The 57,671-nt window shown below is 61.3% G+C and carries 51 protein-coding genes and 1 riboswitch (2 of these 52 cut by a window edge); of the genes, 17 read left to right on the forward strand and 34 right to left on the reverse strand.

The window, feature by feature from the left end; all coding sequences use genetic code 11:
• Positions 1 to 1,119: the 3' portion of a GGDEF/EAL domain-containing response regulator gene (locus AC13EY_RS12240; protein ID WP_335600338.1), read on the forward strand. It extends 951 nt beyond the left edge of the window; the window shows 1,119 of its 2,070 coding nt (coding positions 952-2,070); its start codon lies beyond the left edge, outside the window; it ends in the stop codon at positions 1,117 to 1,119.
• 44 nt (positions 1,120 to 1,163) lie between these two features.
• Here AC13EY_RS12240 and serB read toward each other — a convergent pair whose 3' ends face one another.
• On the reverse strand, positions 1,164 to 2,375 hold the full coding sequence (gene serB / locus AC13EY_RS12245; RefSeq protein ID WP_228245177.1) for a phosphoserine phosphatase SerB: 1,212 nt from the start codon (positions 2,373 to 2,375) through the stop codon (positions 1,164 to 1,166).
• Positions 2,376 to 2,537: 162 nt separating this feature from the next.
• On the opposite strand from serB, the gene AC13EY_RS12250 reads away from it, so the two are divergent.
• Positions 2,538 to 4,079: an AhpA/YtjB family protein gene (locus AC13EY_RS12250; protein WP_335600339.1), complete on the forward strand. Its 1,542-nt coding sequence runs from the start codon at positions 2,538 to 2,540 to the stop codon at positions 4,077 to 4,079.
• A 17-nt stretch (positions 4,080 to 4,096) separates the two neighbouring features.
• Here AC13EY_RS12250 and parC read toward each other — a convergent pair whose 3' ends face one another.
• The 8 genes from parC to thiC all read right to left on the reverse strand — a co-directional run bounded on the left by parC (position 4,097) and on the right by thiC (position 13,996).
• Positions 4,097 to 6,382 carry a DNA topoisomerase IV subunit A gene (parC, locus tag AC13EY_RS12255; RefSeq protein ID WP_228245174.1) on the reverse strand — a complete coding sequence of 762 codons (2,286 nt, stop codon included), beginning with the start codon at positions 6,380 to 6,382 and terminating at the stop codon, positions 4,097 to 4,099.
• Positions 6,383 to 6,433: 51 nt separating this feature from the next.
• Entirely contained in the window at positions 6,434 to 6,913 is a 480-nt protein-coding gene (locus tag AC13EY_RS12260) for a retropepsin-like aspartic protease family protein (RefSeq protein ID WP_228245362.1), read from the reverse strand.
• Positions 6,914 to 6,954: 41 nt separating this feature from the next.
• Entirely contained in the window at positions 6,955 to 7,980 is a 1,026-nt protein-coding gene (locus AC13EY_RS12265) for an esterase-like activity of phytase family protein (protein ID WP_228245173.1), read from the reverse strand.
• On the reverse strand, positions 7,980 to 9,875 hold the full coding sequence (gene parE, locus AC13EY_RS12270; protein WP_088273420.1) for a DNA topoisomerase IV subunit B: 1,896 nt from the start codon (positions 9,873 to 9,875) through the stop codon (positions 7,980 to 7,982). The genes AC13EY_RS12265 and parE overlap by 1 nt, the downstream gene beginning before the upstream one ends.
• Positions 9,876 to 10,018: 143 nt before the next feature.
• On the reverse strand, positions 10,019 to 10,819 hold the full coding sequence (gene cpdA, locus AC13EY_RS12275) for a 3',5'-cyclic-AMP phosphodiesterase (protein WP_228245172.1): 801 nt from the start codon (positions 10,817 to 10,819) through the stop codon (positions 10,019 to 10,021).
• 72 nt (positions 10,820 to 10,891) lie between these two features.
• On the reverse strand, positions 10,892 to 11,353 hold the full coding sequence (locus tag AC13EY_RS12280; RefSeq protein WP_228245361.1) for a DUF1249 domain-containing protein: 462 nt from the start codon (positions 11,351 to 11,353) through the stop codon (positions 10,892 to 10,894).
• Positions 11,353 to 12,009: an NUDIX domain-containing protein gene (locus AC13EY_RS12285; RefSeq protein WP_228245171.1), complete on the reverse strand. Its 657-nt coding sequence runs from the start codon at positions 12,007 to 12,009 to the stop codon at positions 11,353 to 11,355. The genes AC13EY_RS12280 and AC13EY_RS12285 overlap by 1 nt, the downstream gene beginning before the upstream one ends.
• 103 nt (positions 12,010 to 12,112) lie before the next feature.
• Positions 12,113 to 13,996 (reverse strand): phosphomethylpyrimidine synthase ThiC, encoded by a 1,884-nt coding sequence (thiC, locus tag AC13EY_RS12290; protein ID WP_228245168.1) that lies wholly within the window; start codon positions 13,994 to 13,996, stop codon positions 12,113 to 12,115.
• A 73-nt stretch (positions 13,997 to 14,069) separates the two neighbouring features.
• Positions 14,070 to 14,169, reverse strand: a riboswitch (TPP riboswitch).
• A 220-nt stretch (positions 14,170 to 14,389) separates the two neighbouring features.
• Here thiC and AC13EY_RS12295 point away from each other — a divergent pair.
• Complete coding sequence (locus AC13EY_RS12295; protein WP_228245167.1) at positions 14,390 to 15,820, forward strand: TolC family outer membrane protein; 1,431 nt, start codon at positions 14,390 to 14,392, stop codon at positions 15,818 to 15,820.
• 60 nt (positions 15,821 to 15,880) lie between these two features.
• On the opposite strand, the gene waaA is transcribed toward AC13EY_RS12295, so the two are convergent.
• Entirely contained in the window at positions 15,881 to 17,143 is a 1,263-nt protein-coding gene (waaA, locus tag AC13EY_RS12300; RefSeq protein WP_228245166.1) for a lipid IV(A) 3-deoxy-D-manno-octulosonic acid transferase, read from the reverse strand.
• A 136-nt stretch (positions 17,144 to 17,279) separates the two neighbouring features.
• Here waaA and AC13EY_RS12305 point away from each other — a divergent pair, with 136 nt between their 5' ends.
• The 3 genes from AC13EY_RS12305 to AC13EY_RS12315 are packed head-to-tail and all read left to right on the forward strand — an operon-like array spanning position 17,280 to position 20,155.
• Positions 17,280 to 18,458: an NAD(P)/FAD-dependent oxidoreductase gene (locus AC13EY_RS12305; RefSeq protein ID WP_228245165.1), complete on the forward strand. Its 1,179-nt coding sequence runs from the start codon at positions 17,280 to 17,282 to the stop codon at positions 18,456 to 18,458.
• On the forward strand, positions 18,455 to 19,258 hold the full coding sequence (locus AC13EY_RS12310; RefSeq protein WP_228245164.1) for an aldo/keto reductase: 804 nt from the start codon (positions 18,455 to 18,457) through the stop codon (positions 19,256 to 19,258). Before AC13EY_RS12305 ends, AC13EY_RS12310 begins: the two co-directional genes overlap by 4 nt.
• Before the next feature lie 3 nt (positions 19,259 to 19,261).
• A complete protein-coding gene (locus tag AC13EY_RS12315; RefSeq protein ID WP_228245163.1) occupies positions 19,262 to 20,155 on the forward strand; it encodes a metal ABC transporter ATPase in 894 nt (297 codons plus the stop codon).
• Positions 20,156 to 20,183: 28 nt separating this feature from the next.
• Here the strand turns inward: AC13EY_RS12315 and ispD are convergent, their stop codons facing one another.
• From ispD to rpsB, 23 genes are all read right to left on the reverse strand, one after another.
• Positions 20,184 to 20,882 carry a 2-C-methyl-D-erythritol 4-phosphate cytidylyltransferase gene (gene ispD / locus AC13EY_RS12320; protein ID WP_228245162.1) on the reverse strand — a complete coding sequence of 233 codons (699 nt, stop codon included), beginning with the start codon at positions 20,880 to 20,882 and terminating at the stop codon, positions 20,184 to 20,186.
• Positions 20,879 to 21,109, reverse strand: a complete 231-nt coding sequence (locus AC13EY_RS12325) for a septum formation initiator family protein (RefSeq protein ID WP_228245360.1) — start codon at positions 21,107 to 21,109, stop codon at positions 20,879 to 20,881. Before AC13EY_RS12325 ends, ispD begins: the two co-directional genes overlap by 4 nt.
• A gap of 98 nt (positions 21,110 to 21,207) precedes the next feature.
• A complete protein-coding gene (gene eno / locus AC13EY_RS12330) occupies positions 21,208 to 22,497 on the reverse strand; it encodes a phosphopyruvate hydratase (RefSeq protein ID WP_228245161.1) in 1,290 nt (429 codons plus the stop codon).
• Positions 22,498 to 22,549: 52 nt separating this feature from the next.
• Positions 22,550 to 23,395 carry a 3-deoxy-8-phosphooctulonate synthase gene (kdsA, locus tag AC13EY_RS12335; protein WP_228245160.1) on the reverse strand — a complete coding sequence of 282 codons (846 nt, stop codon included), beginning with the start codon at positions 23,393 to 23,395 and terminating at the stop codon, positions 22,550 to 22,552.
• A 21-nt stretch (positions 23,396 to 23,416) separates the two neighbouring features.
• Positions 23,417 to 25,045, reverse strand: coding sequence for a CTP synthase (locus tag AC13EY_RS12340; RefSeq protein WP_228245159.1), 1,629 nt, complete (start codon positions 25,043 to 25,045; stop codon positions 23,417 to 23,419).
• Positions 25,046 to 25,176: 131 nt separating this feature from the next.
• Entirely contained in the window at positions 25,177 to 26,508 is a 1,332-nt protein-coding gene (gene tilS / locus AC13EY_RS12345; RefSeq protein ID WP_228245158.1) for a tRNA lysidine(34) synthetase TilS, read from the reverse strand.
• On the reverse strand, positions 26,509 to 27,465 hold the full coding sequence (gene accA / locus AC13EY_RS12350; protein WP_228245358.1) for an acetyl-CoA carboxylase carboxyl transferase subunit alpha: 957 nt from the start codon (positions 27,463 to 27,465) through the stop codon (positions 26,509 to 26,511). It lies immediately after the preceding gene.
• Positions 27,466 to 27,563: 98 nt separating this feature from the next.
• Positions 27,564 to 31,097, reverse strand: a complete 3,534-nt coding sequence (dnaE, locus tag AC13EY_RS12355) for a DNA polymerase III subunit alpha (RefSeq protein ID WP_335600341.1) — start codon at positions 31,095 to 31,097, stop codon at positions 27,564 to 27,566.
• 104 nt (positions 31,098 to 31,201) lie between these two features.
• Positions 31,202 to 31,792 carry a ribonuclease HII gene (gene rnhB, locus AC13EY_RS12360; RefSeq protein WP_228245356.1) on the reverse strand — a complete coding sequence of 197 codons (591 nt, stop codon included), beginning with the start codon at positions 31,790 to 31,792 and terminating at the stop codon, positions 31,202 to 31,204.
• Between the two features lie 11 nt (positions 31,793 to 31,803).
• The gene (lpxB, locus tag AC13EY_RS12365; protein ID WP_228245156.1) at positions 31,804 to 32,985 is read right to left on the reverse strand and encodes a lipid-A-disaccharide synthase; all 1,182 of its coding nucleotides are present in this window, start codon (positions 32,983 to 32,985) and stop codon (positions 31,804 to 31,806) included.
• Position 32,986: 1 nt separating this feature from the next.
• Positions 32,987 to 33,763 carry an acyl-ACP--UDP-N-acetylglucosamine O-acyltransferase gene (gene lpxA / locus AC13EY_RS12370; RefSeq protein WP_088273403.1) on the reverse strand — a complete coding sequence of 259 codons (777 nt, stop codon included), beginning with the start codon at positions 33,761 to 33,763 and terminating at the stop codon, positions 32,987 to 32,989.
• Positions 33,760 to 34,197 carry a 3-hydroxyacyl-ACP dehydratase FabZ gene (fabZ, locus tag AC13EY_RS12375; protein WP_088273402.1) on the reverse strand — a complete coding sequence of 146 codons (438 nt, stop codon included), beginning with the start codon at positions 34,195 to 34,197 and terminating at the stop codon, positions 33,760 to 33,762. The genes lpxA and fabZ overlap by 4 nt, the downstream gene beginning before the upstream one ends.
• A 51-nt stretch (positions 34,198 to 34,248) precedes the next feature.
• On the reverse strand, positions 34,249 to 35,310 hold the full coding sequence (gene lpxD / locus AC13EY_RS12380; RefSeq protein ID WP_228245155.1) for a UDP-3-O-(3-hydroxymyristoyl)glucosamine N-acyltransferase: 1,062 nt from the start codon (positions 35,308 to 35,310) through the stop codon (positions 34,249 to 34,251).
• Positions 35,310 to 35,816 carry an OmpH/Skp family outer membrane protein gene (locus AC13EY_RS12385; RefSeq protein WP_088273400.1) on the reverse strand — a complete coding sequence of 169 codons (507 nt, stop codon included), beginning with the start codon at positions 35,814 to 35,816 and terminating at the stop codon, positions 35,310 to 35,312. The genes lpxD and AC13EY_RS12385 overlap by 1 nt, the downstream gene beginning before the upstream one ends.
• A 44-nt stretch (positions 35,817 to 35,860) precedes the next feature.
• A complete protein-coding gene (bamA, locus tag AC13EY_RS12390) occupies positions 35,861 to 38,212 on the reverse strand; it encodes an outer membrane protein assembly factor BamA (RefSeq protein ID WP_228245154.1) in 2,352 nt (783 codons plus the stop codon).
• Between the two features lie 75 nt (positions 38,213 to 38,287).
• Positions 38,288 to 39,649 carry a sigma E protease regulator RseP gene (gene rseP / locus AC13EY_RS12395; protein WP_335600343.1) on the reverse strand — a complete coding sequence of 454 codons (1,362 nt, stop codon included), beginning with the start codon at positions 39,647 to 39,649 and terminating at the stop codon, positions 38,288 to 38,290.
• Positions 39,650 to 39,685: 36 nt separating this feature from the next.
• A complete protein-coding gene (gene ispC / locus AC13EY_RS12400; protein WP_482876754.1) occupies positions 39,686 to 40,873 on the reverse strand; it encodes a 1-deoxy-D-xylulose-5-phosphate reductoisomerase in 1,188 nt (395 codons plus the stop codon).
• Positions 40,870 to 41,685, reverse strand: a complete 816-nt coding sequence (locus AC13EY_RS12405; RefSeq protein WP_088273397.1) for a phosphatidate cytidylyltransferase — start codon at positions 41,683 to 41,685, stop codon at positions 40,870 to 40,872. The genes ispC and AC13EY_RS12405 overlap by 4 nt, the downstream gene beginning before the upstream one ends.
• A complete protein-coding gene (gene uppS / locus AC13EY_RS12410; protein WP_088273903.1) occupies positions 41,685 to 42,437 on the reverse strand; it encodes a polyprenyl diphosphate synthase in 753 nt (250 codons plus the stop codon). The genes AC13EY_RS12405 and uppS overlap by 1 nt, the downstream gene beginning before the upstream one ends.
• A gap of 23 nt (positions 42,438 to 42,460) precedes the next feature.
• The gene (gene frr, locus AC13EY_RS12415) at positions 42,461 to 43,018 is read right to left on the reverse strand and encodes a ribosome recycling factor (protein WP_088273396.1); all 558 of its coding nucleotides are present in this window, start codon (positions 43,016 to 43,018) and stop codon (positions 42,461 to 42,463) included.
• Positions 43,019 to 43,021: 3 nt separating this feature from the next.
• Complete coding sequence (gene pyrH / locus AC13EY_RS12420) at positions 43,022 to 43,756, reverse strand: UMP kinase (RefSeq protein ID WP_088273395.1); 735 nt, start codon at positions 43,754 to 43,756, stop codon at positions 43,022 to 43,024.
• Between the two features lie 186 nt (positions 43,757 to 43,942).
• The gene (gene tsf / locus AC13EY_RS12425; protein ID WP_228245151.1) at positions 43,943 to 44,812 is read right to left on the reverse strand and encodes a translation elongation factor Ts; all 870 of its coding nucleotides are present in this window, start codon (positions 44,810 to 44,812) and stop codon (positions 43,943 to 43,945) included.
• A gap of 138 nt (positions 44,813 to 44,950) precedes the next feature.
• Complete coding sequence (rpsB, locus tag AC13EY_RS12430) at positions 44,951 to 45,688, reverse strand: 30S ribosomal protein S2 (protein WP_228245150.1); 738 nt, start codon at positions 45,686 to 45,688, stop codon at positions 44,951 to 44,953.
• 282 nt (positions 45,689 to 45,970) lie between these two features.
• On the opposite strand from rpsB, the gene map reads away from it, so the two are divergent.
• From map to dapD, 5 genes are read left to right on the forward strand one after another with little or no spacing between them, the layout of a single operon-like run.
• Complete coding sequence (gene map / locus AC13EY_RS12435) at positions 45,971 to 46,759, forward strand: type I methionyl aminopeptidase (protein WP_269686864.1); 789 nt, start codon at positions 45,971 to 45,973, stop codon at positions 46,757 to 46,759.
• 52 nt (positions 46,760 to 46,811) lie between these two features.
• Complete coding sequence (locus AC13EY_RS12440) at positions 46,812 to 49,511, forward strand: [protein-PII] uridylyltransferase (RefSeq protein ID WP_228245148.1); 2,700 nt, start codon at positions 46,812 to 46,814, stop codon at positions 49,509 to 49,511.
• A gap of 9 nt (positions 49,512 to 49,520) precedes the next feature.
• Entirely contained in the window at positions 49,521 to 50,717 is a 1,197-nt protein-coding gene (gene dapC / locus AC13EY_RS12445) for a succinyldiaminopimelate transaminase (protein WP_335600344.1), read from the forward strand.
• A gap of 3 nt (positions 50,718 to 50,720) precedes the next feature.
• A complete protein-coding gene (locus AC13EY_RS12450) occupies positions 50,721 to 51,074 on the forward strand; it encodes an ArsC family reductase (protein ID WP_228245146.1) in 354 nt (117 codons plus the stop codon).
• 24 nt (positions 51,075 to 51,098) lie between these two features.
• A complete protein-coding gene (gene dapD, locus AC13EY_RS12455; RefSeq protein ID WP_088273388.1) occupies positions 51,099 to 52,133 on the forward strand; it encodes a 2,3,4,5-tetrahydropyridine-2,6-dicarboxylate N-succinyltransferase in 1,035 nt (344 codons plus the stop codon).
• A gap of 265 nt (positions 52,134 to 52,398) precedes the next feature.
• Here dapD and tcdA read toward each other — a convergent pair whose 3' ends face one another.
• The gene (tcdA, locus tag AC13EY_RS12460) at positions 52,399 to 53,181 is read right to left on the reverse strand and encodes a tRNA cyclic N6-threonylcarbamoyladenosine(37) synthase TcdA (protein ID WP_228245145.1); all 783 of its coding nucleotides are present in this window, start codon (positions 53,179 to 53,181) and stop codon (positions 52,399 to 52,401) included.
• Positions 53,182 to 53,382: 201 nt separating this feature from the next.
• On the opposite strand from tcdA, the gene rlmF reads away from it, so the two are divergent.
• The 6 genes from rlmF to trxC all read left to right on the forward strand — a co-directional run.
• Positions 53,383 to 54,339 carry a 23S rRNA (adenine(1618)-N(6))-methyltransferase RlmF gene (gene rlmF / locus AC13EY_RS12465; protein WP_285677621.1) on the forward strand — a complete coding sequence of 319 codons (957 nt, stop codon included), beginning with the start codon at positions 53,383 to 53,385 and terminating at the stop codon, positions 54,337 to 54,339.
• Between the two features lie 100 nt (positions 54,340 to 54,439).
• Positions 54,440 to 55,609, forward strand: coding sequence for a succinyl-diaminopimelate desuccinylase (gene dapE, locus AC13EY_RS12470; protein WP_373315112.1), 1,170 nt, complete (start codon positions 54,440 to 54,442; stop codon positions 55,607 to 55,609).
• Positions 55,609 to 56,412 carry a putative RNA methyltransferase gene (locus tag AC13EY_RS12475; protein WP_228245139.1) on the forward strand — a complete coding sequence of 268 codons (804 nt, stop codon included), beginning with the start codon at positions 55,609 to 55,611 and terminating at the stop codon, positions 56,410 to 56,412. The genes dapE and AC13EY_RS12475 overlap by 1 nt, the downstream gene beginning before the upstream one ends.
• A gap of 25 nt (positions 56,413 to 56,437) precedes the next feature.
• Positions 56,438 to 56,815 carry a hypothetical protein gene (locus tag AC13EY_RS12480; protein ID WP_088273381.1) on the forward strand — a complete coding sequence of 126 codons (378 nt, stop codon included), beginning with the start codon at positions 56,438 to 56,440 and terminating at the stop codon, positions 56,813 to 56,815.
• Positions 56,816 to 57,283, forward strand: a complete 468-nt coding sequence (locus AC13EY_RS12485; protein ID WP_228245138.1) for an ion channel — start codon at positions 56,816 to 56,818, stop codon at positions 57,281 to 57,283. It abuts the gene before it with no gap.
• 49 nt (positions 57,284 to 57,332) lie between these two features.
• A protein-coding gene (gene trxC / locus AC13EY_RS12490) for a thioredoxin TrxC (RefSeq protein ID WP_335600345.1) crosses the window boundary here: on the forward strand, positions 57,333 to 57,671 show its 5' portion. The gene runs 93 nt beyond the window's last position; 339 of the gene's 432 nt are visible here — the first part of the coding sequence; its start codon is at positions 57,333 to 57,335; its stop codon lies off the right edge, out of view.

Genomic DNA, 57,671 nt, shown 5'->3' on the forward strand with positions numbered 1-57,671 from the left:
ATCGGCGCTGCCGACCTGCTGCTGACCGATCTGGCACAGATGCTCCGTACCCATTTCAGTGAAGACACCCTGATGGCGCGCTTCGCCGACGACGTCTGCAGCATCCTCATTGAGGGCCAGGAGCCCGAGGCGGCCACAGAGCAACTCGAAGCCTTGCGAACCAAGATCGAGACCCATCTGTTTGAAACCAACGGCCGGACAGTTCGGATGACCGTCAGCATGGGTGTCGCATCCATCAGCGAAACCAACGCCGATCCGGTCGAAGCCATTGATCGCGCACACCGCCTCGCCGAGCAACTGGGCAACAGCGGCGGCAACGGCATCAAGGTGTTCAACCCGCTGGAAGAGCTGGCACTGCAGGCCAACCGCGGCAACCTGATTGCCCTGATCAGACACACCCTGGAAACCAACGGCTTCCGCCTGCTGTTCCAGCCGATTATCAGCCTGCGTGGTGACGAAGCGGAAAACTACGAGACCTTCCTGCGCCTGTTGAACCATGAAGGCGAGGAAGTACCAGCGGCCGACTTCCTGCCAGCGGCCCAGGAAGCCGGGCTGGCACTGGAGATTGATCGCTGGGTAATCACCCAGGCAGTCAAGCTCCTCAGCAATCATCGCGGACGCGGCGCCGACACCCACCTGCTTCTGAATCTGAGCGGGGCAAGCCTGCAGGAAGCGGACATGGTGGAATGGATTGCCGGCAAGCTGAAGGAAGCCAGGCTGCCGGCTGACGCCATCATATTCCAGTTCCATGACGCCGATATAAACACCTACCTCAAGCAGGCCAAGGTGCATACCGAGGCACTGCACCGCATGCACTGCCGGGTCTCGATCAGCCATTTTGGCGGCGCACTAAACCCGTATGCGGCGCTGAAACATGTGCACGCAGACTACATCAAAATCGACGGTTCATTCACCCGCGACCTGTCCGACCCGAAAGCCGTAGAGACGCTCAAGGGAATCATCAACTCCCTGCACAGCCAGGGCAAGCTGACCATTGTGCCCTACGTCGATAGCGCAGCCATGATGCCAACCCTCTGGCAGGCAGGTGCCAATTACATTCAGGGCCACTACCTGCAGCCACCCAGCGACAGCATGAACTACGACTTCTCCGCAGACTGACCCTGCACCGGGCACCGCCATCAGGACGGTCCCGGTGCACGCTGCTACATGCCGTCGCGGTCGCGAAAGCCCAGCAGATACAAGATGCCGTCCAGCCCCAGTGTCGAAATCGCCTGCTTGGCCGATTGCTTGACCAGCGGCTTGGCCCGGAAGGCGACACCCAGGCCGGCAATCGACAGCATCGGCAGGTCGTTCGCCCCATCGCCCACAGCGATAGTCTGCTCCAGACTGATTCCCTCCCTGGCGGCCAGTTGACGCAGCAACTCGGCCTTGCGCTGACCATCGACAATCGGCTCCTGCACCTCGCCGGTGACCAGCCCGTCCTCTACCGGCAGCGCATTGGCATAGACATAATCGATACCCAGACGCTGTTGCAGGCGCTCGGCAAAGTAGTTGAAGCCACCGGAGAGGATGGCCGTCTTGTAGCCCAACCGGCGTAACTGGGAAATCAGCGTTTCGGCGCCCTCGGTCAGCCGCAGCGATTCGGCAATGCTGTCGAGGGTAGAAACCGGAAGCCCCTTGAGCAGGGCCATCCGCTCGCGAAAACTGGCGCGAAAGTCCAGCTCGCCACGCATCGCCCGTTCGGTAATCTCCGCTACTGCCTCGCCAACGCCTGCCGCCTTGGCCAGCTCGTCGATTACCTCTGCATCAATCAGCGTGGAGTCCATGTCGAAAACGACCAGACGACGGTTGCGACGGAAGATGCTGTCCTGCTGGAAGGCGATATCGACATTCAGCTCCTGGGCGATGGCAAGAAACTCCGCACGCAGCGCTGCCGGATCGTCCGGCTCACCGCGCACCGAGAACTCTATGCAGCCCTTGCCCTGATCCTCGGGCAAGCCCTCCGGGATACGGCCGGACAAACGGTCAATATGGTCGATATTGAGGCCATAGCGCGCAGTAATCTCGCTGACCCGGGCAATGTGCTCGGCAGTTACCCGGCGAGCCAGCAAGGTTACGATATGACGCGCCTTGCCCTGCCCGGTGACCCAGCGGCTGTACTCGTCCGCACTGACAGGGGTAAAACGTACCTGCTGATCCAGCTCGTAGCCTCGGAACAGCACTTCTTTCAGCACATCGGAACTACCGTGATCGGCTGGGATCTCGACCAGAATGCCGAAGGACAGCGTGTCATGGATGACCGCCTGACCAATATCGAGAATATTGACCTGCGCCCGGGCGAGCAGCCCGGTGATGGCCGCGGTAAGACCCGGGCGATCAGGACCGGTGATGTTGATCAGAACGATTTCCTTCAAGACGCTCGCTCCCAGTTAAAAGTGAGGCGCCTATTCTACCCGCATTTGCCCAACACCTCACAGATCAGCCTTTTGCCCCATATAGGGAATGGCTATACTCGCGAAACCGGCAATGTCCCGTCTCCCCCGAGATCCATACCTGCGCAACCATAGAGTCCCGCTTTGAGCCACAAGACGCCATCCCACGACAATCTGTTCCTGCGCTGCTATGCCAACCTGCGCCGCCGCTCACCGACGCTGGCCGGCACGATGCCGCTGATGGTGGTCGCGCCCCTGGTCCTGATCCTGGCGCTCATCCTCTGGCTGGGCAAGGTGCAGTTACAACAGGATGTCGCCCAGCAGGCCGACCGCGTTGGCAGCACACTGGCGCGCCAGATAGCGGCGAGTGCCGCCGAGCCACTGGCAGCGGAAGATCGCTTGAGTCTCAACATCCTGCTGGCCCAGTGGAACCAGAACCCGATGATCGCCCACGCCAGCCTCTACTCACCGAGCAATCGCCTGATCGCCGAGGCTGGCAGCGAACCGCCCCGCCAGCAGCGTGCACCCGGCCAGGGGAAATACATTGCGGCGATACATCTGCAGGATCAGCTCACCGGACAGGTCCAGCTGACACTGGCAGCCTCGCCATTTATCCAGCCCGCCAACCTGATGCTGGAGCGCCTGATCTGGGGCCTACTGCTGATTGGCTGCGTCGCCGGGCTTTTCGCCTGGCATCGCGGCCGCGAACTGGCGCGTCAGCTCAACGCCCTGGCGCTGTGGGACAGCACCCCCGTCTACCCGGCACCTGCCTGCAAACGCAACGATGAACTGGGTGAACTGTCACGGACGCTGCTCAACAATCGCGGCCTGATGCCAGAGCCAGAGCCAGAGCCAGAGCCAGAGCCAGAAATAATAGCCGAGCCCGAGCCGTTAACCGAACCGGCACCGATTACCAGCGCACCCGCACTCAACACCGGTGCCATCCCGATACTGGTGCCTGACGCGCCGCAGGACGACGATGACGCCGCAGACGGCCCGCAAGCACCCGCAGACTCGCAATCAACGAGCGACAGCGATGGCGAGGCCGTCGAGCATGCGCAGACTGCAGGGGAAACAGAGAGCGAGACCGAAGCAGAGTCCGAAGCACCGCTTCAGAAACAGGGCTTGCTGGCAGTGCGCCTGGGTAACCACGACGCCCTTCGCCGCCTGCCCCGCGACCGCCTGATGAGACTGCTGGAACGCTACCGTCAGCAAGTACAGCATGCCTGTCAACTCTACGGTGGAGAACAACATACCCTGCACGATGGCACCAGTATCGTACTGTTCCGAGATAGCACAGGGGATGGATCAGAACTGAAACACGGACTGTGCTGCGGCGAACTGCTGCGCGTGCTGGGCCATGATCTGCAGATCGAGATTGCCGACACCGGTATCGCCCTGCATCTGCAACTGGCGCTGGGTCATGCGGCCGGCCTTGAAGGGATGAGCGATGAAGCCCTGGGGCAGCATTCGGCCTGTCAGCAGGTTATGGAACACCTGCAGCACAGCCGTAACCTGCTGCTGGTGGATGCCGAACTGGCCGCCAGCGAAGGCCTGTCGCAATGCGCATCGGCGCGGCGTCTGGCAAGCCAGCCTGGCACCTTCTGCATCGAACGCCTGCTCGAGCCCTATCAGTCGCTGCTTGAGCGTCAGCTCAGCGCACTGTACAACCAGCGCCAGTCCTGACACTGGCGCCAGCCTCGCTACTCTGCGGCAGGTTCACTGCTTGCCGCAGCTCCCAGCTCTACTGCAACCGCATCAACCTTCTGGAAGCCGCGAGGCAGCTTGTTCCCGCGCCGGCCACGCTCACCGCTATAGTGCTCAAGGTCGGCCGCCTTCAGCGTCAATGTGCGCTTGCCGGCGGTCAGGACCAGCTGCGCACCCGGTGGCAACACCGCCAGCCCGGCAACGAACTCCTCACGCGATTTCACCCGCGCCGCAGGCAGCGAAATGATCTTGTTACCCTTACCCTTGGACAGCTGCGGCAGGTCCTTGAGCGGAAATACCAGCAGCCTCCCCTCATTGGATACCGCAGCAAGGTGACTGCTTTGCGGATAGCGGACCGGCTGCGGAGCCAGAATTCGACCGCCGTCCGGAATGTTCAGCAACGCCTTGCCGTTCTTGTTCTTGGCCAGCATGTCCTCGCCCCTGACCAGGAAGCCGTAACCGGCGTCGGATGCCAGCAGATACAAGCCCTGCTCATCCGGCATCAATACCGCGTCAAATCCTGCCCCGGTCGGCGGACTGAAGCGACCGGTCAGCGGTTCACCCTGGCCACGCGCCGACGGCAGTGTATGCGCCGACAGTGAGTAACTGCGACCAGTGCTGTCGATGAATACCGTCTGCTGATTGGACCGCCCACTGGCCTGCGCTAGGAAGCCGTCACCCGCCTTGTAACTGAGCGCAGTGCCATCCACATCGTGGCCCTTGGCACAACGCACCCAGCCCTTCTCGGACAGCACCACCGTCACCGGCTCGGAAGGTACCAGCTCGGTTTCCGACAGCGCACGCGCTTCCTTACGCTCAACCAGCGGCGAGCGACGCTCGTCACCATAAGTCTGGGCATCGGCAGCCAGCTCGTCGCGCACCAGCGTGCGCAGCTTGCGCTCGTCGCCGAGAATGCTCTGCAACTCGTCGCGCTCTTCGCGCAGCGCGTCCTGCTCGGCTCGTATCTTCATTTCTTCCAGCCGCGCCAGCTGACGCAGACGGGTGTCAAGAATGTAGTCGGCCTGCAGCTCGCTCAAGTCGAAGCGCGCAATCAGTTCCGCCTTCGGATGCTCCTCCGTGCGGATGATGTGAATGACTTCATCCAGATTGAGGAAGGCGACCAGCAAACCGTCCAACAGGTGCAGACGCGCCAGTACCTTGTCCAGACGGAATTGCAGACGGCGACGCACCGTGGCAACCCGGAAACCCAGCCATTCGCTGAGCATGCCCCACAGGTCCTTCACCGCCGGCTTGCCGTCGGTGCCGATCACGTTCATGTTGACCCGATAACTGTGCTCAAGGTCGGTGGTCGCAAACAGATGCTGCATCAGATCGTCCAGATCGACCCGATTGGAGCGCGGTACGATCACGATACGCGTCGGGTTTTCATGATCGGACTCATCACGCAGGTCAGCTACCATCGGCAGCTTCTTGTTCTGCATCTGCGCGGCAATCTGCTCGAGTACCTTGGCACCGGACACCTGATGCGGCAGCGCGGTGATAACCACCTCACCGTCTTCCCTGCTCCAGACGGCGCGGCAACGCACCGAACCGCGGCCGCTGGCGTACATCTTCAGCAGCTCCTGGCGAGGGGTAATAATCTCCGCCTCGGTCGGAAAGTCAGGCCCCTGTATATGCTCGAGAATCTCGTCAAGGCCGGCGCCCGGATCGTCCAGCAGACGAATGCAGGCCGCGGCAACTTCCTTCAGGTTGTGCGGCGGAATGTCAGTGGCCATGCCAACGGCGATACCGGTGGTGCCGTTCAGCAGCAGGTTCGGCAACCGTGCGGGAAGAACCATGGGCTCATCCATTGTGCCGTCAAAGTTGGGTTGCCAGTCGACGGTGCCCTGCCCCAATTCGGTCAGCAATACCTCGCTGTAGCGCGCCAGACGGGCCTCGGTGTAGCGCATCGCGGCAAACGACTTGGGATCGTCCGGCGCACCCCAGTTGCCCTGACCATCCACCAGCGGGTAACGGTAGGAAAATGGCTGGGCCATCAGCACCATGGCTTCATAGCAGGCTGAATCGCCATGCGGATGGTACTTGCCCAGTACGTCGCCAACGGTACGTGCCGATTTCTTGTGCTTGGAGCTGGCTGACAGCCCCAGCTCACTCATCGCATAGACGATACGGCGCTGCACCGGCTTGAGGCCGTCGCCGATATGCGGCAGCGCCCGATCCATGATGACGTACATGGAATAGTTGAGGTAAGCCTCCTCGGTAAAGGACGCCAGCGAACGTCGCTCAATACCGTCCAGGCTCAGATCCAGTGCATCACTCATGCTTGTTCTCCACACAGGCGGCAGCGCGCATTGCCCTGCCTGCCAGATAACTCATTGATACTGTCGCAGCAGCAGATCACCGCCCTGCGAACGAAAATCCAGTTGCCTGAGGGCGCTCATGCCCAGCAATACCTCTTCACCCGCCATACCGGGCACGATACCGGCCTCGACGTCGTGCAACAGAATGTCGCCCAGCTGAAGCGTCTGCAGCCGCGTGGCGTAGCCCTCGGCGGTGCCGTTGGCGGTATCGACCATGAACTGCCGACCACGTGGCAACCCCAGCTCGTCAGCCAGCGCGGCAGGAACGGCGACAAAACTGGCACCGGTATCAACCAGCAGGGTCACCGCCTTGCGGTTGATCTGACCGATGAGCAGATAGTGCCCCTGCCTGTTCGGCTCCAGCCTCACTTCCACGGCATTGCCCAACTGACTCGATGCCGGTCGCTGATTGGGATTGCGCTGACGCTCTTCCACGCTGCTGAACCAGTAGGCCGCCAGCAGCAGCCCGGCCACCCAGGCCAGAATCATCATCCCGGTCCCCAGCTTGCGCTGTGAGGGTGGCAACGGCTCGGTCACGGCTGATAGCCCTCACGCCAGTCGTCAGGCAGAGCAAAGTGGAACAACCAGGGCCGCTTATCACCATCCGGACGCGCCCGGCCGTTGTTATCCAGACCGATGATGATGCCGTCATCGCTGATCAGAAGCGCTTCGGCCAATCCGAAGGGAGCGTCCGGATAGAAATACGGTTCGACCAAAACGCTCTGGGCAAAGGACCAGCAGCGCTCACGCTTGCCCGATAGCGGATTGCGGCGGCAGACCTGATGCGCATTGCGCTCCAGCGTCCACAGCCGCCCCTGCCAGAACACCAGATCAGAAAAATCCACCGGCATCACTTCTCGATTCAAAATACCGGGACCAAAGGGCTCGGTTGGCAGGAATCGACGCTCCGCCAGCAGGACACAACCGGCCAGCGGGCATTTCCATTCATCGCCCTGACGTTGCAACTTGATCAGGCCCCGCGCCTGGCGCTCGGCAGCGAGCCAAAGGGTTCCAGCCTCGGCGTCAACCGCGATGCCTTCAGCCAGCGCGTTTATCTGCTGCCATAAGCCACGCGCCTCACCTTCGGTGTAAACGGTCGCATCCAGCGTCAGCCATTCACCGGTCACCGCTTGCTCAGCCGACGGCGGCAGACGCAACACCCCCAACTGGCTTTCGCTCACCAGATAGCGGTTGCCCTCGCTGTCGCACGCCAGACCCTCGAAATCCAGTGCCGGGCCACTCAGACCGCGCAACCAGGCACCTGCAAGCAGTTGCACAGGCAGCATCGAAGGCGCTTGTGCCGGCAGCAAAAACGCTTCAACCTCAGCCTGGTAGCTGTCTTCGGCACGTTGCAGCACAAACAGACTGCTATCTTCGCGATCAGATACAGCCAGCAAGCGCCCGTCGCAGCGCTGCAGTGCAGACAGATTGCCACGCGGCATGCCATCCAGCGGCAAGGCAGACTCCAGCTGCAACTCCGGGGCGCGCTCAAATGCCAGCGCAGCACCGCTGACTGCCATCAGGAATGCGCCAAGCAGGCGCAGACGGATGCCACTCATCAAAGCAGCACCTCAGCCAGATTGCCCTTACTCTCGAGCCAGACCTTACGGTCGGAGGAGCGCTTTTTGGCCAACAGCATGTCCATCAACTGCTCTGTATCCTGCGTCTCATCGACGGTCAGCTGCACCAGTCGGCGGGTTTCCGGCGCCATGGTGGTTTCGCGCAGCTGCAAGGGGTTCATTTCGCCCAGGCCCTTGAAGCGCGTAACCTGAATCTTGCCGCGCTTGCCCTCGGCTTCGATACGGTCGAGGATGCCCTGCTTTTCGGCATCATCCAGTGCGTAGTAAACATCCTTGCCGATGTCGATACGATAGAGCGGCGGCATGGCCACAAAAACATGACCGGCTTCAACCAGCGGGCGGAAATGACGGACGAACAAGGCACACAGCAACGTCGCGATGTGCAGGCCGTCCGAGTCCGCGTCGGCGAGGATACAGATCTTGCCATAGCGCAGTTGCTCGAGACTGGCCGCGCCCGGATCAACCCCGATGGCAACCGCAATGTCGTGCACTTCCTGCGAGCCCAGCACCTCACTGGATTCCACTTCCCAGGTATTCAGAATCTTGCCGCGCAGCGGCATGATGGCCTGAAACTCCTTGTCTCGCGCCTGCTTTGCGCTACCGCCGGCGGAATCACCTTCCACCAGAAACAGCTCCGAGCGCTTGCTGTCCTGCCCGACGCAGTCCGCCAGCTTGCCCGGCAGGGCAGGCCCCTGGGTAATGCGCTTGCGCTCGATCTTCTTGCCTGCCTTGAGCCGACGCCCGGCATGGCTGATCGCCATCTCGGCGATCTGCTGACCGATCTCTGCGTGCTGATTCAGCCACAGACTGAAGGCATCCTTGACGACGCCTGATACGAAGGCAGCCGACTCACGGGACGACAGTCGCTCCTTGGTCTGGCCGGAGAACTGCGCCTCGGCCATTTTCAGTGACAGCACATAGCTGACCCGCTCCCAGATATCCTCCGGCGCCAGCTTCAGACCACGCGGCAGCAGGTTGCGGAATTCGCAGAACTCGCGAATCGCTTCAAGCAACCCTGCGCGAAGGCCATTGACGTGGGTGCCGCCCTGGGCGGTCGGGATCAGGTTGACGTAGCTTTCCTGGACCAACTCACCGCCTTCGGGCAACCAGAACACGGCCCAGTCCACCGCCTCCTGCTTGGCACTGAAACTGCCGGCGAAAGGTTCTTCCGGCAGTTTTGGCCATTCGGCGCAGCTGTCGACCAGGTAATCGCGCAGACCGTCTTCGTAGTACCAGCTGATCTTTTCCCCGGCCTGACGGTCGTCAAAGTCGACCTTGAGGCCCGGGCACAGTACAGCCTTGGCCTTGAGCAGATGCTTGAGCCGGCTGATGCTGAATTTGGGGGAATCGAAATATTTGGCATCCGGCCAGAAGATGACCGTGGTGCCGGTATTGCGCTTGCCGACGGTACCGATGACCTCCAGCTCACGGACCTTTTCGCCATTCTCGAACGCCATGGCGTATTCCTGTCCATCGCGCTTGACCCGGACCTCAACCCGCAGCGAAAGCGCGTTGACCACCGAGATACCAACCCCGTGCAAACCGCCGGAGAACTGGTAGTTCTTGTTCGAGAACTTGCCGCCGGCATGCAGGCGGGTAAGGATCAGCTCAACACCCGAGACGCCCTCCTCAGGATGAATATCCACCGGCATGCCGCGACCATCATCGCTGACCTCAAGCGAATTGTCCTGATGCAGTACCACACTGATGCTGCGGGCATGCCCGGCGAGTGCCTCGTCGACACTGTTGTCGATGACTTCCTGCGCCAGGTGGTTGGGACGCGTGGTGTCGGTGTACATGCCCGGTCGGCGGCGCACCGGATCGAGACCGCTGAGTACTTCAAGCGCATCCGCGTTATAGGTCGAATCTGACATGGTGTGAGCAGGTATCCTTCTTGAATTTCTTCAACGCCCACCCGCCTGCCTGACTGACTGACGCCGGCCATCGGAGTGAGCTTGCATGGGGTCACATAGTATCCGGCGAGCGGACTGCCTGCCACCGTCAGTGCGGCTGCAACTCAATAGCCCACTGCTCCCGGCTCAGGCAAAAACAGGCCTTCCGGAAGGCGGCGAACAGCCGTTTCGATACGACCGTCGTCGTACAGACGCAGCCAACGATAACCAGGCGCCAGCGTATCAGTAGCAAAATCGCTGCTGCCCGCGGCAAACTGGACGCAGGTGGAAGGCGTGGCCAGCAGACGCAAATGACCAAGCTGCTGGTCGAACTGCTGGTGAATATGGCCCCAAAGCACCACCTTTACCTCGGGGCGATGCTGGATACGGCCCAGCAAGTCCTGCGGATTGAGCAGCCCGATCGGCGCCATCCAGTCGCTGCCGATGTCGACCGGCTGGTGATGCAGACAAACCATGACGTGGCGCTCGTCTGCTGACGCCAGTGCGTCATCCACAATCTGGAGCTGTGATGCTGCCAGTCGGCCAGGCACGGCACCGGAAATACTGGTATCGAGCAGAACAATTCGCCAGTTGCCGAGGTCAACCCAGGGCCGGCTAAGGCCAAGAGGCCTTCCAACCTCGGCCATCAATTCGGCGTCATCGTGATTGCCGGGAATCCAGTAGCAGGGTGCGGGCAGGCGCTGGCTGGCGGCGATAAACCGACGGTAGGCATCTTCGCTGCCATCCTGGGTTATGTCCCCGGTCGCCAGCACCACGTCCATCTCGGGTGTCTGTTCAAGCACCATATCAATGACAGCGTTCAAACTGGCGTGCGTATCCAGCCCCAGCAGGTCAGCACCCGCATCGGCAAACAGGTGACTGTCCGTCAACTGCACCACGCAGACGAAATCCGCCCCTAACGACATCGTGCCCCCACTTCTCGCTCCTTGTTTACACTCAATCTTGGCCGTTGCCGCCACAGGAATCCAGCGATTCGGTCACAGACCCTGGCCGGCAATTGATAACGGCTGCGCGCTTTGTCCATTGCGCTGACAGTATCCCAGCCACTCCCCGAGAAACTGATTCAACTGAAACTTTTCGTCCGGCTGCAACATCTGCTCGTTCGGATAGGGGTACACCCCCCGAAACCGGCGACTGTTATAGGCCGCAACCACCTCCGCCAGGCCCGCATCGTGATAAAGCCGAACTTCCATACTCGGCGGTGTTACCCACTCGTGCCGCCGCTCGTGAAACAGCTGCAGCGTCGAGGTATAGGGGCAACGCTCAAGCACGCGCATGACCAGCGCCTGAACCGCACCATCGCCAGCATCGACCACAATGCGGTGCTCATCCTCCTCGTGCATACGCGGCATCAGCTTCAGCAGCTTCCAGTAATTGCTCTCGCACAGCGCCTGCAGGCCAATCAGGTCAACGTGATAACGGGGCTTGCGCAAGGTCATCATGGCTGGGGCCCCGCCTCGGCGCGCAAGCGCTCGGCATGCAGCTGCAGCCACTGCAGCGCGATGATGCTGGCGGCATTGTCGATCCGGCCATCCTCAACCGCGGCAATGGCCTCGGCCCGCGGCCACAGGCTGACGCGAATATCCTCGCCTTCCTCGGCCAATCCGTGAATACCGCCCGCACCACGACTGTCGACCAGCGCACAATACAGATACACACGCTCGTCACTGCCGCCGGGGGACGGGAAATAGCGGGTAATGGGGTGCAGAGACAGCAGCGTCAAACCGGCCTCTTCCTGCGCTTCGCGGTGAGCGACCTGCTCCGGCGCCTCATCGGTATCGATCAGGCCGGCGACCAGCTCCAGCATCCACGGACTGTCACTTTTTTCCAGCGCACCCACCCGCACCTGCTCGATCAGCACCAGCTGATCCAGCCAGGGGTCGTAGGGCAACACACAGACAGCGTCGTGGCGCACGAACAGCTCACGGCGCAGTACCGGGCCCCAGCCACCGTCGAACAGACGATGGCGCAGCTGCAGGACATCCAGGCGATAGAAACCACGGAAGCCATCTTCCCGGCTGATGATCTCCACGTCGGCACGCGTAAAGGACAAGGCAATACCCCCAAAGGAAACGAATCGCAGCAGATCAGGCATATCCATAACGGAGCAGGATCGGCTGCCGAGCGTCTAAGCTCGCATATCTTTCGGGGCAACGGCAAGGGTTCAGACGTGCCAGAACCCTCGCCGCACTGACTTGCTAGAGCTTGTGGTAGAGCTGCGATCCGGTAGTGCGAAACTCCTGCGACTTGGCCTTCATGCCCTCTTCAACCGCCAGATCAACCGCAGCAATACGCTGTTCGGCTGCGTATTCGCGCACTTCCTGGGTGATCTTCATAGAGCAGAACTTGGGGCCGCACATCGAGCAGAAGTGCGCCACCTTGGCCGACTCCTTCGGCAGCGTTTCATCGTGGAAGGCACGCGCGGTATCCGGATCCAGACCCAGGTTGAACTGATCTTCCCAGCGAAACTCGAAGCGCGCCTTGCTCAGGGCGTTGTCACGAATCTGCGCGCCCGGGTGCCCCTTGGCGAGATCGGCAGCGTGGGCGGCGATCTTGTAGGTAATGATGCCGGTCTTGACGTCATCCCGATTCGGCAGCCCCAGGTGTTCCTTGGGCGTTACATAGCACAGCATGGCGCAGCCGAACCAGCCGATCATCGCCGCACCGATACCGCTGGTGATGTGGTCGTAGCCGGGAGCTATGTCGGTCGTCAACGGACCCAGGGTGTAGAACGGTGCCTCATCGCAGCACTCCAGCTGCTTGTCCATGTTCTCCTTGATCAGTTGCATCGGCACGTGGCCCGGACCTTCGATCATGACCTGCACATCGTGCTTCCAGGCGATCTTGGTCAGCTCGCCCAGGGTTTCCAGCTCGCCGAACTGGGCTTCGTCGTTGGCATCGGCAATGGAGCCGGGACGCAGGCCATCGCCGAGCGAGAAGCTGACGTCGTAGGCCTTCATGATTTCGCAGATGTCCTCGAAGTGGGTATAGAGGAAATTCTCTTTGTGGTGCGCCAGACACCACTTGGCCATGATCGAGCCACCGCGCGACACGATGCCGGTGACCCGTTTGGCGGTCATCGGCACATAGCGCAGCAACACGCCAGCGTGAATGGTGAAGTAATCCACGCCCTGTTCAGCCTGTTCGATCAGCGTGTCGCGGAAGATGTCCCAGGTCAGGTCTTCGGCCACGCCGCCAACCTTCTCCAGCGCCTGATAGATCGGCACGGTGCCAATCGGCACCGGCGAGTTACGGATGATCCACTCGCGGGTTTCGTGAATATTCTTGCCGGTCGACAGGTCCATTACCGTGTCGGAGCCCCAGCGAATACCCCAGGTCATCTTCTCGACCTCCTCCTCGATGGAGGAGCCCAGGGCCGAGTTACCGATATTGCCGTTGATCTTTACCAGGAAGTTGCGGCCGATGATCATCGGCTCCAGTTCCGGGTGGTTGATGTTGGCCGGGATAATCGCTCGACCACGGGCGATCTCTTCGCGCACGAACTCGGGGGTAATTTCCTTCGGAATACTTGCGCCGAAACTGTGACCGGCATGCTGATCCTTGAGCAGCCCCGCATCACGCGCCTGCTGCAGCTTCATATTCTCGCGAATCGCGACGAACTCCATTTCCGGCGTAATGATGCCGCGGCGGGCGTAGTGCATCTGCGTCACGTTGCAGCCGGCCCTGGCGCGGCGCGGCGTGCGCACGTGGGCAAAACGCATATGGTCGAGTGACGGGTCAGCCAGACGCGCGGCGCCAAACTCGGACGTCAGCCCCGGCAACACTTCTGTATCACCACGTTCGTTGATCCAGGCACTGCGCACATCGGCAAGCCCCGCGCGCAAATCGATGCTGACACCCGGATCGGTATAGGGGCCAGAGGTGTCATAGACCAGCACCGGTGCGTTGGCCTCGCCACCAAAGTCGGTTGGCGTGTCGGCCAGGCTGATTTCCCGCATGGGTACGCGGATATCCGGGCGCGAGCCGGTCAGGTAGACCTTGCGGGAATTGGGGAAAGGCTGGGTGGCGGCGCTGTCGGCACCAGAGGTGGCGATGGCGGTATCAGGCAACGTGCTGTTCATTATTGTGCTCCACTGCGTTGAGGTGCGCAGGGAACCGAATGACCACGACCACCCCAGCCCGGACGGACTGAAGCCTGCGATCGATCTCGATTCCTACGCCGGTACTAACCGGTTCAGGTTCAACGGGTATCATCTCAGCCCCCTGCAAGCAGGCAGCACCCCGTCAAGATGTCCGCACAGTCTAGAGATATGCTGTTACCGTCTCAAGCCCACGACAGATATCCCTTCCCGACACGCAGATCAAAGCGCCCGTGATGGCTGACAAAATCCGCGAAAACGTCAGCAAAAGTCGCAACAACAGATTGTTCCCAATTGTGTTCCCCAAAGCCGCTTGACCCCGGCCCCCGACCCTTTTAGCCTTGCCTGACCTCCTCTCATGCGAAGGATTCGTGCATGTTGCGTCCGCTTACCGTTGCACTGCTGCTGGCCGGAGCTTCCGCTCACGCCGCTGCCAATACCGATCTGATGACCGTTTACCAGCAGGCGGTGCTCAACAGCGCTGACCTGGCCGCAGCACAAGCGGATGCACTGGCCCGTCAGGAAGCCCTGCCCCAGGCCCGCTCGCAGCTGCTGCCCAACCTCGGCGTCGCCGCCGGCGCCTCACGCCAGGACCTCGACATTGATAACGTAGGCGGCGACGAATACTCCAACCACTACTATCAGGCCAGCCTTACCCAACCCCTGTTCCGGGCTGACCGCTGGTTCAGCTACCAGGCCGCTAAGTCGGTGAGTCAGCAGGCCCAGCTGGAGTTCTCGGCGACCCAGCAGAACCTGATCCTTGAGGTCTCCCAGGCCTACTTCAACGTCCTGCGCGCTTCAGACAACCTGGCAACGGCAAAAGCCGAGGAAAAAGCCTTTTCCCGCCAGCTGGAGCAGGCACGGGAGCGTTTTGAAGTCGGCCTGTCCGCACGCACCGACGTCCTCGAGGCACAGGCGGGATACGACAGCGCCCGCGCAGCGCGCCTGACCGCCCAGACCAATCTGGACGTCAGCTACCAGGCGCTGACCCGTCTGACCACTCAGGACTACGACAGCCTGTACGGCATTAGCCACGAGCTGCCGATCCTGCCGCCGACACCGGCCAGCATGCAGCAGTGGGTCGAAACCGCCGCCGAACAGAATCTGACCCTGCAGGCCAGCCGTTACGCCATCGACAGCGCCGAAGACAGCCTGCGCAGCAGCAAGGCCGGCTATGCACCGGTCGTCGATGCCTTTGTGCGCTACAGCAACGGCGGCGCCAGCATCGCCGGTACCGGTCAGGCCAGCACCGATACAGAGTTGACCAGCTTTGGCGTGGAACTGAGCATGCCGCTGTTTACCGGCGGCCTGACCACCTCCCGCGTGCGCGAGTCGACCTACCGCCTGACCCAGGCCGAGCAGAGCAGCGAGGCGCAGCTGCGCCGGGTTGTGGAAAGCACGCGCAACCTCTACCGCACCGTCACCTCCAGCGTTGATGAAGTGGCCGCACGGCGTCAGGCCATCGTCTCCGCCAAGGCCGCGCTCGACGCCACCCAGACCGGTTACGAAGTCGGCACACGCAACGTGGTGGATGTATTGGAAGCCCAGCGCAACCTGTTCCGCACCGTGCGCGACTACAACACCGTGCGCTACAACTACATCATCAACAACCTCAGCCTGAAGCAGGCGGCCGGTACACTCAGCCCGCAGGATCTGCAGGACCTGTCACAGTGGCTGAACCCGAACTACGACCCGGATCGGGACTTCATCCCGCAGACAACCGAAGAGGAAGCCCGGCAGATGTCGATGGGCGGCCAGCCGCAGCCGCCTGCCATGCCAGCCAACGGCGACAGCAGCACGTTCTGAACGCGGAGCACGAAAACCAAAACAGCGCCCGAGGGCGCTGTTTTGGTTTGTTCTGAGCATTCAATGCAGTAACCGGTCGATCCCCTGCAGCAAGCGCTCCAGCGCCCCCTGATTGTCAGCCACTACTGCCTGCCCGGCCTGGCCCGCGCGCTGACGCGCAGGGCTGTCCTGCAACCATTGCTGTACAGCGACCGCCAGAGCTGTCTCGTCAGCGACCACCTGCAGGGCGCCTGCGCCTTCAAGCAACTCGCTGATTTCGGTGAAATTGAAGCGGTGCGGCCCGGACAACACCGGCAGCCCCAGTGCCGCCGGCTCAAGATAGTTGTGACCGCCGTTCGGCACCAGAGAGCCGCCGACAAACGCCAGATCAGCACAGGCGTAGAGAAACACCAGCTCGCCCATGGTGTCGCCAACCAGCACCTGCTGGTCAGCAGCCGGCAGCGCACCACTGCTGCGCCGTACCATACCGAAACCCGTCTCACTGACCTGGCGCGCGACCGAATCAAAGCGCTCGGGATGCCTCGGCACCAGAATCAGCAGCGCATCGGGCAGCGTATCCAGTACCTGACGATGCGCTCGCAGCACCTGCTCATCCTCACCAGCATGGGTGCTGGCCGCAATCCATACCGGGCGGTCGCTGCCCCAGCGCGCGCGCAGCTCCTGCGCCTGCTGCACCTGCTGCGGATCGGGACGAAAATCGAACTTGATGCTGCCAGTCACCTGCATCTGCTCGCGCCCCACACCCAGCTCGATAAAACGCAGAGCCTCGGCCTGGCTCTGCACGGCAACCCAGTCCAGCGCCGCAAACATTGGCCGAACCAGCGCGCCTACCCGCTGATAGCCACGGGCGGAGCGAGCCGACAGCCGCGCATTGGCCAGCACCAATGGCACCCTTGCGCGCCCGGCCTCGGCCACCAGATTCGGCCACAGCTCGGTTTCCATGATGATGCCGATCTTTGGCTGCAGCCGGCGCAATAACCGACGCTGCAGCCACGGCAGGTCATAGGGCAGATAGGCGTGACCAACCTGACCGCCGAACAGCTTGCGGATCTGCTCGGAACCGGTCGGCGTCATGCAGGTGACGGTGATCGGCAGCGCCGGATACCGCTTGAGCAATTCACGCACCATGGGCGCGGCGGCAATACTCTCGCCGACCGACACCGCGTGCACCCAGATTCCGCCGCTGCGCACATCGCCTCCCAGAGCAAAACGTTCGGCCCAGCGGCGGGCATAGGCAGGCGCCTTGATCGCGCGATACAGCAGACGCAACAAAATCAGCGGCAGGCAAAGGAAGAAAAACAGGGTATAGAGACGACGGGCCATGAAAGCATCCTGTAGCAGCTAGGCGTCCGGTAAGGGCTGCGCTAAAACAGCGCTGGCTCCTAGGGTAACAGATGTGACCAGGCAGGCCCCCAGTGACTATACTAGGGAGCCTTTTTAACCAGAGCTGCGGGAGCACATGAGTACAACCCTGGATACTGACATCTGCATTATCGGCGGCGGCGTCGCCGGACTATGGCTCAACGCGCGCCTGCGCAAGGCTGGCTATCATACCGTGCTGATTGAGCGTGGCGCCCTGGGAGGCGGTCAGAGCGTCAAGTCACAGGGCATCATCCATGGCGGTATCAAGTATGCACTCGGTGGCAAGCTCAACGCCGCAACGGAGGCGATCGCCGACATGCCCAACCGCTGGCGGCAGTGCCTGACCGGCGAAGGCGAACTGGATCTGAGTGGCGTGCGGGTGCTTTCCCAGCACCATTATCTGTGGTCACCCGGCAGCCTGATCAGCAATCTGGCCGGTTTTTTTGCCAGCAAGGCCCTGCGCGGGCGGGTGGATCAGATCAAGGGCAAGGCGTTACCCACCGTATTCAACAACCCGGGTTTCAAGGGCAAGGTGTATCAGCTCGGTGAGCTGGTACTGGACGTGCCGGATGTCATCCAGCGTCTGGCAGAGCTCTCGGGCGACAGCCTGATCAGCGACAATAACCCACACATCCTGCGTGACGACAGCGGCGAGATAGCCGGGATTCAGCTGGCCGGCACACGGGTTCGCGCGAGCCGTTATGTGCTTACCGCCGGTGAAGGTACCGAAGGCCTGCTGCAGGACTGGGGCGTCAGCGAGCCGGCAATGCAGCGTCGCCCGCTGCAAATGGTGCTGGTCAAGGGCCCGGATCTGCCACCCCTGTATGCCCACTGTCTCGGCGCCAGCCCCAAGCCGCGCCTGACCGTCACCACTCACCCCTGTGAAGACGGCCAGTGGTGCTGGTATCTGGGTGGCGACCTCGCAGAGCAAGGGGTCAATCAAGCACCGGACCAGTTGATCGACCAGGCTCGCCGCGAACTCCGTGAGCTGCTGCCGTGGATCGACCTAAGCGCGTGCCAGTGGACCACCCTGCCGGTCAACCGGGCCGAGCCGGCCCAGAGCGGGCTGGTACGCCCCGATAACGCCTACGTTCAAGCCTGCCACAACGCGCTGATCAGCTGGCCGACCAAGCTGGCCCTGGCACCCAATCTGAGCGATCTGGTAATGCAGGAACTGACCCGCCAGCAGGTAACATCGACTGGGCATCCACCGCTGCCGCCAGACCTGCCGCGCCCACGTGTGGCAGCACCGCTTTGGGACGCCTGCTTCCAATGAGTACCCTGCACCCCTTCTACCGCACCCTGGGAGACACCGGCCTGCGCCTGTCTCCCCTCGGGCTGGGTACCGTCAAGATCGGCCGTAATCAGGGCGTAAAGTATCCGAACGGTTTCGACTTGCCAGACGACGACGCTGTGCGCAACCTGCTCGCGCTCGCACATGATCTGGGCATCAACCTGCTGGACACCGCGCCGGCCTACGGCACCAGCGAGCACCGCCTTGGCCCGCTGCTCAAGGGCCAGCGGGACAACTGGATCATCTGCAGCAAGGTTGGCGAGGAGTTTGTCGAAGGCCAGTCGCATTTTGATTTCTCGGCCAAACATACCCGCCATTCGGTAGAACGGTCACTGCAGCGCCTGGGCACCGATCGACTGGACCTGGTACTGGTGCACTCGGACGGCAACGATCTTGAGGTGCTGGATCAGGAGGTCTACCCGACGCTGGCCCAACTCAAGCAGGAAGGCCTGATTCTCGCCTACGGGTTCTCCGGCAAGACGGTAGCCGGTGGTCTGCGTGCCCTGCAGCAGGGCGATTGCGCCATGGTGACCTACAACCTGCGCGAACAGGCAGAGCGCGAGGTGCTCGACTTCGCCCTGCAACACAACAAGGGCATTCTGATCAAAAAAGCGCTGGCCAGCGGACACGTCTGCCTGAATGGCGAGGACCCGGTACGCAAGAGCCTGGAGTTGGTTCTCGGGCACCCCGGCGTGACCAGCGCGATTATCGGCACCATAACCCCCAGCCACCTTGCGCAGAATGTCAGCGCGGCCCTGTCGGTACTATCCAGCATGGAGTAAGGCATGACTCAAATCGTTGCCCGGAAAAACCCCGTCGCATTCAAGACCCAGGCCATCGCGGTTACCGCCAGTGCAGAGGTATTACGCTACGAACCAACCGGCAGCCCTTTGAGTTTTGCCCAGATACAGGAGCGTCGCGTCCCGCTCCAGCTCCAGCTCAGCGATCCCAACCACTTCAATGTCGTTCTGGCCAACCTGGGGGTCTCGGTCGATCTGTATCTGCACTGGCAGCAGCGGGATTTCCGCCTGCTGGTACGTCAGGACCGGCCGGACCATGGCGACCAGGTTCTGAAACTGTTGTCCGGCTACGTTCCTTCCCACGAACTGCGCGTGCCACTGTTGACCGTCATGACCGAGATCGCCGAGGAATTGCTGATCGAGACCCGAAGCGGCTGGCTGCAGGGGCGCTATCAGGATACCTGGCTGCCAACGCCCTATGCAGAGAGCCTGCCATTGGACAGTGAACGCCATTTCACCCTTGGCGCACGTGCCGGAAATACCAGGCCGGTGCTCTGCCGTGAGCTGAACCTGCTTGAGCGCCCACGGGCATACGTCCACTTGCCGACCAGTTCGCTGCAACTGGTCTACCAGATGCAGCTTGCTCTGCCGGACGACATAGACGCCCCTTCGCTCTTGCATGCCGACGAATATCTTGATCCGGACAGCAGGGAACTGATCGCCCGGGTTGACCACCAGCAACCGGACCTGTTTCTGGCCGAATACCGCAACGGCGAACCCACCGGCGAGCTATATCATCTGCAACGCGGCGAGCTGGTCGCCCAGCCAACGGGGGGCCTGCTGCTTAGCGAGGCGTTTGCCGAACAACAGGGCTGGGTGGTCACCGCAGCCAACTGCGCACTGCAGCAGGGCCTTGGCCTGACTGACGGCACAGCGTAACCACTGATTTGGCGCAAGCGTGTCAACATCAGCGCTCGCGCTGACGCAGCCACTCCAGATCTTCGGGGCGGGTAATTTTCAGATTGTCGGCACGGCCTTCCACCAGCAGCGGTGCCTGACCGACCCACTCCATCGCCGAGGCCTCATCGGTAATCCGGGCGCCAGCGGCCAGCGCCTCGGCCAGCGCCTGCTGCAATGGCCCGAGACGAAACATCTGTGGCGTGTAAGCCTGCCAGAACAGGCTGCGATCGGGTGTTGATGACACCCGGCCATCCGGACCGATCTGCTTGAGAGTATCGCGCACCGGTACAGCCAGTAGTCCACCGACCGGATCATCGGCTAACGTGCTGAGCAGCTTGTGCAGGTCGCTATCGGCGAGATTGGGGCGAGCCGCGTCGTGCACCAGCACCCAGTCGTCATCGGTCGCGCCCAGCTCGCGCAACGCAATCAGGCCATTGAGTACCGAGTCGGCACGCTCGCGGCCGCCGACTGCACGGGTGATACGCGCATCCTGCGCGCAGGGCAGCGTCGGCCACCAGCCATCATCTGCAGAGAGGGACACCACCAACCCGCGCAGCCACGGTTGATCCAGGAAGCAGGCCAGGGTGTGTTCGATCAGGGTGCGCTCACCCCAGAGAAGGTATTGCTTCGGACGGTCTGCCTGCATGCGCGCGCCGACACCGGCGGCGGGCAGAACGACCCAGAAATCGGGTGTAGCGACGCTCATTGGTCGCTCAGTTGGAACAGGGTCTCGCCCTGCTTGACCATGCCCAGCTCATGACGGGCACGCTCTTCGACGGTTTCCAGCCCCTGCTTGAGTTCAATGACCTCTGCCGTCAGCACACGATTACGCTCCAGCAGCTGCTCGTTCTCGCGCTGCTGCTCGGCAATCTGCTGCTTGAGCTGGGAAACGTGGGCAAGACTGCCCTCGCCGACCCAGAGTCGGTACTGCATCGCCGCCAGCAGCGACAGCGCAATGAGCCAGAGCCATTTCAAGCCGGATGCTCCTGTCAAGGAACGGCGGGTACGCTCACGCGTACCCGCCAGACCGATCAGCCGCGGAACTCGGCGCGACCCTTGTAGGGCGCCTTGTCACCCAGTTGCTCTTCGATACGCAGCAGCTGGTTGTACTTGGATACGCGGTCGGAACGGCACAGCGAACCGGTCTTGATCTGACCGGCAGCGGTACCCACAGCCAGGTCGGCGATGGTGCTGTCTTCGGTTTCACCGGAGCGGTGCGAGATGACGGCGGTAAAGCCGGCAGCCTTGGCCATCTGGATCGCTTCCAGGGTCTCGGTCAGCGAACCGATCTGGTTGAACTTGATCAGGATGGAGTTGCCGATCTTCTCGTCGATACCGCGCTTGAGAATCTTGGTGTTGGTCACGAACAGGTCGTCACCAACCAGCTGCACCTTCTCGCCGATCTTGTCGGTCAGGACTTTCCAGCCAGCCCAGTCGGACTCGTCCATGCCGTCTTCGATGGAGATGATCGGATAGCGCTGGGTCAGGCCAGCCAGGTAGTCGGCAAAACCGGCCGCATCGAACACCTTGCCTTCGCCGGCCAGGTCGTATTTGCCGTCCTTGTAGAACTCGCTGGAAGCGCAGTCCAGTGCCAGAGTGACGTCGTCACCCAGGGTGTAACCGGCGTTTGCAACGGCCTCGGCGATGGCTGCCAGCGCGTCTTCGTTGGACGCCAGGTTCGGCGCAAAGCCGCCTTCGTCACCGACTGCGGTGTTCAGACCACGGGCCTTCAGAACCGCTTTGAGGTGATGGAAAATCTCGGCACCCATGCGCAGCGCATCGGCGAAGTTCTTGGCGCCAACCGGCTGAACCATGAACTCCTGGATGTCGACGTTGTTGTCGGCGTGCTCACCGCCGTTGATGATGTTCATCATCGGTACCGGCATGGAGTAGACACCGGGGGTACCGTTCAGGTCGGCAATGTGCGCGTACAGCGGCACGCCCTTGGCCTGGGCAGCCGCCTTGGCTGCCGCCAGGGAAACGGCGAGGATCGCGTTGGCGCCCAGCTTGGCCTTGTTTTCGGTGCCGTCCAGTTCGATCATGGCGCGATCCAGGTCAGCCTGAGCGCTGGCATCACGACCAACCAGCAGCTCACGGATGGGGCCATTGATATTGGCGACGGCCTTGAGCACGCCCTTGCCGAGGTAACGGCTCTTGTCGCCATCACGCAGTTCCAGTGCTTCGCGCGAACCGGTAGAGGCGCCGGAGGGTGCACAGGCGCTGCCCATGATGCCGCCTTCCAGAATTACGTCCGCTTCAACGGTCGGGTTACCGCGCGAGTCCAGAACCTCACGGCCCTTGATATCAATGATTTTTGCCATCTTTACTTGCTAGCTCCGTATATCGGGTCAATCGGGTGAAAGCGGTAGCGGCTCAAGCCGTTTCCAGCACCGGGAAGCTCTTGACCAGATCGTCAAGGGCCTTCAACTGGGCAAGGAACGGCTCCAGCTTGTCCAGGCGCAGGGCGCAGGGGCCGTCGCACTTGGCGTTGTCAGGATCGGGGTGCGCTTCGAGGAACAGACCCGCCAGGCCCTGGCTCATGCCCGCCTTGGCCAGATCGGTGACCTGTGCCCGGCGACCGCCGGCCGAGTCACTGCGACCACCCGGCATCTGCAGGGCATGGGTCACGTCGAAGAACACCGGGTACTCGAACTGCTTCATAATGCCGAAGCCAAGCATGTCGACTACCAGATTGTTGTAACCGAAGGACGAACCGCGCTCGCACAGCACAAGGCGGTCATTGCCGGCTTCTTCACACTTGGTGAGGATGTGCTTCATTTCCTGCGGCGCGAGGAACTGGGCCTTCTTGATGTTAATCACGGCGTTGGTTTTGGCCATCGCCACAACCAGATCCGTCTGCCGGGACAGGAACGCCGGCAGCTGGATGATGTCGCACACTTCGGCAACCGGCGCAGCCTGATAGGGCTCGTGCACGTCAGTGATGACCGGCACGTTGAAGGTGCGCTTGATCTCTTCAAAGATCTTAAGACCCTCTTCCATGCCGGGGCCGCGGAACGAGTTGATCGACGAGCGGTTGGCCTTGTCGAAGCTGGCCTTGAACACGTAGGGAATCCCCAGCTTGTCGGTGACTTCAACGTAGTGCTCGCAGATCTGCATTGCCAGATCTCGCGACTCCAGTACGTTCATGCCACCAAACAGAACGAAGGGTTTGTCGTTGGCCATCTCGATGTCACCAACGCGCACGATTTTCTGTGCCATAAGCCAGCTTCTTCCTTAATCTCAGCCGTTCTTGTGCTGACGCAGCGCGGCGCCGATGAAACCACTGAACAGCGGGTGGCCGTAACGCGGCGTCGACGTAAATTCCGGGTGGAACTGGCAGGCCACGAACCACGGGTGATCCTTGACCTCGACTACCTCGACCAGCGCGCCGTCGCCGGAACGACCGGAAATACTCAGACCGCCAGCCTGCAGATCGGGCAACAGATTATTGTTGACCTCGTAGCGGTGACGGTGACGCTCGACGATCACGTCCTTGCCATAGCAGTCGTGCGCCTTGGAGCCCAGCTCCAGGGTGCATTCCTGCGCGCCCAAACGCATGGTACCGCCCAGATCGGACGCCTCGGTACGCAGCTCGGTCTGGCCGGTCGCATCCTGCCACTCGGTGATCAGACCCACAACCGGGTGACCGGAGGTCTTGTCGAACTCGGTGGAGTTGGCATCGCTCCAGCCCAGCACATTGCGGGCGTACTCGATGACCGCGACCTGCATACCCAGACAGATGCCCAGGTACGGAATCTTGTTCTCGCGGGCATAGCGCACGGCCGCGATCTTGCCCTCGACACCACGGGAGCCAAAGCCGCCCGGCACCAGAATGGCGTCGACCCCTTCCAGCAGACCGGTGCCTTGCTGTTCGATATTCTCGGAGTCGATATAGCGCACATTCACCTTGGTGCGTGCCTGAATGCCGGCGTGGCTGAGTGCCTCGATCAGCGACTTGTAGGCATCGAGCAGCTCCATGTACTTGCCGACCATGGCGATGGTGACTTCATGCTCGGGGTTGAGCTTGGCGTCTACCACGCGGTCCCACTCGGACAGGTCAGCCTGACCGCACTCCAGACCAAAGCGTTCGACGACGAAATCATCCAGGCCCTGTGCGTGCAGTACAGACGGAATCTTGTAGATGGTGTCGACGTCTTCCAGGCCGATCACCGCACGCTCTTCCACGTTGGTAAACAGCGCAATCTTGCGGCGCGAAGACAGGTCGATCGGATGATCGGAGCGGCAGATCAGCACATCGGGCTGCAGGCCGATGGAGCGCAGCTCCTTGACCGAGTGCTGGGTCGGCTTGGTCTTGGTCTCGCCAGCGGTGGCGATGTAGGGCACCAGCGTCAGGTGCATCAGCATCGCGCGCTTGGCACCGACCTCCACCCGCAGCTGGCGGATGGCTTCCAGGAACGGCTGGGACTCGATGTCGCCCACGGTACCGCCGATTTCAACCAGCGCCACGTCGGCATCGCCGGCACCCTTGATGATGCGGCTCTTGATCTCGTCGGTAATGTGCGGAATGACCTGAATGGTCGCGCCCAGATAGTCACCACGGCGCTCCTTGCGCAGCACGTCGGCATAGACGCGGCCGGTGGTGAAGTTGTTGTTCTGGGTCATGGTAGCGTTGACGAAACGCTCGTAGTGCCCAAGATCAAGGTCGGTTTCCGCGCCATCATGGGTCACGAATACTTCACCATGCTGGAAGGGACTCATGGTGCCCGGATCCACGTTGATATAGGGATCCAGCTTGAGCATGGTGACCTTCAGACCACGCGCCTCGAGGATAGCCGCGAGGGAAGCCGAGGCGATGCCCTTACCCAAAGAAGAAACAACACCACCCGTGACGAAGATGTAGCGCGTCATGAAAAACCCATAGATTGAACAGTTAAGCGGTTTGCACCGCGAGGAATTCGAAGGGAGTCAGAGGTGACCTGAAGGGTCAGCCAAAGTCTCGTCAAGATGGGAAGTCAGGATACCAGACGGGCCCCGCTTGCTCAATCCGAAACAGGCTTCCAACTGACCGTAAAACCACTCTGATTTCCGTCCACCAGAGCCTGCTCGGCGTTCCAGCGCCCCGCCACCGAAACCAGCTCGCCGCCTGAGTATAGCAACGGCACCGAAGGACGCAGCCAGGCAGGTACGCGGGCCTCCTGAAGCAGCTGTTTGACCGACCGGGTAGGCCTGCCCGGCAGCTTTATTCGCTCGCCCCCCTGCCGGTACGCAAGCTGCCACCCGGCCGCACCGGGAGCTCGTAAACCGCCGGACGACGGCGCGATACAGAGGGTCCCGTTACCGGCCAACAGCGACTGACAGGCAAGTGGCTGACAAATCTGGGCACTCCCCTGCCGGGGCCAGCCGGCTTCCACCAGCCAGAGACGATCTGACGAACGGTATAGCCTGTGGCTACCCAGCAGCAGTTGCGGTTGCGCGTCGCTGCAGGCTGCGAGTTGCTGCACCCACTGATCAAGGTGGCGCTGATCCGGCATCAGCACGCCCTGCTGCCTCAACCAGAAACGCAGCAGATTGCGCTGCCTGGCTGGCGACAACACCAATACCGGAGCAAGCAGCAGACTCGGCCAGTGACCAAGCCAGGCATCATCAAGCGGTAATACGGCAGACTGCAGATCAGATGCTGCCAGGTCATCCAGCAACTCGCAGGCCTCATCAGCATGTTCTGCCAGGCGGCGCAGACTCTGGTCTACCTGCGGCCAGCTGTCACGCAGCGCCGGCAACAACGCGTGCCGCAGCGCCGTACGGGCAAAACGCGCATCCCTGTTGGCAGGATCCTCAATCCAGTTCAAACCCTGTCGAACAGCGAAATCCGCAAGCTCGGCGCGCGACGCGTCCAGCAACGGTCGTGACAGCCAGCCACGCCCGAGCGGGCGACGAGCAGGCATCCCTGCCAGCCCTTGAATACCCGTGCCACGCAGCATGCGAAACAACATCGTTTCCAGCTGATCATCGGCATGATGCGCCAGCAGCAACTCGGCGCCCTCCGGCAGTGCCTCAGCAAAGGCTGCGTAGCGCGCGTCGCGGGCAGCCTGTTCGATACTGGGACTCTGGCCCACCCGCACCCGCACCACCGTCAGCGGCACACCGCGGGCGTCGCAGGCACGCTGACAATGCATCGCCCAGGCGTCAGCCTCGGGGTGCAGTCCGTGATGAATGTGAACGGCGTAAAGTGGCGGAATATCAGAGGATTGGCGCGCCTGGGCCAGCAGCTCAAGCAGAACCATGGAATCCAGACCACCGGACAACCCCAGCCACCAGGCCGGGGCGCCCAAACAGGAGCTGAGCTGCTCGCGCAGCCCCTGCGGTGTGAGCATTTACTGAATACCGAAGGACATCAGCCGCTGGTAGCGGGTTTCCAGCAGTTGCTCGGGAGTGCGCTCGTCAAGTTTGGCCAGTTGCGCAACCAGCTGCTGCTTGAGGCGCTCGGCAGTTTCCTGCGGTGAGCGCTGTGCGCCACCCAGCGGCTCGGGGATCAGGGTGTCGACCAGTCCCAGCTCTTTCAGACGCTCGGCGGTAATACCCATGGCCGCCGCTGCATCAGCCGCCTTTTCGGCGCTTTTCCAGAGAATGGAAGCACAGCCCTCGGGCGAGATCACCGAATAGGTCGAGTACTGCAGCATCATCAGATGATCGCAGACACCAATGGCCAGCGCACCGCCGGAGCCTCCTTCACCAATAACAGTGGCGATAATCGGCGTTTTCAGACGCGACATGACCTGCAGGTTCCAGGCAATGGCCTCACTCTGGCCGCGCTCTTCGGCATCGATGCCCGGATACGCGCCGGGGGTGTCGATAAAGGTCAGGATCGGCATCTTGAAGCGCTCGGCCATTTCCATCAGGCGGCAGGCCTTGCGGTAGCCTTCCGGCTTGGGCATGCCGAAGTTGCGGCGCACCTTTTCCTTTACGTCACGGCCTTTCTGGTGACCGATGACCATCACCGGCCGGCCGTCCAGGCGCGCAATGCCGCCGACGATGGCGGCATCATCGGCAAAATGGCGATCGCCGTGCAGCTCTTCAAAGTCGGTAAAAATGTGACGGATATAATCCAGCGTATAGGGCCGCTGCGGGTGGCGCGACATCTGGGCAACCTGCCAGCTGCTCAGGTTGCCGAAAATGCTCTCGGTCAGGGACTTGCTCTTCTCCTGCAGCCGAGTGATTTCTTCGGTGATGTTCAGCGCGTTGTCACTGCCGACCAGACGCAGCTCTTCGATCTTGGCCTGCAGGTCCGCAATTGGCTGTTCAAACTCCAAGTATTTCTGGCTGTTGCTCATAGGCATCCATCATCCGCTTGCGCCCGATCCGGGCATCCAAAAGTTTCGCAAATAACCTTACGGGATTGCCGGGCGCCCGTCGAGCATCCGGCTTTGCGCTATCTATAGTGCAGAGAGACGCTGTCTTTGCCCAACTGGTCACGCAGGCTTTGCAGCAGATCGTCTGCCGGCTCCACACGCCACTCGTCACCCAGGCGCAGCAGCGCTGCCGCATCGGCCCGCTGGTACTCGACCGTAACCGGGCAGCCGCCGCGATACTGCTGCAGCAGCCCTGCCATTCGGCTCAGCGCGGCGGCGTCGTGACGGGCGCCATCGAGGTTCACCCGTACACTGTCGAGCAGCCCGGTACGCGCCTCCTCCAGACTCATCACGCGCTTGGCACGCACCCGCATGCCGCCGGAGAAGTCATCGACCGCAACCTCCCCTTCGACCACCAGCATGGCGTCCTTCTGCAGCAAAGCCTGCGCCGCATTGTAGGCCTCGGAGAACAGTGACACCTCGATCCGCGCCGATCGGTCATCGAGGGTGACAAAGCCTACCTTGTCGCCGCGCTTGTTCTTCATCACCCGCATGTCGAATACCAGCCCAGCGATGGTCTGGCTCTCGCGCGAAGGCTTCAGATCCAGAATGCGCTGACGGGCAAAACGGCGAATCTCACGTTCGTACTCGTCGATCGGGTGACCCGTCAGATACAGACCCAGGGTTTCCTTCTCGCCACGCAGGCGTTCCTTGAAGGTCCACTCGCGCACCTTGCGGTAGGGCTCGTACACGTCGCGTTCGGTAGATGGCCCCAGCAGATCACCAAACAGGTCGTCGTGGCCGCTATCGGCGCTGCGCGCGGTCTGTTCGGCCGAGGCAATCGCCTCTTCCATCGCGCTCATCAATGCTGCGCGGTTACGGTCGATCTGCTTCTGATAGGCCTGAACTTCCTCGGCGAAGAACGGCCCGAGGCGATCCAGCGCACCGCTGCGAATCAGCGCTTCCATCACCCGCTTGTTGATACGCTTGAGGTCCACCCGGGCGCAGAAGTCGAACAAGTCGTTAAACGGGCCGCCGGCCTTGCGGGTCTCAACGATGGTTTCGACCGGGCCTTCACCCACGCCCTTGATCGCGCCGAGGCCGTAAACCACATCACCGGCGTCATCGACGGTGAACTTGAATTCCGAGACGTTGACATCCGGCGCCTTGATCCGCAGGCGCATGCTGCGGCATTCCTCGATCAGCGTCACCACCTTGTCGGTGTTGTGCATATCCGCCGAAAGGACCGCTGCCATGAAGGGGGCCGGGTAATGGGCCTTCAGCCAGGCGGTCTGATAGGACACCAGACCATAGGCGGCCGAATGCGACTTGTTGAAGCCGTAACCGGCGAACTTTTCTACCAGGTCAAAAATGTTACCGGCCAGGTCCGCGTCAATGCCGTTATTGGCGCAGCCTTCGATAAAGCCACCACGCTGCTTGGCCATCTCTTCGGGCTTTTTCTTACCCATCGCCCGGCGCAGCATGTCCGCGCCACCCAGGGTGTAGCCGGCCATCACCTGGGCGATCTGCATGACCTGTTCCTGATACAGGATGATGCCGTAGGTAGGCTTTAGTACCGGCTCAAGACCGGCGTACTGATAGTTGGGGTGCGGGTAGGAAATCTCTTCCCGTCCGTGCTTGCGGTTGATGAAGTCGTCCACCATGCCTGACTGCAACGGGCCCGGACGGAACAGGGCCACCAGTGCGATCATGTCTTCCAGGCAGTCGGGCTTGAGCTTTTTGATCAGCTCCTTCATGCCGCGCGATTCAAGCTGGAAAACGGCGGTGGTTTCCGCTTTTTGCAGCATGCTGTAGGTCGGTGCATCATCCAGCGGAATCAGGTCGATATTGACCAGTTCCTCGTCACTGGCGCCCTGCGCACGCTGCTGGCGGTGGATGGTTTCCATCGCCCACTTGATGATGGTCAGGGTCCGCAGACCGAGGAAGTCGAACTTCACCAGACCGGCGGCTTCCACGTCGTCCTTGTCGAACTGGGTAACCAGACCGCCACCGGATTCATCGCAATACAGTGGCGCAAAATCGGTCAGCTTGGTCGGCGCGATTACCACGCCCCCCGCGTGTTTTCCGACGTTACGGGTAATACCCTCCAGCTTGAGCGCCATGTCCCAGATTTCCTGGGCTTCCTCATCGTTGGCGAGGAAATCGCGCAGCATCTCTTCCTGCTCATAGGCCTTGGTCAGCGTCATGCCGACCTCGAAGGGAATCATCTTCGACAGCTTGTCGGCCAGGCCGTAAGACTTGCCCTGCACCCGCGCCACGTCGCGCACTACCGCCTTGGCCGCCATGGTACCGAAGGTGATGATCTGCGAGACCGCGTTTCGGCCGTAGGCGTCGGCTACATAGTCGATGACCCGATCGCGGCCTTCCATGCAGAAGTCGACGTCGAAGTCGGGCATGGAAATACGCTCCGGGTTGAGGAAGCGCTCAAACAGCAGATCGTAGGCCAGCGGATCAAGGTCGGTAATCAGCAGCGAATAGGCGACAAGCGACCCCGCCCCCGAGCCCCGGCCCGGGCCTACCGGCACGCCGTTGCCCTTGGCCCACTTGATAAAGTCCATCACGATCAGGAAGTAGCCGGGAAAGCCCATCTGATTGATGATGTCGAGTTCGAAGTTGAGACGGTCGATATAGACCTGGCGCTTGGCCTCGTAGTCCGGCGTATCAGGCGGCAGAATCACCTTCAGACGCTCTTCCAGGCCCTCGAAGGAGACCTTCTTGAAGTACTCCTCGATGGTAAGACCATCCGGAATGGGAAACTCCGGCAGAAAGTAGGTACCCAGCTGGACATCGATATTGCAGCGCTTGGCAATTTCGACACTGTTTTCCAGCGCCTCGGGGATATCGGCAAACAGCTCGGCCATTTCCTCCGAGGTTTTCAGGTACTGCTCCTCGCTGTACTGACGCACCCGGCGCGGATCGTCCAGCGCCCTGCCCTCACCAATGCAGACACGGGTCTCATGGGCCTCGAAGTCACCGCGCTTGAGAAAGCGTACATCGTTGGTCGCGACCACCGGACAGCCGCTGCGCGCCGCCAGCGCGACGGCGGCATGCACGTGTTCCTCATCATTGACGCGACTGGTGCGCTGCAGTTCGAGATAAAAGCGATCAGGGAAGACACCCATCCAATAGGCCAGCAGCTCATCCGCCCGTTCGGGGCTCGAAGACAGCAGCGCGATACCAATCTCCCCCTCCTTGGCTGCCGACAGGGCGATCACGCCCTCGCTGGCCTCGGCAATCCACTCCCGACGCACCGTAACAACGCCGTTGCGCTGACCCTCGGTATAGCCACGCGAGACCAGCTCGGTGAGATTGCGGTAGCCCTTGGGGTTCATCGCCAGCAGACTGATGCGGGTCAGCACGCTGTCGTCTTCGGCATCGGTCAGCCACAGATCAACGCCGGAAATCGGCTTGATGCCACCGCCCATCGCCGCCTTGTAGAACTTGACCAGGCTGCACATGTTGCTCTGGTCGGTAATCGCCACCGCCGGCATGCCCGCCTCGGTAACAGCCTTGATCAGGGGTTTGACCTTGACCAGTCCGTCGACCAGGGAGTACTCACTGTGGACACGCAGGTGAACAAAGGAAAATGACATGGAAATCCTGTTTCAGATGGCGAAGCGTCAGGCAGAGAATTGTAGCGACGGGGAACTGCTGCGGCCAGTCGCAGCATACAGAACGATGTGACCGCTGCAGCCGGTTACCGTTCCAGCGCCTTGCGCACCGGCGCAAAGGAACGACGATGAATGGGTGTCGCACCCAGCTCACGCAGTGCGGCGAGGTGCACAGGCGTTGGATAGCCTTTGTGACCGGCTATGCCATACCCGGGATATTGCCTGTCCAACTCCAGCATTTCGCGATCACGTGCGACCTTGGCCAGAATCGATGCTGCCGCAATTGCCGGCACCCGGCTATCGCCCTTGATCACCGGCTCGCTGCGCATCGGCAACGCCGGACAGCGATTGCCGTCCACCAGCACCAGATCGGGGCGAACCTGCAACCCCGCTACCGCGCGCTGCATCGCCAGCATGGTAGCGTGCAGAATATTCAGCCGATCGATTTCTTCCACCTCGGCCCGGGCAATGCACCAGGCGAGCGCGCGCTCCTGAATCAGCGGAAAGAGTGCCTCTCGCCGCGCCTCGGTCAATTTCTTGGAATCATTCAGCCCTTCGATCGGACGGGCCGGATCCAGGATAACGGCCGCGGTAACCACCGCACCACAGAGCGGACCGCGCCCTACCTCATCAACCCCGGCGATCAGCTCCTCGCCCGCCGGCAATGACCAGTCCATGCTGAGCTGACTCACAGGTGTCCGCGCTCGGCCATCAGGTCGGCAACCGCGTCCGCCGCGCACTGATCGGCATCACGACGCAGCATCTGATGCAGCTGCATAAAGGTCTGTTCTGTTTCGGCTCGCTCTGCGGTCGGCAGCAGGCGGGCCAGCAGCGCCTCGCCCATTCCCTCGGGCGTCGCCGCATCCTGCAGGAACTCGGGGGCCACTTCGCGCCCGGCCAGCAAATTCGGCAGCGACACATGCCCCACCTTGACCAGCCGCTTGAGGATACGGAAGGTCAGCCCCGCCATACGATAGGCCACCACCATCGGGCGCTTGAACAGCATGGCTTCGAGCGTGGCGGTACCCGAGGCGATCAATACCGCATCACAGGCAGCCAATACCTCATGAGCCTGGCCGTCGAACAGGGTCAGCGGCAACTCAAGTCCGCTCTCGGCGAGAATGGCATCCATCTGCTGACGGCGTTCAGGACCTGCGCAGGGCATGATGAACTGCAGATCCGGCTGACGCTCAAGGCACCAGGCGGCAGTATCCAGGAACAGGCGCCCCAGCTTGCGCAGCTCACCGTTGCGGCTACCCGGCAGCAGAGCGACAACACGTCCCGCTTCCGCCAGACCCAGCGACTGCCGCGCGGCGGCACGATCCGGCTCCAGCGGGACACGGTCGGCCAGGGTGTGGCCGACGCAGCGCACCGCCACACCGTGCCGGCGGTAGACGTCTTCCTCAAAGGGAAACAGGGTCAGCATCAGATCGGTCGACTGAGCGATACCCAGAACCCGCTTCTCGCGCCACGCCCAGACCGACGGGCTGACGTAGTGCACCGTGGGAATGCCCGCGTCACGCAGACGCTGTTCAACCCCAAGGGTGAAGTCCGGCGCATCAATACCAATGAATACGTCCGGCCGCTCCTGCTTGAGGTAATCGACCAGCTCGCGACGGATTCTGAGCAGCTCGCGCAGACGCCCGAGCACCTCGACCAGCCCCATTACCGACAGACGCTCCATCGGCACCCGGGTCTGCATGCCCTCGGCGAGCATGCGAGGCCCTCCGATACCAATAAAACGTGCATTGGGGAAACGTTGCTTGAGCGCCGCGATCAGCCCTGCCCCCAGGGTATCGCCGGACGCCTCACCGGCAACCAGGGCAATACACAGGGGCTTGTTCGAACGCAACGGGGCGATACCTGCCATGTCAGCGGGTAATGCCGCGGGTCGACTCGTTGATGGAGGCACAGTACAGGGCAACTTCCGGGAACTGCTCGGCAGCCTCCGCCAGTTGCGCCATCGCCTCGCTGGTGGTCAGACCCTGACGGTAGACGACCTTGTAGGCACGGCGCAGCGCACTGATCAGCTCGGCGGAATAGCCGCGACGACGCATGCCCTCGAAGTTCATGCCATGGGCACTGGCCGGGTTACCACCGACCATGACAAACGCCGGAATATCCTTGAACACCGCAGTATTGGCGGCGCTCATGGCAAAGGAGCCGATGTGGCAGAACTGGTGGACTGTGGTGTAGCCACCCAGAATCGCACCATCGCCCACATGTACATGACCGGCGATGGTCGCATTGTTGGCCATGATGATGTTGTCACCAACCACGCAGTCGTGGGCGACATGGACATACGCCATCAGCAAATTGTTGCTGCCAATACGGGTGATGCCCTGGTCCTGCACGGTTCCGCGATGCAGGGTACAGCCTTCGCGGATGATGTTGTTGTCACCAATCACCAGCCGGGTAGGCTCACCCTTGTACTTCTTGTCCTGACACTCCTCGCCCACCGACGCGAACTGGAATATCCGGTTCCCGCGCCCGATGGTCGTCGGCCCCTTGATAACAACATGGGAGGCTACCTGCGTGCCGGCGCCAATCTCGACGTCGGCACCGATATAACTCCAGGGACCTACCTCGACGTCATCAGCCAGCCGTGCGGCCGGATCAACAATCGCCAGAGGGTGAATACGACTCATATCTTGCGTTCCGCACAAATGATTTCAGCTGAACAGGCTTCCTTGCCGTCAACGGTAGCACGGCAGGCAAACTTCCAGATACCACGCTTGTCACTCAGATAGCTGGCTTCCAGCTGAAGCTGATCGCCCGGCACAACCGGCTGGCGGAAGCGCAGCTTGTCGGAGCCGACAAAATAATACAGAGTGCCATCCGCCGGTTTTACGCCCATCATCTTGAAGCCGAGCAGGCCGGCGGCCTGAGCCATGGCCTCGATGATCAGCACACCGGGCATAATCGGGTGCTGGGGAAAATGACCATTGAAGAACGGCTCATTGACCGAGACGTTCTTGTAAGCACGAATGCGCTTGTTCTCAAGATCCAGCTCCTGAACCCGATCCACCAGCAGGAAGGGGTAACGGTGGGGCAGGTATTCTTTGATTTCGTTGATATCCATGTATCGCTGGCCTTGCTGAAAAGGATAAAAGCGCCCCGAACGGGGCGCCACTCAGGCGTTTGATGAGTCGGGGGACTGCCGAGTCACCTGCTCAAGCTGTTTCTCGAGCTGCTGGAGTCGCTTGGCCATACCATCAAGCTGACGGATACGCGCAGCGCTCTTCTTCCATTCGCCAGCCGGCTGCATCGCCGTACCTGAGGAATAGGCACCCGGCTCGGTGATGGAGCGGGTGACCATGGTCATGCCGCTGACGAACACATTGTCGCAGACCTCGATATGCCCGACCATGCCGACACCGCCAGCAATCATGCAGTGGCGACCGATTCTGGTGCTGCCGGAGATACCGACGCAGGCCGCCATTGCCGTGTGATCACCGACCTGCACGTTATGTGCGATCTGAATCTGATTATCGAGCTTGACCCCGTTGCCGATCAGGGTATCGGCCAAGGCGCCGCGGTCGATGGTGGTATTGGCGCCGATTTCGACATCATCACCAACACGCACTCCGCCAATCTGGGCAATTTTCTGCCAGTGGCCAGCCTGATTGGCAAAGCCAAACCCCTCGGAGCCGATTACCGCACCCGACTGAATCACCACTCGCTCGCCAATATGAACGTCGTGGTAAAGGGTCACCCGGGGAGCAAGCCAGCCACCCGCACCGATAGTCGAACGCGCACCGACATAGCACTGCGGACTCAGGGTAACGCCGGCACCGATAACGGCGTCGGCCTCGACAACCACACCGGCGCCAATGCTGGCACTGGGATCAACCTGCGCGTTAGCTGCCACCACCGCAGTCGGGTGAATACCGGCAGCTGCTATGGGCTTGCGGTCAAAGCGGTGAGACAGGCGAGCGTAGGTCAGATAAGGGTCGGCCACCACCAGCGCATTGCCGGCAAACCCCTCGGCATCGCGCTCGGTCAGCAGGACCGCACTGGCACGGGTGTCAGCCAGGTACTTGCGATACTGGGCGTTGGCCAGAAAAGCGAGTTGGCCGGGGCCGGCATCCTGCAGGGTCGCCAGGCCGAGGATTTCCGTTTGCGGGTCCCCAATAAGCTGCGCGCCGAGCTCTTCAGCCAGGCGCGCAAGGGACAAGGACAGGATTTCGGACATCAGCGGGTGCTATTCAGGCGCTCAATCACCTGACGGGTGATATCGAACTGCGGCTTCACTTCGATCACGCCACCGCGATCGAGTACCAGGTCGTAACCACCTGCGGACAGTACGCCTTCAACGGCAGCATCCAGGCGCGGACGCAGGGTTTCCAGCATCTGACGATCGGACTGGGCCTTGGCCTCATTCAGCTCACGCGACTGCAGCTGGAACTCACGTACCTTCTGACGCAGTTCAAGCTCCAGCTTTTCGAGCTCGGACTGCTCCATCTGACCGCCATCACGCTGCAGGCGCTCCTGCAAACGCTTGGCTTCAGCTTCCAGATTCTTTACGCGTTGCAGCTGCGCACCGAACTGCTTTTCGGCGTCAACCGAGTATTTCTTCGCTGCATCCGACTCCAGCAGCGCCATCTGATAATCCAGCACGGCAATCTTCATCTCGGCAGAGGCCTGGAAACTGGCCAGAGCCAGCAGGGACATCACCGCTACACGCGTAAACTTACCCACTCTAAAACTCCTGATTTCGATACCACGTTGTTATTGGTCTGACGTCAGAACGTCTGGCCGAGAGTGAACTGGAACACCTGGGCGTCGTCGGCCGAATCAGCATTCAGCGGCATGGCCAGACTGAAGCCCAAGGGGCCCAGTGCGGTCAGCCAGGACAGGCCGACACCGACACTGTAACGCAGCTCACCGAGGTCAACATCGCCACAACCGGGATTCTTGTCGCCCTCAACCGTCTTGGTCTGCGTGCATTGGGTATCGTATATGTTACCTACGTCGAAAAACAGGGCCGTGCGCAACGAACGCTGGTCTTTGACGAAGGGGGCCGGGAAGATAACTTCCGCACCGCCGGTGATCTTGATGTTACCGCCAAAGGGCAGCGAGTCCTGATCAGGGTCGTTGACATTCGGGGTACTCTTCGGACCCAGGGTGCTGCCCTCGAAGCCGCGCACAGAGCCGATACCGCCGGCGTAGTAATGCTCGTAGAACGGCATGCGGTCGGTACCGCCAAAGCCGCGACCAAAGCCCAGATCGGTGTGCAGACGCAGGGTCAGGTCTTCGGTCATCGGGAAGAAGCGCTGACCGCGATAATCCATGGTGTAGAACTGCAGATCACTGCCCGGCACGGTCACATGCCAGCTCAGGCTCTGCGAGTGGCCACGATCCGGGAATACGCCGCGATTGAGCGTGCTCTGCGACCAGGAGGCGTCGAAGAACAGGTTGGTAAAGCTGTCCCCTTCGGTATCCAGGAAATTCAGAATCTCCTGCACGGTATAGATACCGCTCTTGATGGTGTCCTGCTGGGCACTCATCCCGAAGGAGATGCGCGAGGTGTCACTGACCGGATAACCGAAGTTGAAGCCGCCACCGAAGGAGTCGACGGCGTAGCTGGTGACATCGACGTCCAGCTCATCGTAGTCGGTAGTCCGGTAGAATGCGTTGTAGCCCAGGCTCATGCCGTCAACGGTGAAGTACGGATCCAGAAAGCCGAAGGACAACGAGGTCTGATAATCGGAGCGGTTTGCCCCGACACTTACCCGGTTACCGGTACCGAAGAAGTTGTTCTGGCTGATCGAGCCACCGAGGATGATACCGGAGCTCTGGGAAAAACCGAGGCTGGCGGTTACCGAGCCGGACGGCTGCTCTTCGACGCTGTAATTGACGTCAATCAGATCGTCGGTGCCGGGTACCGGAACCGTCTCGACATTCACTTCCTTGAAGAAACCCAGGCGCTCAAGGCGGGTCTTGGACTGATCAATCAGATAGGTTGACGCCCAGCCACCCTCCATTTGCCGCATTTCGCGACGCAGCACCTGATCTTCGGTCTTGGTATTGCCACGGAAGTTGATGCGATTGACGTAGGCACGCTTGCCCGGGTCGACATAGAAGGTCACGGCAACCGTCTTGTCTTCTTCGTTGATCTCGGGAATACCGTTGACGCTGGCGAAGGTGTAACCCTCATTACCCAGTCGACGACTGATCAGGTCGGAGGTAGACGTCATCACCTGGCGGGAGAAAATCTGACCCGGTTCAATCAGCATCAGACGCTTGATCTCGTCCTCACCTACGACCAGATCACCGGACAGACGCACATCGCTGATGCTGTAGCGCTCGCCCTCGGTAATGTTGACGGTGATATAGACGTGTTTCTTGTCCGGGGTGATGGATACCTGGGTCGAAGCCACGTTCATGTTGATGTAGCCACGGTCCAGATAATAGGAGCGCAGCCGTTCCAGATCACCCGACAGCTTCTCGCGGGAATACTTGTCGTCACTGCTCAGGAACGAGAACCAGCCCGACGTCTTCAGCTCGAACAGATCAACGAGATCTTCGGTCTCGAAGACGGTGTTGCCGACAACGTTGATGTGCGAAATCGCCGCAACCGACCCCTCGTCGATGACAATCTTCAAGGCAACCCGGTTACGCGGTTCGGGAATGACCTGCGCCTCGATATCGGCAGAGTAGCGACCCTGGGATACGTACTGACGAAGCAGCTCGTTGCGCACCCCTTCCAGGGTTGCGCGCTGGAAAATCTCGCCTTCAGCCAGGCCGGCGGCGCTCAGGCCCTTGAGCAGGTCCTCGCTCTTGATCGCCTTGTTGCCTTCCAGCTCGATAGAAGAAATGGAGGGACGCTCGACCAGGTTGATCACCAGCACGTCGCCTTCGCGACCCAGCTGAATATCCTGAAAGAAGCCGGTACGGAACAGGGAGCGCGTAGCTTCGACCAGTTCCGGATCATCGACTTCGTCACCAATGTTCAGCGGCAAGGCGCTGAATACGCTGCCGGCGGAAACCCGCTGCAAACCATTGACGCGGATATCGGAGATCTGGAAGGCAGCGGCGTGAGCCCCCGGCGCCAATAGCATCGAAAAAAGCGCAGGCAATAGGTAACGTTTCATGAAATCCGTTTTGATCCAGCTGATTGAATTCTTATCTGCCATCAATGGCAGGTCGTGTTCAGGCAGTGCACTTGGTCAGCCGCCCAGGCGGCTAATATCGTTATAAATGGCAAACAGCATGACTCCGACGATCAGGCTCAAGCCGATCTGCAGTCCCCATGTCTGAATTCGCTCGGAGAGAGGCTTACCCCTGACCCACTCGGCCACGTAATACACCAGGTGACCACCATCCAGAACCGGTATCGGGAGAAGGTTCAAAACCCCCAGACTGATACTCAAGTACGCAATAAAACTGAGAAAACTTTCCAGCCCTGACTTGGCAGAGGCGCCCGCCACTTTAGCAATCGTAATCGGACCACTCAAGTTTTTTGCCGAGACCAGCCCTGTCAGCATCTTCCACAGTGAGTCCAGCGTCAGCGCTGTCATTTCCCAGGTTTTCTGCATCGCGACCGGCACAGCGACCAGAGGGTTGTAACTTATCTGGCGCTGCATGTGAGCCGGCATGTCGATCGGCTCGACGCCTACACCAACGTATCCGACAACCACATCGTCACTTGCCTTGGGACGCGGCGTCAGCGCGATATCAACCAGGCTGCCGTTGCGCTCGACCTGTAATTGCAGGACCTGCTGCGCATTGGCCTGAATGGTCGGCACCACGTCGGTCAGCCAGTCGGATACCGGCTGACCGTCAATAGAAAGAATCAGATCGCCAGGCTGCAAACCGGCCTCGGCCGCGGCACCGTCAGGCGCAATCTGGCCGATACGCGGGGGAATTTGAGGCTGCCATCCGGTCAACCCGAGCGCCACCATTGGATCGGGCGCCTCTTCTCCCCTGAGCCAGTTATCGAGGGGTAGCTGGTAGCGCTGTTCACTGCCACCGGAAAAGGGTTTGGCAGTCACATCAATGCTGCCACTCTCACCAAGACGCCGGATCAGTTGCAGATTGATTTCGTGCCAGCTTCGTGTCGAGGTGCCATCAACGGCGGTAATTTCCAGCCCTTCGTGCATACCGGCCAATGCCGCAGGGGAACCGGCAGGGACGGGGCCAAGCACTGGCGCCACCGTGCTGAAACCGATCACCGCGACAATCCAGAAGGCGAGGATCGCGAGCAGGAAATTCGCCAGCGGACCTGCAGCCACAACCGCAATGCGCTGCTTTACCGTTTTGCGATTGAAGGCCTGATCCAGCTCGTGTTCGGCAACCGGCGCCTCGCGCTCGTCGAGCATCTTGACGTAGCCGCCCAGCGGAATGGCGGCGATGGCATATTCGGTTCCGCGCCGATCGTGCCAGCGCAGCAGCGCAGGGCCGAAACCGATCGAAAAGCGCAACACCTTGATGCCGCAGCGCCGGGCTACCCAGAAATGACCGTACTCGTGAATGGTGACCAGCAGCCCGAGAGCGACCACCGTAGCCAACAACGTAGACAGCAGCTCCATTCAGTACCTCACAGGGCGGACAAGCCACCCGATAACTTAGCTTCCGTTTGCCTCTACCCAGCTCGAGGCGTGCTCACGCGCGCTGCGATCTGCCTGCAGAATATGCTCCAGATCGCGCACCGCCTCACTGGGCAAACGGTTCAATGTGTCCTCGATGATAACAGGGATGTCCACAAAGCGAACGCGCCCTGCCAGAAAGGCTTCGACCGCCACCTCGTTGGCCGCATTCAGCAGGGCGCAACTGGTGCCGCCGGCGAGACCAGCTTCCCGGGCAAGACGCAGACAGGGAAATCGCACCGGGTCCGGGGCTTCAAAATCAAGTCGTGCGGTTGTCAGCAGATCCAGCGCACTGACACCGGAATCAATGCGCTCCGGCCACGCCAGGGCATGAGCAATGGGCGTTCGCATATCCGGGTTTCCCAGCTGAGCAAGCACGGACCCGTCGACATAATCGACCAGCGAATGCACTACGCTCTGAGGGTGCACAACCACCTCAACCTGATCCGGATGGGCCGCAAACAGCCAGCAGGCCTCAATCAACTCGAGCCCCTTGTTCATCATGCTGGCCGAGTCCACCGATATTTTCTGCCCCATCGACCAGTTCGGATGAGCACAGGCCTGCGCCGGCGTTACCTGAAGCAACTGTTCGTAGGTAAAGCTACGAAACGGCCCACCCGAAGCCGTCAACAGAATACGACGCACCCCTGCCCTGCCGAGCCCCGCCGAATAATGCTCGGGCATGCACTGAAAAATCGCATTGTGCTCACTGTCGATCGGCAGCAAGCGCGCGCCGGAGGCCTTCACAGCCTCCATGAACAATGCGCCGGACATGACCAGCGCTTCCTTGTTCGCCAGCAACACCCGCTTGCCCGCCTGGACTGCGGCCAGGGTTGGTCGAAGGCCGGCCGCGCCAACAATGGCCGCCATCACCACATCCACTGCATCATCGGCAGCAACCCGCGCCAACGCGTCGGCACCATGGAGCACTTCGGTCTGCAGCCCTTCTGCCATCAGCTCAGCCTGCAGGACATCGGCCTGAACCTCGTCAGCGACGACCGCATACTGCGGGCGATGAGCACGACACTGCGCCGCCAGCACACTCATGCGGCTATAACCGGTCAGCGCAAACACCTGATAGCGCGACGGGTGACGGGCAATCACGTCCAGCGTGCTGACACCAATCGACCCGGTAGCACCCAGAACGGTAACCTGCTGCCGGCTCACGCCAAACGGCTCCCGAGCAGCAGCCAGACCCCAACGTACAGCGGAATCGCCGCAGTCAGACTATCGATGCGATCCAGCACGCCACCATGCCCCGGCAACAGATTACTGCTGTCCTTGAGGCCGGCCTCGCGCTTGAACAGGCTTTCAGTCAGGTCGCCGACTACCGATATCAGCACCACCAGCGCCGAACCGACAAGGCCCAGCACAATCGCCTGCAGCCCCCACCCCAGATAGAGCATGGCTGCCAGTGCCAGCGACAGACTCAGCAGCAGGCCGCCGAGCAGGCCTTCACGAGTCTTGCCGGGACTGACATTGGGCAGCAACTTGGTGCGGCCAAAGGCCTTGCCGGAAAAGTAGGCGCCGATATCAGCACCAAACACCAGTACCGCAAGCCCCAGAAGCATCCACAGCCCGTGCTCCTGGGCCCGCAGCCAGACCACTCCCGCCCAGGCCGGCAACAGGATCAGCAACCCGAACAGTTGGCGCAGAAAACTGCCGCGCCACAGACCGGCGCCGTTGGGATAGCGCAGGATCATCAGCGTCGCCATGCCCCACCAAACCAGCGCTGGCGCGACGAAGTAGATGATGGCCGGAGCGTCGCGATACAGACCGACCATGAACAGGCCGAGGGTAGCCGCATAAACAATGCGACCGCTCTGACGGCTTTCACCGCACAGTCGCATCCACTCCCATGCAGCCAGCATGACCACCGCACCAATAAACGCCGCAAACCATGCGCCCTGCAGGCCGACAAACCCGGACACTGCAATCAGCGCCAGAATGACGCCCGTTATTACCCGTTGCTTGAGCATCAGGACTCCGCTGCGATCTGATCGCTGGTTTTGCCAAATCGGCGTTGACGACCCGCAAAATCGCACATCGCCTCGCGCAGGGCGGCATGCTTGAAATCGGGCCAGTAAAGATCGGAAAAGTACAGCTCGGCGTAGGCCAGCTGCCATAGCAGGAAGTTGCTGATGCGCTTTTCACCGCCAGTGCGAATGCACAGGTCCGGCAACGGCAGGCCCGCAGTACTGAGACGCGCCTCAATCGCCTGCTCGTCAATCGATGCCGGCGTGCGCTCACCGCGCACTGCTTCTTCCGCCAGACTTCGTGCAGCCTGGGCCATGTCCCACTGGCCACCGTAATTGGCGGCAATGACCAGCGTCAGGCGACTGCAATGGGCAGTCTGCTGCTCGGCCTCCAGCATTGCCTGCTGAAGCTCGCGGGAAAACCGGCTGCGATCACCGATGATGCGCAGGCGCACACCATTCTCGCCCAGCTTGCGAACCTCGCGGCGCAGGGCACTGAGGAACAGCTCCATGAGCGCACCGACCTCGTCGGCCGGGCGCTGCCAGTTTTCGCTGGAGAAGGCAAACAGGGTCAGCACCTCGACCCCTTCCTCGACGCAGACCTCAATCATTGCCTTTACCGCATCAACACCTGCCTTGTGCCCGGCAACGCCGGGCATCAGGCGCTTGCGCGCCCAACGGTTGTTGCCATCCATGATGATGGCAATGTGGCGAGGCACGACGGCCAGGCTACCAGCCTGCTTTTTGTTGTTCATTTGAAAGCCGGTCACTGACAGCCTCAGATGGCCATCAGATCCTTTTCTTTCACTTCCAGCGCCTTGTCGATTTCGGCGATGAACTTGTCGGTCAGCTTCTGCACCTCATCAGCGGCGCGACGCTCCTCGTCTTCGCTGATTGCCTTCTCTTTCTGCAGATCCTTGAGCTGACTCAGCGCATCGCGGCGAATGTTGCGCACGGCAACGCGACCGCCTTCAGCCTCTGCACGGGCCTGTTTGGTGTAGCCCTTGCGGGTCTCCTCGGTCAGCGCCGGCATGGGTACACGAATGGTCGTGCCGGAGGTGGCCGGGTTGAGGCCCAGATCAGAGGTCATGATCGCCTTTTCGACCGCCTGAATCATGCCCTTGTCGAACACGCTCAGAGCCAGGGTCCGCGAATCCTCAACGATGACGTTGGCAACCTGACGCAGCGGCGTATCGGAGCCGTAATAGGAGACCATGATGCTATCCAGCAGAGCCGGGTGAGCGCGACCGGTACGAATCTTGGCGAACGCGTGTTCCAGCGCCTCAACGGATTTCTTCATGCGCTCCTGCGCGTCTTGCTTGATTTCGTTGATCATTACTCAACCCTCGATCAGTGTTCCTTCGGCGCTGCCAACAACCGCATTCAGCAACGCACCAGGTTTGTTCATGTTAAACACCCGCAGGGGCATATTGTGGTCACGGATCAGGCAGATTGCCGTCAGGTCCATGACTTCCAGCTTAAGATCCAGAACCTGGTCATAGCTGAGTGTTTCGAAGCGTTCGGCGTTCGGGTCCTTCATCGGGTCGGCGTTGTAGACACCGTCCACCTTGGTTGCCTTGAGCACCAGATCGGCGTCGACCTCGATACCGCGCAAACAGGCCGCCGTATCGGTGGTGAAGAAAGGGTTACCCGTGCCGGCGGAGAATATTACCACGTCACCACCAGCGAGGTAGCGCATTGCCTTGCGGCGGTCGTAATGCTCGGTCACGCCTTCCATGGTAATGGCCGACATCACCCGAGTCTGAATGTTGGACCGCTCCAGCGAGTCGCGCATGGCCAGCGCATTCATGACGGTCGCCAGCATACCCATATGGTCGCCAGTGACCCGATCCATGCCGGCTGCGCTCAACGCAGCACCGCGGAACAGGTTGCCACCGCCAATCACCAGACCGACCTGGACGCCAATACCAATCAACTGCCCGATCTCCAGCGCCATACGGTCCAGCACCTTGGGATCAATACCGAAATCCTCGGTTCCCATCAGCGCCTCGCCGCTGAGCTTGAGAAGAATGCGCTTGTATTTGGGTTGGCGGCTACTGGGTACCTGGGCCATGTCTTAGTCTCCTGGGCTGGAAGGGAGAAATACTCAACGAGTTCCACCCAGACCATCGGGGCGCGAACTTGTTCAGTATTTCTTGAAAAAGAGGCTTCACGCCTGCGCGGGAAGCCTCTCAGATCAACCTTGTCGCCCCCACCTATGGGCAGGGGCGGTGCACCGGTCAGCGTGCACTATAGCGTATTACTGCTTGGCAGCAGCCAGCTGAGCGGCAACTTCGGCAGCAAAATCGGTCTCGGCACGCTCGATGCCCTCACCCACTTCGAAACGCACGAAGGAAACCACTTCAGCACCGGCTTTCTTGGCCAGCTCACCGACCTTGACGTCCGGATCCTTGACGAAGGGCTGCTCGATCAGGCTGCCTTCGGAAACAAACTTGTTGATACGGCCCTTGACCATGTTCTCAACAATGTTTTCCGGCTTGCCGGCGATCTTGTCAGCGTTCAGAGCCAGGAAGATTTCCTTCTCTTTGGCGATCGCTTCTTCGGATACCTGGGAGGCATCCAGGAACTGCGGGTTGCTGGCAGCAACGTGCATGGCAATATCACGGGCCAGTTCTTCGTTACCGCCATTCAGGGTAACGACAACACCGATGCGGTGACCGTGCAGGTAAGCACCAACCACATCACCTTCAACGCGGGTCAGGCGACGGATGTTGACGTTCTCACCGGTCTTGGCAACCAGAGCTTCGCGGGCCGCTTCCTGATCAGCGATCAGCGGAGCAGCGTCGGTGTAACCAGCTTCAAACGCCTTGTCCAGGCTGGCAGCAACGAATGCCTTGAAGTCATCCTGCAGAGCCAGGAAGTCGGTCTGGGAGTTGACTTCGATGATGACTGCGGACTTGTTGTCGGCAGCAACCTTGACGGCGATGGAGCCTTCAGCGGCGATATTGCCTGCTTTTTTGGCTGCCTTGATGGCGCCGGAAGCGCGCATGTCGTCAATCGCCTTCTCGATATCACCTTCAGCGGCAACCAGAGCCTTTTTGCACTCCATCATGCCCTGACCGGTACGCTCGCGCAGTTCTTTGACCAGTGCTGCAGTAACTTCTGCCATGGATTCTTCCTCACATAACTGGATTAGTTCCTGCTTCCGATAATCAGCAGGAAGCAACGAATCATCTTGCGATAAACACATTGCAAAAAGGGGGCATCGCCCCCTTTTTGCTACGGCAACAATTCAGCCGTAAGCACCTCAGCCCTCAGAGGCTTCCGGAGCAGCTTCTTCGACGAACTCGTCAGCAGCGCCGGCGTTGCCCTTGCCACGCAACACTGCGTCAGCCATGGCAGCAGCGTACAGCTTGATGGCGCGGATTGCGTCGTCGTTACCCGGGATAACGAAGTCAACGCCATCCGGGCTGCTGTTGGTATCAACGATGCCGATAACCGGAATACCCAGCTTGTTGGCTTCGGTGATGGCAATGCGCTCGTGCTCGACGTCGATGACGAACAAGGCATCGGGCAGGCCGCCCATATCCTTGATACCACCCAGGCTGCGATCCAGTTTTTCCAGATCGCGCGAGCGCATCAGCGCTTCTTTCTTGGTCAGCTTGGCGAAGGTGCCGTCCTGAGACTGAGTCTCCAGGTCGCGCAGACGCTTGATGGACTGACGGATGGTCTTGTAGTTGGTCAGCATGCCGCCGAGCCAACGGTGATCAACATAGGGCTGACCAGCACGTGATGCTTCTTCAGCAATGATCTTGCTGGCAGCGCGCTTGGTGCCGACGAACAGGATCTTGTTCTTGCCGGCAGCCTGCTTTTCCACAAAGCTCAGGGCTTCATGGAACATCGGCATGGTCTTTTCCAGGTTGATGATGTGAATCTTGTTGCGAGCGCCGAAAATGTACTTGCCCATTTTCGGGTTCCAGTAACGGGTCTGGTGGCCGAAGTGCGCACCGGCCTTCAGCATGTCGCGCATAGAGACTTGGGTCATGATAACTCCAGTAAGTCGGGTTGGGCCTCCACGCATCCCAGCATCCAACCCCGAAGGGCACCCAGGATACCGTGTCGATACGTGTGCGGTTTTAAGGTAAATGCCGAGCGAGCTCGATGACTCTTTTCTCAGCGGGGCGCTTTATACCATATCGACCACACTGAATAAAGCATTGCCGTCATGCAGACGACGCACGGCCGGCTCAACAGGCGCGCGCAGGTCTGATAGAATCCCTTGCTTTTCCAACGTCGCCAGCCGGCGCCCAATCAAGAGAGTCCTGCCATGACCGTTACCATCAAGACCGCTGAAGACATTGCCGGCATGCGGGTTGCCGGCCGCCTCGCGGCAGAGGTTCTGGAAATGATCGGCGAGTACGTCAAACCGGGCGTCACCACCGACGAACTCAACACCATCTGCCACGACTACATCGTCAACGTCCAGAAGGCCATTCCAGCGCCGCTCAATTACGGCGGTGCTCCGGGCCGCATGCCCTTCCCCAAATCCATCTGCACCTCCATCAACCACGTCGTCTGCCATGGCATTCCGAATGACAAGCCACTGAAGAACGGCGATGCGCTGAATATCGACGTTACCGTCATCAAGGATGGGTACCACGGCGACACCAGCAAGATGTTCATGGTCGGCGAAGTGCCGGAGTGGGTCGAGCGCCTGAGCCGTGTTACCCAGGAATGCATGTATAAGGGTATCTCGGTAGTGCGCCCCGGCGCCCGTCTGGGTGACATCGGCGCGGTGATTCAGGAACACGCCCATGCCAACCGCTACAGCGTGGTGCGCGAGTACTGTGGCCATGGTATCGGCAAGGTATTCCACGAAGAGCCGCAGATTCTGCACTACGGCCGCGCCGGCACCGGCATGGAGCTGGTCGAAGGGATGACCTTTACCATTGAGCCGATGATCAACCAGGGCCGCCCGGAAACCCGCCTGCTGGGCGATAACTGGACCGCCATCACCAAGGACCGCAAGCTGTCGGCACAGTGGGAGCACACCATTCTGGTAACGGCGGATGGTTACGAGGTGCTGACCCTGCGCAGCGAAGAGACCTTCAGCTGACCGGCGACTGATTCGCTGTCCGGCCAACCCGACCTGCCGAGGAACTGAGATGATGGATGACGCACTTTTCGATCCCGGCCAGTTTCAGGCCGAGCTGGCCCTCAAGAGCAGCCCGATAGCGGCCTTCAAGAAGGCCATTCGCCAGGCCGACGCGCTGATTGCCCAGCGCTTCGAGGAAGGGCGCGACATTCACCAGCTGATCCATGAGCGCGCCTGGTTTACCGACCAGATCCTGCAACAGGCGTGGGCCAGACTACCCTGCGCCAACGATCCCGGTATCGCGTTACTGGCAGTCGGCGGCTACGGCCGCGGGGAACTGCATCCGCACTCGGATATCGACCTTCTTATCCTGCTGCGTGGCGACGCAGAGCCCTTTCGCGAGTCGATCGAAGCCTTCCTGATGCTGCTCTGGGATATCGGTCTGGAAGTGGGCCAGAGCGTGCGCAGCATCGAAGAGTGTCAGCATGAAGCCCGCGCCGACATCACCGTCATTACCAACCTGATGGAGTCGCGCACCCTGGCGGGCGACGAGGCGCTGCGCCAGGACATGATGCAGGCGATCGACACCAGCCACATGTGGACCGACGCCGAGTTCTTCCGCGCCAAGCGCGCCGAGCAGCACGCCCGCCACGCCAAGTTCAATGACACCGAGTACAACCTCGAACCCAACGTCAAAAGCTCGCCGGGTGGTCTGCGCGACATCCAGACCATCGCCTGGGTCGCCCTGCGCCACTTCGGCACCAATGACCTGAGCGAGCTGGTCCAGCAAGGCTTTCTGAACGAACCCGAGTACCGCATCCTCGACTCCGGGCGCGCCTTCCTCTGGAAGGTGCGCTTTGCCCTGCATACCCTGTCGGGCCGCGCCGAAGACCGCCTGCTGTTCGACCACCAGCGCGCCCTGGCCAAGCTGCTCGGCTACGAAGGCACCGACAGCAAGCTGGCGGTCGAGCGTTTCATGCAGAAGTACTATCGGGTGGTGATGTCCCTGTCGGAGCTGAACGACCTGCTGATGCAGCACTTCGAGGAAATCTTGCTGCGTGATGCCGAAGCGGCCGACATTCGCCCACTCAACAGCCGCTTCCAGGTACGCAACCATTACATCGAGGTCACCAACCCGAATGTGTTCAAGCGTACCCCGTTCGCGATTCTGGAAATCTTCCTGCTGATGGCCCAGCACCCGGAAATCCGCGGGGTGCGCGCCGACACCATCCGCCTGCTGCGCGACCATCGCCACCTGATTGATGACGACTTCCGCAGCGACATCCGCAACACCAGCCTGTTTATCGAACTGTTCCGCTGCAAGGAAGGCATCCACCGCAACCTGCGCCGAATGAACCGCTATGGCATCCTCGGCCGCTACCTGCCGGAGTTCGGCAAGATCGTCGGCCAGATGCAGCACGACCTGTTTCACATATATACGGTCGATGCGCACACCCTGAATCTGATCAAGCACCTGCGCAAACTGAACCGCCCCGAATACCAGGACAAGTACCCCCTGGCCTGGCGTATCTTCTGCCGTCTGCCCAAGCCGGATCTGCTTTACATGGCGGGGCTTTATCACGATATCGCCAAGGGCCGCGGCGGTGACCATTCGGAACTCGGCGCAGTCGATGCCCAGCAGTTCTGCACCCGCCACCACCTGCCGGCCTGGGACACCCACCTGGTCAGCTGGCTGGTCGAGAACCACCTGCTGATGTCCACTACTGCCCAGCGCAAGGACATTTCCGACCCACTGGAGATCCACGACTTCGCTACCAAGGTCGGCAATCAGGTACGGCTCGACTACCTCTATGTGCTGACCATCGCCGACATCAACGCGACCAACCCGACGCTGTGGAACTCCTGGCGCGCGTCCCTGCTGCGCCAGCTGTATACCGAGACCAAGCGCGCCCTGCGCCGCGGCTTGGACAATCCGCCGGATCGCGAAGAGCACATCCGCCAGACCCAGCAGGCCGCGCTCGATATCCTGGTACGCAACGGCATCGAGGAGGAGGATGCCGAAGACCTCTGGTCCGAGCTGGGCGACGACTATTTCCTGCGTCACACCGCCAGCGATGTGGCCTGGCACACCGAGGCGATCGTCCAGCACAACGACCGCCACGGCCCACTGGTACTGATCAAGGAAACCGCCCAACGCGAATTCGAGGGCGCGACCCAGATCTTCATCTATACCCCGGAACAGAACGACCTGTTTGCGGCGACAGTGTCAGCGATGGATCAGCTCAACCTGAGCATTCAGGATGCGCGCATCATCACTTCGACCAGCCAGTTCAGCCTGGACACCTACATCGTGCTTGACTCTGACGGCGGCTCCATCGGCGAGAACCCCGAACGCATCCGCCAGATCAAGCAGGGGCTGGTTGACGCCCTGTCCGACCCGGATGCCTACCCAAGCATCATTCAGCGCCGCGTGCCGCGTCAGCTCAAGCACTTTGCCTTTGCACCCGAGGTCACCATTTTCAACGACCCGAGCGGCCTGCATACCATTCTGGAATTGAGCGCACCGGACCGGCCCGGCCTGCTAGCGCGCATGGGCCGCATCTTCCTCGACTTCGACATCAGCGTGCAGAACGCCAAGATCGTTACCCTGGGCGAGCGCGTGGACGACGTATTCGTCATCACCGACGCCAACAACCAGGCGCTGTCCGACCCGCAACTGTGCGAACGTCTGCAGCAGACCATTATCGACACACTCAGCAGTACCCAGCCGACCGGCCAGGAGTACAGCAGCCCCATTGCCATCGGCCCCTGAGGACACCGCATGAATCACGACCTGCAGCGCCTGCAGCCCTACCCTTTTGAAAAGCTGCGCGCCCTGATCGCCGACGTCACCCCGAACCCGGCACTGCGCCCGATCTCGCTGTCAATCGGCGAGCCCAAGCACCCGTCTCCGCCCTTCGTGCTGCAGGCACTGGCCGACAACCTCAACCAGGCAGCGGTCTACCCGACGACCCAGGGTAAGCCCGAGCTGCGCCAGAGCATCTCCGAGTGGCTGACCAAACGCTTTGCACTGAAACACGGCAGCCTGGATATCAACGGCAACATCATCCCGGTCAACGGCACCCGTGAAGCGCTGTTCTCCTTTACCCAGGCACTGATCGCCCGCGATCCGCAGGGGCTGGTGGTCAGCCCCAACCCCTTCTATCAGATCTATGAAGGCGCGGCGTTTCTGGCTGGTGTGGAGCCGCACTACCTGGCCTGCGACGGCAGCAATGGCTTTATCCCGGATTTCGGCGCCGTCCCGGCCGACATCTGGCAGCGCTGTCAGCTGCTGTTTATCTGCACACCCGGCAACCCGACCGGTGCGGTGATTCCGCTGGACACCCTGCAGCAATTGATCAAGCTGGCCGACCAGTACGACTTCGTGATCGCCTCGGACGAGTGCTACAGCGAAATCTACGCCCCGGACGGCCCCGCGCCGGTCGGTCTGCTGCAGGCCTGCGCCGCCATGGGCCGTGACGACTACGCCCGCTGCGTGGTATTCCACAGCCTGTCCAAGCGCTCCAACCTGCCGGGCCTGCGCTCGGGCTTCGTCGCCGGCGACGCCAGCCTGCTCAAGCCGTACCTGACCTATCGCACCTACCACGGCTGCGCGATGCCGATTCACAGCCAGATCGCCAGCATCGCCGCGTGGCAGGATGAAGCGCACGTTGCCGACAACCGAGCCCAGTATCAGGCCAAGTTCGACGCTGTTCTTGCCATTCTCGCCGACGTGATGAAGGTCGAGCGCCCCGACGCCGGTTTCTACCTGTGGCCCAAGACACCCATCGACGACGAGACCTTCACTACCCGACTGCTGGCCGAGCAGAATGTTGCCGTGGTGCCCGGACGTTACCTGTCACGGGAAATTGATGGTTATAATCCCGGCGCCGGACGGGTCCGCATGGCGCTGGTCGCCCCGCTGGACGAGTGTATTGAAGCTGCCGAACGCATCCGCGACTTCATCAGGAGCCTGTAAGCCATGATTACCCTGTACGGCATAAAGGCCTGCGACACCATGAAAAAGGCCCGCACCTGGCTCGACGAGCACGGTGTCGACTACCAGTTTCACGACTACAAGACACAAGGCATTGACGCCGAGCGGCTGCATGCATGGTGCACCGAACACGGTTGGGAAATCATCCTCAACCGCAAGGGCACTACCTTCCGCAAGCTTGACGACGCGGACAAGGAAAACATCGATACAGACAAGGCGGTTGCGCTGATGCAAGCCAACCCCTCAATGATAAAAAGACCGGTACTGGATATCGGCTCGCAGCGCCTGGTCGGCTTCAAGCCGGAGTGGTACGCCAGCGCGTTTGAATCCAATGCATAGCACTAGCATCAAAGGAACCGCCCCATGAGTGAATGTTTCAGTCTGGCCTTTGGCATCGGCACCCAGAACAGCGCAGGTGAGTGGCTGGAGGTGTTCTATCCGCAGCCCCTGCTCAACCCCGGCAACGCCCTGGTCGACGTGGTCAAGGCCGAGCTTGGTTATGCCGAAGGCAATCAGGCAATCGGTTTCGCCGCCAGCCAATGCGGCGCACTGAGCCAGGCACTGAATGCGGCCGGTTTCAGCGAGCAGGCCGCCCTGGTCGCGCAAATGGCCGACAGCAGCCGTCCGCTGGTCGCGACCGTACTGGCCAGCGATGAGGCTCCCAGCTCGACCCCGGAAGCCTACCTCAAGCTGCACCTGCTCTCGCATCGCCTGGTCAAGCCGCACGGCGTGGTGCTGGCCGGCATCTTCCCGCTGCTGCCGAACGTTGCCTGGACCACCCAGGGCGCGATCGACATCAGCGAACTGCCGCAGCGCCAGATGGCCGCGCGCATGAAGGGTGAGTCGCTGGTCGTGCATAGCATCGACAAGTTCCCATCCATGACCGACTACGTCGTGCCGGCCGGCATCCGCATCGCCGACACCGCCCGCGTACGTCTGGGCGCCTACGTTGGCGAAGGCACCACCGTGATGCACGAAGGCTTCATCAACTTCAACGCCGGTACCGCAGGCACCAGCATGGTTGAAGGCCGTATTTCTGCTGGCGTGTTCGTTGGCAAAGGTTCCGATCTGGGCGGCGGCTGCTCCACCATGGGCACCCTGTCCGGTGGTGGCAACATCGTCATCTCCGTTGGCGAAGGCTGCCTGATCGGCGCCAACGCCGGTATCGGTATCCCGCTGGGCGACCGCTGCACCGTTGAAGCCGGTCTGTACATCACTGCCGGTATCAAGGTGGCACTGCTGGACGACGCGGACAATCTGGTCGAAATCGTCAAGGCGCGCGACCTGGCCAACCAGTCCGACCTGCTGTTCCGTCGTAACTCGCAGACGGGCGCCATCGAGTGCAAGACCAACAAGAGCGCGATCCAGCTGAACGATATGCTGCATGCCCACAACTAATCGCCTCCGGCGATCAGTTGTGGGAGCTGCAAGCGGCAAGCCATAAGCTTGAAGCAGCTCGGTGAGAGGCCCGTGCCGGTGACCGGTTCGGGCCTTTTTATAGCTACAAGCCTCAAGCGGCAAGCGACAAGCTACAAGCCAAAAGCGCTTTGTGGTTTCAGGCTTACCCCGCCGCGCTTGCAGGTTATAGCGCTGATAACTCCCGTCACTCGAACTGCTTGTAGCTTGCCGCTTGAGGCTTGCGGCTTGCTGCTCGCTTGCTGCGCTAGCGCAGCAAGCGCTGCACCGCCTGCGCCGCAGCTACCATGCCGAAGGTAGCGGTAACCATGGTGACGGCGCCGAAGCCGCCGGAGCAGTCCAGGCGCACGCCCTCACCGACGAAGGATTTCTGGGTGCAGACGCTGCCGTCGGGTTTGGGGTAGCGCAATTGCTCTTTCGAGTAGACGCAGGGCACGCCGAAGCTGCGCTTGCTGTCGGCACGGGGGAAGTTGTGGTCCCGGCGCAGCAGTGAGCGGGCCTTGGCGGCCAGCGGGTCGTTGACGGTCTTGGACAGGTCCGCGACGGTAATCTGTGTCGGGTCGATCTGCCCGCCCGCACCGCCGGTGGTGATCACCGGAATCTTGCGGCGGCGGCACCAGGCAATCAGCGCCACCTTGGCGTTGACGCTGTCGATGCAGTCGACAACGCAATCGATGTCATCGGTTATCAGCTCGGCCAGATTGCTGGGCGTGACAAAATCCATCACCGGGCGCACGTCGCACTCCGGGCTGATCGCCCGAAGACGCTCAGCCATCACCTCAACCTTGGGCCTGCCCACCTGGCCGTCCAGCGCGTGCAGCTGGCGGTTGACGTTGCTGACGCAGACCTCGTCCAAGTCGATCAGGCTGATGCGGCCGATCCCGGTACGTGCCAGCGCCTCGGCGACCCAACTGCCGACCCCACCAATCCCGACGACCACCACATGACTGGCCGCCAGACGCGCAAGCGCATCGGTACCATACAAACGGCCAATTCCGGCAAAACGGGGGTCTTCGGTAATCATGGGCATCCTCCTGCGGCGACACAGTATACCAGCGCCGGTTCTCCGCGCACTGAGCAGAAAACGACCAGTTCTGCGCAAGCGCCAGCCCTTACGGCATTGGCATGGATATCCTGAACTTATCCACAACCTCATCCCCAGCTTCTGTGCACAACAGATGACAAGCCCCACATCGGCGTGGGAAGCTCCCCCTCCAGCTCAGGAGTCAACATGTCGCGCCGCTCATCCAAGCCAACAGCACTGCATCCACGCAACCGTTATCAGGGCCGTTACGACTTCCCCCTTCTGGCCCGCAAGTGCCCGCCACTAAAGGCTTTTATCCGCCAGGGCAAGGATGGGCAGACGACCATCGACTTTGCTGATCCGGCCGCCCTGCGCTGCCTCAACGGTGCCCTGCTGACGCACTGGTACGACATCAGTGGCTGGCAGATTCCGGACGACGCCCTGTGCCCGCCCATCCCCGGCCGCGCCGATCTTATCCACCACCTGGCGGATTTGCTTGCCAGCAGCCACGATGGCGTTATCCCCAAGGGCGCGAGCCTGCGCGGGCTGGATGTGGGCACCGGTGCCAACCTTATTTATCCCCTGATCGGTAACGCCGAATATGGCTGGCAATTCGTCGGCAGCGACATTGATGCCGACGCCTTGCGCAACGGCGAGCAGATCCTCGCGGCCAATCCGACCCTGCAGTCCCGGATCGAGCTGCGCCGGCAGGCGGACCCCGCGTGCATTTTCACGGGCATCATCGGCGCCGACGAGCAGTTCGACTTCACCCTTTGCAACCCGCCGTTCTATGCCAGCGCCGCCGAGGCCCGGCAGGCCAACGAGCGCAAGTGGCAGGGCCTGGGCAAGCAACCCGGCGGACGTAATTTCGGCGGCCGCAACAACGAGCTGTACTGCAGCGACGGCGAGGCGGGCTTCCTGCACCGAATGGCCGAGCAGAGCAGGACCTGCGCGTCGCAGGTGTTCTGGTTCACGACGCTGGTCGCCAGCGCAGCCAGCCTGAAAGCACTGCCCGAGCAGCTGCGCGATCTAGGCGCCACCGACGTACGCATCATCGACATGGGTCAGGGCAGCAAGCGCAGTCGCCTGCTGGCCTGGACCTTCCTCGACAAGAAGCAGCGTCGGGCGTGGCGACGGGCACGCTGGCCCAACACGCGAATCTGAGCAACCCGGTACCGAGCGAGGTCACCGGCTGGAACCGAACGGCCTTACTTGGACAGGCAGCCCTGATCAGGCGGGAAGAGCGCCGCAGGACTCTGGTATGATGGCCCTTCCTCTGCCCAGACGAACCGGAACCATGACCGAGCTATCCCCTACCCTGCAGCTGGCCTGCGACCTCATCTCCCGCAACTCCACCACCCCCGAGGACGCTGGCTGTCAGCAACTGATGGGCGAACGACTGGCGGCGGTCGGTTTCGAGCTGGAGCCTCTGCGCTTCGGCGAGGTCGACAACCTGTGGGCAAGACGCGGCAGCGAAGGTCCGGTGTTGTGTTTTGCCGGTCACACCGATGTGGTGCCAACCGGCCCGGTCGAACAGTGGCAGACCAACCCCTTCATCCCGCAGATTCGCGACGGCATGCTGCACGGCCGCGGCGCAGCCGATATGAAGGGCAGCCTGGCGGCGATGGTGGTGGCGGTCGAACGCTTCGTCGCCGCCCATCCCGACCACAAGGGCTCGATCGCCTTTCTGATCACCAGTGACGAGGAGGGCCCCGCTACCGACGGCACAGTGAAGGTAGTCGAAACGCTGGTCGAGCGTGGCGAAAAGGTCGACTGGTGCATCGTTGGCGAGCCCTCCAGCACTGAGTTGGTAGGCGATATCGTCAAGAACGGCCGCCGCGGCTCGCTCAACGCCCGCTTGGTCATTCGCGGCAAGCAAGGCCATGTGGCCTATCCGCATCTGGCCCGCAACCCGATTCACCTGGCCGCGCCGGCACTGGCCGCGCTGGCCGCCGAGGTATGGGACGAAGGCAACGCGTTCTTCCCGCCGACCAGCTTCCAGATTTCCAACATCCACTCCGGTACCGGCGCGACCAACGTGGTGCCGGGCGAGCTGGAAGCGCTGATCAACTTCCGTTTCTCCACCGAATCGACCGTCGAGGGCCTGCAACAGCGCGTCTGCGACCTGCTGGACGCCCACGGCCTGGAATATGAGCTGCACTGGACCGTATCCGGTCTGCCGTTCCTGACCGAGCCCGGTGCCCTGCTCGACGGCGTCTCGGCAGCAATCAGGCAGGTCACCGGCCGCGAGACCCAGCCGTCGACCTCCGGCGGCACCTCCGATGGCCGCTTTATCGCGACCATGGGCACCCAGGTGGTTGAACTCGGCCCGGTGAACGCGACGATTCATCAGGTCAACGAGTGCATCAAGGCCGATGATCTCGACCTGCTGACCGACATCTATCAGGTCACCCTGGAACGGTTGCTGACCTGATGCTGCAACTGATCTGCCCACACTGCCATGCCCCGCTGAGCAACGTTGAGCGCCAATGGCGCTGCGCGGCCGGCCATAGCTACGATCAGGCCCGCCAGGGTTACCTGAATCTGCTGCTGGTGCAATTCAAGAACAGCAAGCAGCCCGGCGACACGCCGCAGATGCTGGCCTGTCGTCAGGCGTTCCTCGACGCCGGCCACTACCAACCGGTGAGCGATGCAATCAATCAGCTATTCGCCGAATTCAGCCCCCAGACCCTGCTCGATATGGGCTGCGGTGAGGGCTACTACACCGAGCGCCTCGCTCGCGCCCTGCCAGACACCGCCATCGGTGGCTTCGACATCAGCAAGGACGCCATCATCAAGGCCTGCCGGCGCAGCCGCAGCATCCGCTGGATGGTAGCCTCCAGTGCTCGCCTGCCAGTTGCCGACCAGAGTCTGGATGCAGCCTTGAGCGTGTTCAGTCCGTGGTCTGCAGACGAATGCCTGCGCACCGTCAAGCCAGGCGGGCGCATCCTCATCGTCGGCCCGCACAGCGACCACCTGCTGGCCCTGCGCGAACGTCTGTATGATCAGATCCACCCGACACCGGCGCTGATCAAGTCCCTGCCGGACGGACTGCGCATCGCCTCGGAGCAGACCCTGCGCTATCCTCTTCAGCTGACAAGCGAAGATCTGGGTAATCTGATCGGCATGACGCCGCACGGCGTACGCAGCCGCCCCGAACGCCAGCAGACCATTGCCGAGCAAGGTATTGAGGGCCTCGAAGTGGCCATGCAGATGATCATGCTGGAACGTTGCTGATACCACGAACCCCGAAGGAGGAGCCGTGCGCCAACCTGATATCGAAATCTACCTGCGCGACGATCACGTCGCTGACCTGCTGGACTGGCTGCACAAGGTCATGGGACCGCTGACCCTGGATGAACCCAAGGGCCTCACCCAGCACGGTGCCCTGCACGCGGACCAGACCATTCCGCTGATGGTGGTACGCAAGGCGGCGGGAAAATGGGCGAGTATCTGGTTCGACAGCGACGTGACCCCGTGGGAAAGCGACCGCGACTGCGCCCGGGCGGTTCACGCCGCACTTGGCCACGAAGTACGCTGTTCGGTGGGCGGCTGGGAGGAAGCGGACGGCGAAGCCGATGCTGACCGCTGGTTGAAGATCAATGCCGACGGCGAACACGAATTTCTCTGGGCCCAGTAAGTGAGCTATCTGCCGGAGATCGACCGCTTCCACATCATCATGGTGGCGTGCAGCTGTGTCATTGTGGCGCTGGCGGTCGTATTGCACTATGAGGTCCTGTCACGGCTGCACCGCTTTCTCGACGACACCACCATAGGTGAGCGGCCCCGTATCCTGACCCTGATTTTCGTATTGCTGTTCACCCATATCGCCGAAATCTGGCTATTCGGGCTGAGCGCCTTTTTTCTGCTGCAGATGCCGGAACAAGGCGGCATCAACGGTCTGGACACCATCACCCTGTTCGATACCATCTACCTCTCCGCTACCACTTACTCCACGCTTGGCTACGGTGACCTGACGCCGACCGGACACATCCGCTTTCTCTACGGAACCGAGTCGCTGACCGGGCTGGTGCTGATTACCTGGTCCGCCTCACTGACCTTTATCGAGCTGCAAAGACAATGGCAGGGGCGACGCCGGCATCCTTGAAACGGCACCATCGGCCCCCATCAATACGCTATTGTCGGAGGACTTCCCAATGCTGATCTGCTGCCCCCACTGCCAACGCAAGAACCGACTGGACGCCAGTCGCCTGTCCGCCGCCCCCGTGTGCGGTGCCTGCAAGCAGCCGCTATTCAACGGCAAGCCCACAGAGGTGGACGCCGCCGGCTTTGCCCGTCATGCCGGCGCAGACCTGCCGCTGGTCATCGATTTCTGGGCCAGTTGGTGCGGGCCATGTCGTCAGTTCGCGCCGACCTTCAGCCGAAGCTGCAGCCAACACGAGCCCCGTGCGCGCTTTCTCAAGGTTGACACCGAAGCGGCACCCAACCTGGCCGCCCGTTTCGGTATCCGCAGCATTCCGACACTGCTGATCGTG

The sequence above is a fragment of the Halopseudomonas sp. L-58 genome, from assembly GCF_056859475.1.

Excerpts from the sequence above, each read along its gene's own strand:
- bamA (WP_228245154.1), bottom strand. The coding sequence starts at position 38,212 with ATGAAACGTTACCTATTGCCTGCGCTTTTTTCGATGCTATTGGCGCCG.
- kdsA (WP_228245160.1), bottom strand. The coding sequence starts at position 23,395 with ATGGCACAGAAAATCGTGCGCGTTGGTGACATCGAGATGGCCAACGAC.
- lpxD (WP_228245155.1), bottom strand. The coding sequence starts at position 35,310 with ATGTCCGAAATCCTGTCCTTGTCCCTTGCGCGCCTGGCTGAAGAGCTC.
- AC13EY_RS12285 (WP_228245171.1), bottom strand. The coding sequence starts at position 12,009 with ATGCCTGATCTGCTGCGATTCGTTTCCTTTGGGGGTATTGCCTTGTCC.
- ispD (WP_228245162.1), bottom strand. The coding sequence starts at position 20,882 with ATGAGCGTCGCTACACCCGATTTCTGGGTCGTTCTGCCCGCCGCCGGT.
- accA (WP_228245358.1), bottom strand. The coding sequence starts at position 27,465 with ATGAGCAACAGCCAGAAATACTTGGAGTTTGAACAGCCAATTGCGGAC.
- AC13EY_RS12295 (WP_228245167.1), top strand. The coding sequence starts at position 14,390 with ATGTTGCGTCCGCTTACCGTTGCACTGCTGCTGGCCGGAGCTTCCGCT.
- fabZ (WP_088273402.1), bottom strand. The coding sequence starts at position 34,197 with ATGGATATCAACGAAATCAAAGAATACCTGCCCCACCGTTACCCCTTC.
- lpxB (WP_228245156.1), bottom strand. The coding sequence starts at position 32,985 with ATGGCAGGTATCGCCCCGTTGCGTTCGAACAAGCCCCTGTGTATTGCC.
- AC13EY_RS12325 (WP_228245360.1), bottom strand. The coding sequence starts at position 21,109 with ATGCAGTACCGACTCTGGGTCGGCGAGGGCAGTCTTGCCCACGTTTCC.
- AC13EY_RS12260 (WP_228245362.1), bottom strand. The coding sequence starts at position 6,913 with ATGATGATTCTGGCCTGGGTGGCCGGGCTGCTGCTGGCGGCCTACTGG.
- dapE (WP_373315112.1), top strand. The coding sequence starts at position 54,440 with ATGGCCCTTCCTCTGCCCAGACGAACCGGAACCATGACCGAGCTATCC.
- uppS (WP_088273903.1), bottom strand. The coding sequence starts at position 42,437 with ATGAACAACAAAAAGCAGGCTGGTAGCCTGGCCGTCGTGCCTCGCCAC.
- AC13EY_RS12310 (WP_228245164.1), top strand. The coding sequence starts at position 18,455 with ATGAGTACCCTGCACCCCTTCTACCGCACCCTGGGAGACACCGGCCTG.
- rseP (WP_335600343.1), bottom strand. The coding sequence starts at position 39,649 with ATGGAGCTGCTGTCTACGTTGTTGGCTACGGTGGTCGCTCTCGGGCTG.
- AC13EY_RS12405 (WP_088273397.1), bottom strand. The coding sequence starts at position 41,685 with ATGCTCAAGCAACGGGTAATAACGGGCGTCATTCTGGCGCTGATTGCA.
- pyrH (WP_088273395.1), bottom strand. The coding sequence starts at position 43,756 with ATGGCCCAGGTACCCAGTAGCCGCCAACCCAAATACAAGCGCATTCTT.
- rpsB (WP_228245150.1), bottom strand. The coding sequence starts at position 45,688 with ATGACCCAAGTCTCTATGCGCGACATGCTGAAGGCCGGTGCGCACTTC.
- tcdA (WP_228245145.1), bottom strand. The coding sequence starts at position 53,181 with ATGCCCATGATTACCGAAGACCCCCGTTTTGCCGGAATTGGCCGTTTG.
- parE (WP_088273420.1), bottom strand. The coding sequence starts at position 9,875 with ATGTCAGATTCGACCTATAACGCGGATGCGCTTGAAGTACTCAGCGGT.
- dapC (WP_335600344.1), top strand. The coding sequence starts at position 49,521 with ATGAATCACGACCTGCAGCGCCTGCAGCCCTACCCTTTTGAAAAGCTG.
- tsf (WP_228245151.1), bottom strand. The coding sequence starts at position 44,812 with ATGGCAGAAGTTACTGCAGCACTGGTCAAAGAACTGCGCGAGCGTACC.
- dnaE (WP_335600341.1), bottom strand. The coding sequence starts at position 31,097 with ATGTCATTTTCCTTTGTTCACCTGCGTGTCCACAGTGAGTACTCCCTG.
- rnhB (WP_228245356.1), bottom strand. The coding sequence starts at position 31,792 with ATGGACTGGTCATTGCCGGCGGGCGAGGAGCTGATCGCCGGGGTTGAT.
- thiC (WP_228245168.1), bottom strand. The coding sequence starts at position 13,996 with ATGAACAGCACGTTGCCTGATACCGCCATCGCCACCTCTGGTGCCGAC.
- AC13EY_RS12340 (WP_228245159.1), bottom strand. The coding sequence starts at position 25,045 with ATGACGCGCTACATCTTCGTCACGGGTGGTGTTGTTTCTTCTTTGGGT.
- lpxA (WP_088273403.1), bottom strand. The coding sequence starts at position 33,763 with ATGAGTCGTATTCACCCTCTGGCGATTGTTGATCCGGCCGCACGGCTG.
- AC13EY_RS12305 (WP_228245165.1), top strand. The coding sequence starts at position 17,280 with ATGAGTACAACCCTGGATACTGACATCTGCATTATCGGCGGCGGCGTC.
- AC13EY_RS12280 (WP_228245361.1), bottom strand. The coding sequence starts at position 11,353 with ATGACCTTGCGCAAGCCCCGTTATCACGTTGACCTGATTGGCCTGCAG.
- AC13EY_RS12475 (WP_228245139.1), top strand. The coding sequence starts at position 55,609 with ATGCTGCAACTGATCTGCCCACACTGCCATGCCCCGCTGAGCAACGTT.
- tilS (WP_228245158.1), bottom strand. The coding sequence starts at position 26,508 with ATGCTCACACCGCAGGGGCTGCGCGAGCAGCTCAGCTCCTGTTTGGGC.
- eno (WP_228245161.1), bottom strand. The coding sequence starts at position 22,497 with ATGGCAAAAATCATTGATATCAAGGGCCGTGAGGTTCTGGACTCGCGC.
- AC13EY_RS12265 (WP_228245173.1), bottom strand. The coding sequence starts at position 7,980 with ATGAGTGGCATCCGTCTGCGCCTGCTTGGCGCATTCCTGATGGCAGTC.
- dapD (WP_088273388.1), top strand. The coding sequence starts at position 51,099 with ATGAGTGAATGTTTCAGTCTGGCCTTTGGCATCGGCACCCAGAACAGC.
- waaA (WP_228245166.1), bottom strand. The coding sequence starts at position 17,143 with ATGGCCCGTCGTCTCTATACCCTGTTTTTCTTCCTTTGCCTGCCGCTG.
- map (WP_269686864.1), top strand. The coding sequence starts at position 45,971 with ATGACCGTTACCATCAAGACCGCTGAAGACATTGCCGGCATGCGGGTT.
- AC13EY_RS12315 (WP_228245163.1), top strand. The coding sequence starts at position 19,262 with ATGACTCAAATCGTTGCCCGGAAAAACCCCGTCGCATTCAAGACCCAG.
- AC13EY_RS12450 (WP_228245146.1), top strand. The coding sequence starts at position 50,721 with ATGATTACCCTGTACGGCATAAAGGCCTGCGACACCATGAAAAAGGCC.
- rlmF (WP_285677621.1), top strand. The coding sequence starts at position 53,383 with ATGTCGCGCCGCTCATCCAAGCCAACAGCACTGCATCCACGCAACCGT.
- AC13EY_RS12440 (WP_228245148.1), top strand. The coding sequence starts at position 46,812 with ATGGATGACGCACTTTTCGATCCCGGCCAGTTTCAGGCCGAGCTGGCC.
- cpdA (WP_228245172.1), bottom strand. The coding sequence starts at position 10,819 with ATGTCGTTAGGGGCGGATTTCGTCTGCGTGGTGCAGTTGACGGACAGT.
- parC (WP_228245174.1), bottom strand. The coding sequence starts at position 6,382 with ATGAGTGATGCACTGGATCTGAGCCTGGACGGTATTGAGCGACGTTCG.
- frr (WP_088273396.1), bottom strand. The coding sequence starts at position 43,018 with ATGATCAACGAAATCAAGCAAGACGCGCAGGAGCGCATGAAGAAATCC.